Origin of the sequence: Pseudoalteromonas aurantia (assembly GCF_005886875.1) — a bacterium.
Lineage (GTDB): Bacteria > Pseudomonadota > Gammaproteobacteria > Enterobacterales > Alteromonadaceae > Pseudoalteromonas > Pseudoalteromonas aurantia_A.
On sequence record NZ_PNBY01000022.1, the window covers coordinates 1 to 57,671 of the forward strand.

Annotated in this window: 52 protein-coding genes and 5 tRNA genes (1 of these 57 running past the window's edge); 13 read left to right on the forward strand and 44 right to left on the reverse strand. The window is 40.7% G+C overall.

The genetic code is table 11. The features are described from left to right. Positions 1 to 100: 100 nt before the first annotated feature. The 9 genes from CWC18_RS05155 to CWC18_RS05195 form a co-directional block, all read right to left on the reverse strand. Positions 101 to 700 (reverse strand): DUF4402 domain-containing protein, encoded by a 600-nt coding sequence (locus tag CWC18_RS05155; RefSeq protein ID WP_138590406.1) that lies wholly within the window; start codon positions 698 to 700, stop codon positions 101 to 103. A 161-nt stretch (positions 701 to 861) separates the two neighbouring features. Then, positions 862 to 1,446, reverse strand: a complete 585-nt coding sequence (locus tag CWC18_RS05160; RefSeq protein WP_138674859.1) for a hypothetical protein — start codon at positions 1,444 to 1,446, stop codon at positions 862 to 864. Positions 1,447 to 1,503: 57 nt separating this feature from the next. Beyond that, positions 1,504 to 2,382: a UTP--glucose-1-phosphate uridylyltransferase GalU gene (gene galU, locus CWC18_RS05165; protein WP_138590402.1), complete on the reverse strand. Its 879-nt coding sequence runs from the start codon at positions 2,380 to 2,382 to the stop codon at positions 1,504 to 1,506. A gap of 8 nt (positions 2,383 to 2,390) precedes the next feature. Further along, positions 2,391 to 3,224, reverse strand: a complete 834-nt coding sequence (locus CWC18_RS05170; protein ID WP_138590400.1) for a thymidylate synthase — start codon at positions 3,222 to 3,224, stop codon at positions 2,391 to 2,393. Between the two features lie 12 nt (positions 3,225 to 3,236). Further along, positions 3,237 to 4,043, reverse strand: a complete 807-nt coding sequence (lgt, locus tag CWC18_RS05175; protein WP_138590398.1) for a prolipoprotein diacylglyceryl transferase — start codon at positions 4,041 to 4,043, stop codon at positions 3,237 to 3,239. A gap of 9 nt (positions 4,044 to 4,052) precedes the next feature. Then, positions 4,053 to 4,862 carry a sulfite exporter TauE/SafE family protein gene (locus CWC18_RS05180; RefSeq protein ID WP_138590396.1) on the reverse strand — a complete coding sequence of 270 codons (810 nt, stop codon included), beginning with the start codon at positions 4,860 to 4,862 and terminating at the stop codon, positions 4,053 to 4,055. Positions 4,863 to 4,931: 69 nt separating this feature from the next. Further along, positions 4,932 to 7,202, reverse strand: a complete 2,271-nt coding sequence (ptsP, locus tag CWC18_RS05185) for a phosphoenolpyruvate--protein phosphotransferase (RefSeq protein WP_138590394.1) — start codon at positions 7,200 to 7,202, stop codon at positions 4,932 to 4,934. 13 nt (positions 7,203 to 7,215) lie between these two features. Beyond that, entirely contained in the window at positions 7,216 to 7,740 is a 525-nt protein-coding gene (gene rppH, locus CWC18_RS05190; RefSeq protein ID WP_119860503.1) for an RNA pyrophosphohydrolase, read from the reverse strand. A 534-nt stretch (positions 7,741 to 8,274) separates the two neighbouring features. Then, positions 8,275 to 9,381 carry a serine hydrolase domain-containing protein gene (locus CWC18_RS05195; RefSeq protein WP_249930081.1) on the reverse strand — a complete coding sequence of 369 codons (1,107 nt, stop codon included), beginning with the start codon at positions 9,379 to 9,381 and terminating at the stop codon, positions 8,275 to 8,277. A 227-nt stretch (positions 9,382 to 9,608) separates the two neighbouring features. Here CWC18_RS05195 and mutH point away from each other — a divergent pair, with 227 nt between their 5' ends. After that, positions 9,609 to 10,283, forward strand: a complete 675-nt coding sequence (mutH, locus tag CWC18_RS05200; RefSeq protein WP_138590390.1) for a DNA mismatch repair endonuclease MutH — start codon at positions 9,609 to 9,611, stop codon at positions 10,281 to 10,283. Here mutH and CWC18_RS05205 read toward each other — a convergent pair whose 3' ends face one another. From CWC18_RS05205 to rlmD, 6 genes are all read right to left on the reverse strand, one after another. After that, positions 10,284 to 11,255, reverse strand: a complete 972-nt coding sequence (locus tag CWC18_RS05205; RefSeq protein ID WP_138590389.1) for a prolyl hydroxylase family protein — start codon at positions 11,253 to 11,255, stop codon at positions 10,284 to 10,286. A 269-nt stretch (positions 11,256 to 11,524) separates the two neighbouring features. Next, a complete protein-coding gene (gene eno / locus CWC18_RS05210; protein WP_138590387.1) occupies positions 11,525 to 12,817 on the reverse strand; it encodes a phosphopyruvate hydratase in 1,293 nt (430 codons plus the stop codon). Between the two features lie 157 nt (positions 12,818 to 12,974). Next, on the reverse strand, positions 12,975 to 14,609 hold the full coding sequence (locus tag CWC18_RS05215; protein ID WP_138590385.1) for a CTP synthase: 1,635 nt from the start codon (positions 14,607 to 14,609) through the stop codon (positions 12,975 to 12,977). A gap of 116 nt (positions 14,610 to 14,725) precedes the next feature. Continuing rightward, positions 14,726 to 15,529: a nucleoside triphosphate pyrophosphohydrolase gene (gene mazG / locus CWC18_RS05220; protein ID WP_138590383.1), complete on the reverse strand. Its 804-nt coding sequence runs from the start codon at positions 15,527 to 15,529 to the stop codon at positions 14,726 to 14,728. A 21-nt stretch (positions 15,530 to 15,550) separates the two neighbouring features. Next, on the reverse strand, positions 15,551 to 17,707 hold the full coding sequence (gene relA, locus CWC18_RS05225) for a GTP diphosphokinase (protein ID WP_138590381.1): 2,157 nt from the start codon (positions 17,705 to 17,707) through the stop codon (positions 15,551 to 15,553). A gap of 5 nt (positions 17,708 to 17,712) precedes the next feature. After that, complete coding sequence (gene rlmD, locus CWC18_RS05230; protein WP_138674861.1) at positions 17,713 to 19,026, reverse strand: 23S rRNA (uracil(1939)-C(5))-methyltransferase RlmD; 1,314 nt, start codon at positions 19,024 to 19,026, stop codon at positions 17,713 to 17,715. A gap of 82 nt (positions 19,027 to 19,108) precedes the next feature. Here rlmD and barA point away from each other — a divergent pair, with 82 nt between their 5' ends. Next, the gene (barA, locus tag CWC18_RS05235; protein WP_138674862.1) at positions 19,109 to 21,895 is read left to right on the forward strand and encodes a two-component sensor histidine kinase BarA; all 2,787 of its coding nucleotides are present in this window, start codon (positions 19,109 to 19,111) and stop codon (positions 21,893 to 21,895) included. A gap of 66 nt (positions 21,896 to 21,961) precedes the next feature. Here the strand turns inward: barA and CWC18_RS05240 are convergent, their stop codons facing one another. The 12 genes from CWC18_RS05240 to CWC18_RS05295 all read right to left on the reverse strand — a co-directional run bounded on the left by CWC18_RS05240 (position 21,962) and on the right by CWC18_RS05295 (position 31,997). Then, complete coding sequence (locus CWC18_RS05240) at positions 21,962 to 22,510, reverse strand: YkvA family protein (protein WP_138590375.1); 549 nt, start codon at positions 22,508 to 22,510, stop codon at positions 21,962 to 21,964. A gap of 172 nt (positions 22,511 to 22,682) precedes the next feature. Beyond that, positions 22,683 to 24,593 carry a SurA N-terminal domain-containing protein gene (locus CWC18_RS05245; protein WP_138674863.1) on the reverse strand — a complete coding sequence of 637 codons (1,911 nt, stop codon included), beginning with the start codon at positions 24,591 to 24,593 and terminating at the stop codon, positions 22,683 to 22,685. A gap of 167 nt (positions 24,594 to 24,760) precedes the next feature. Next, complete coding sequence (gene hupB / locus CWC18_RS05250) at positions 24,761 to 25,033, reverse strand: nucleoid-associated protein HU-beta (RefSeq protein ID WP_010362222.1); 273 nt, start codon at positions 25,031 to 25,033, stop codon at positions 24,761 to 24,763. Between the two features lie 212 nt (positions 25,034 to 25,245). Next, positions 25,246 to 27,603, reverse strand: coding sequence for an endopeptidase La (gene lon, locus CWC18_RS05255; RefSeq protein WP_138593076.1), 2,358 nt, complete (start codon positions 27,601 to 27,603; stop codon positions 25,246 to 25,248). A gap of 119 nt (positions 27,604 to 27,722) precedes the next feature. Beyond that, positions 27,723 to 29,009, reverse strand: coding sequence for an ATP-dependent protease ATP-binding subunit ClpX (gene clpX / locus CWC18_RS05260; RefSeq protein ID WP_138593075.1), 1,287 nt, complete (start codon positions 29,007 to 29,009; stop codon positions 27,723 to 27,725). 121 nt (positions 29,010 to 29,130) lie between these two features. Next, complete coding sequence (gene clpP / locus CWC18_RS05265; RefSeq protein WP_138593074.1) at positions 29,131 to 29,748, reverse strand: ATP-dependent Clp endopeptidase proteolytic subunit ClpP; 618 nt, start codon at positions 29,746 to 29,748, stop codon at positions 29,131 to 29,133. Positions 29,749 to 29,901: 153 nt separating this feature from the next. Continuing rightward, positions 29,902 to 31,206, reverse strand: coding sequence for a trigger factor (gene tig / locus CWC18_RS05270; RefSeq protein WP_138593073.1), 1,305 nt, complete (start codon positions 31,204 to 31,206; stop codon positions 29,902 to 29,904). A gap of 277 nt (positions 31,207 to 31,483) precedes the next feature. Further along, positions 31,484 to 31,560 (reverse strand) — tRNA-Pro (locus tag CWC18_RS05275). Positions 31,561 to 31,587: 27 nt separating this feature from the next. Further along, positions 31,588 to 31,664: transfer RNA gene (locus tag CWC18_RS05280), tRNA-Pro, on the reverse strand. Between the two features lie 21 nt (positions 31,665 to 31,685). After that, positions 31,686 to 31,761 (reverse strand) — tRNA-His (locus CWC18_RS05285). Positions 31,762 to 31,790: 29 nt separating this feature from the next. Beyond that, positions 31,791 to 31,867 (reverse strand) — tRNA-Arg (locus CWC18_RS05290). A 53-nt stretch (positions 31,868 to 31,920) separates the two neighbouring features. Further along, a tRNA-Pro gene (locus CWC18_RS05295) sits at positions 31,921 to 31,997 on the reverse strand. Between the two features lie 342 nt (positions 31,998 to 32,339). Between CWC18_RS05295 and folD the strand changes: the two genes are divergently transcribed. Continuing rightward, positions 32,340 to 33,194 (forward strand): bifunctional methylenetetrahydrofolate dehydrogenase/methenyltetrahydrofolate cyclohydrolase FolD, encoded by an 855-nt coding sequence (gene folD / locus CWC18_RS05300; RefSeq protein ID WP_119862420.1) that lies wholly within the window; start codon positions 32,340 to 32,342, stop codon positions 33,192 to 33,194. 260 nt (positions 33,195 to 33,454) lie between these two features. Here the strand turns inward: folD and CWC18_RS05305 are convergent, their stop codons facing one another. The 3 genes from CWC18_RS05305 to prmB all read right to left on the reverse strand — a co-directional run bounded on the left by CWC18_RS05305 (position 33,455) and on the right by prmB (position 36,061). Further along, on the reverse strand, positions 33,455 to 33,898 hold the full coding sequence (locus CWC18_RS05305) for an SHOCT domain-containing protein (protein WP_138589667.1): 444 nt from the start codon (positions 33,896 to 33,898) through the stop codon (positions 33,455 to 33,457). Positions 33,899 to 33,968: 70 nt separating this feature from the next. Beyond that, the gene (gene aroC, locus CWC18_RS05310) at positions 33,969 to 35,069 is read right to left on the reverse strand and encodes a chorismate synthase (protein WP_138589666.1); all 1,101 of its coding nucleotides are present in this window, start codon (positions 35,067 to 35,069) and stop codon (positions 33,969 to 33,971) included. Between the two features lie 56 nt (positions 35,070 to 35,125). Further along, positions 35,126 to 36,061 (reverse strand): 50S ribosomal protein L3 N(5)-glutamine methyltransferase, encoded by a 936-nt coding sequence (prmB, locus tag CWC18_RS05315; RefSeq protein WP_138589665.1) that lies wholly within the window; start codon positions 36,059 to 36,061, stop codon positions 35,126 to 35,128. Between the two features lie 93 nt (positions 36,062 to 36,154). Here prmB and smrB point away from each other — a divergent pair, with 93 nt between their 5' ends. The 3 genes from smrB (at position 36,155) to CWC18_RS05330 (ending at position 38,067) form a co-directional block, all read left to right on the forward strand. Next, positions 36,155 to 36,706, forward strand: coding sequence for an endonuclease SmrB (gene smrB / locus CWC18_RS05320; RefSeq protein ID WP_138589664.1), 552 nt, complete (start codon positions 36,155 to 36,157; stop codon positions 36,704 to 36,706). 124 nt (positions 36,707 to 36,830) lie between these two features. Then, positions 36,831 to 37,631, forward strand: a complete 801-nt coding sequence (locus CWC18_RS05325; protein ID WP_138589663.1) for a response regulator — start codon at positions 36,831 to 36,833, stop codon at positions 37,629 to 37,631. Between the two features lie 181 nt (positions 37,632 to 37,812). Beyond that, positions 37,813 to 38,067: a hypothetical protein gene (locus tag CWC18_RS05330; protein WP_138589662.1), complete on the forward strand. Its 255-nt coding sequence runs from the start codon at positions 37,813 to 37,815 to the stop codon at positions 38,065 to 38,067. Between the two features lie 189 nt (positions 38,068 to 38,256). Here the strand turns inward: CWC18_RS05330 and CWC18_RS05335 are convergent, their stop codons facing one another. Beyond that, positions 38,257 to 38,862: a peroxiredoxin C gene (locus CWC18_RS05335; RefSeq protein ID WP_010362234.1), complete on the reverse strand. Its 606-nt coding sequence runs from the start codon at positions 38,860 to 38,862 to the stop codon at positions 38,257 to 38,259. A 278-nt stretch (positions 38,863 to 39,140) separates the two neighbouring features. Next, on the reverse strand, positions 39,141 to 39,854 hold the full coding sequence (fadR, locus tag CWC18_RS05340) for a fatty acid metabolism transcriptional regulator FadR (RefSeq protein WP_138589661.1): 714 nt from the start codon (positions 39,852 to 39,854) through the stop codon (positions 39,141 to 39,143). Positions 39,855 to 40,036: 182 nt separating this feature from the next. Between fadR and dsbB the strand changes: the two genes are divergently transcribed. Both dsbB and CWC18_RS05350 read left to right on the forward strand, forming a co-directional pair. Further along, a complete protein-coding gene (dsbB, locus tag CWC18_RS05345; RefSeq protein ID WP_138589660.1) occupies positions 40,037 to 40,561 on the forward strand; it encodes a disulfide bond formation protein DsbB in 525 nt (174 codons plus the stop codon). Further along, positions 40,558 to 40,875 (forward strand): hypothetical protein, encoded by a 318-nt coding sequence (locus CWC18_RS05350; RefSeq protein ID WP_138674864.1) that lies wholly within the window; start codon positions 40,558 to 40,560, stop codon positions 40,873 to 40,875. Before dsbB ends, CWC18_RS05350 begins: the two co-directional genes overlap by 4 nt. Before the next feature lie 22 nt (positions 40,876 to 40,897). Here the strand turns inward: CWC18_RS05350 and CWC18_RS05355 are convergent, their stop codons facing one another. Continuing rightward, positions 40,898 to 41,209 (reverse strand): ComEA family DNA-binding protein, encoded by a 312-nt coding sequence (locus tag CWC18_RS05355; protein ID WP_138589658.1) that lies wholly within the window; start codon positions 41,207 to 41,209, stop codon positions 40,898 to 40,900. 275 nt (positions 41,210 to 41,484) lie between these two features. Between CWC18_RS05355 and CWC18_RS05360 the strand changes: the two genes are divergently transcribed. After that, positions 41,485 to 41,799: a YebG family protein gene (locus CWC18_RS05360; protein WP_138589657.1), complete on the forward strand. Its 315-nt coding sequence runs from the start codon at positions 41,485 to 41,487 to the stop codon at positions 41,797 to 41,799. Between the two features lie 39 nt (positions 41,800 to 41,838). Here CWC18_RS05360 and CWC18_RS05365 read toward each other — a convergent pair whose 3' ends face one another. The 4 genes from CWC18_RS05365 to CWC18_RS05380 form a co-directional block, all read right to left on the reverse strand. Then, on the reverse strand, positions 41,839 to 43,029 hold the full coding sequence (locus CWC18_RS05365) for an amino acid aminotransferase (protein ID WP_138589656.1): 1,191 nt from the start codon (positions 43,027 to 43,029) through the stop codon (positions 41,839 to 41,841). A 129-nt stretch (positions 43,030 to 43,158) separates the two neighbouring features. Next, positions 43,159 to 43,821, reverse strand: coding sequence for a GAF domain-containing protein (locus CWC18_RS05370; RefSeq protein WP_138589655.1), 663 nt, complete (start codon positions 43,819 to 43,821; stop codon positions 43,159 to 43,161). A 168-nt stretch (positions 43,822 to 43,989) separates the two neighbouring features. Continuing rightward, a complete protein-coding gene (locus CWC18_RS05375) occupies positions 43,990 to 45,636 on the reverse strand; it encodes a SpoIIE family protein phosphatase (RefSeq protein ID WP_138589654.1) in 1,647 nt (548 codons plus the stop codon). Positions 45,637 to 45,663: 27 nt separating this feature from the next. Beyond that, on the reverse strand, positions 45,664 to 45,969 hold the full coding sequence (locus CWC18_RS05380) for an STAS domain-containing protein (RefSeq protein WP_010362243.1): 306 nt from the start codon (positions 45,967 to 45,969) through the stop codon (positions 45,664 to 45,666). Between the two features lie 214 nt (positions 45,970 to 46,183). Between CWC18_RS05380 and CWC18_RS05385 the strand changes: the two genes are divergently transcribed. Continuing rightward, on the forward strand, positions 46,184 to 46,513 hold the full coding sequence (locus tag CWC18_RS05385; protein ID WP_138589653.1) for a stress response translation initiation inhibitor YciH: 330 nt from the start codon (positions 46,184 to 46,186) through the stop codon (positions 46,511 to 46,513). On the opposite strand, the gene CWC18_RS05390 is transcribed toward CWC18_RS05385, so the two are convergent. Beyond that, a complete protein-coding gene (locus CWC18_RS05390; RefSeq protein WP_138589652.1) occupies positions 46,510 to 49,494 on the reverse strand; it encodes a bifunctional diguanylate cyclase/phosphodiesterase in 2,985 nt (994 codons plus the stop codon). The genes CWC18_RS05385 and CWC18_RS05390 overlap by 4 nt on opposite strands. A 340-nt stretch (positions 49,495 to 49,834) precedes the next feature. Between CWC18_RS05390 and CWC18_RS05395 the strand changes: the two genes are divergently transcribed. After that, positions 49,835 to 50,989 (forward strand): chorismate mutase, encoded by a 1,155-nt coding sequence (locus CWC18_RS05395; protein ID WP_138589651.1) that lies wholly within the window; start codon positions 49,835 to 49,837, stop codon positions 50,987 to 50,989. A 40-nt stretch (positions 50,990 to 51,029) separates the two neighbouring features. Here the strand turns inward: CWC18_RS05395 and tyrA are convergent, their stop codons facing one another. The 6 genes from tyrA to ffh all read right to left on the reverse strand — a co-directional run bounded on the left by tyrA (position 51,030) and on the right by ffh (position 55,914). Continuing rightward, positions 51,030 to 52,151 carry a bifunctional chorismate mutase/prephenate dehydrogenase gene (tyrA, locus tag CWC18_RS05400; protein ID WP_432760755.1) on the reverse strand — a complete coding sequence of 374 codons (1,122 nt, stop codon included), beginning with the start codon at positions 52,149 to 52,151 and terminating at the stop codon, positions 51,030 to 51,032. A gap of 178 nt (positions 52,152 to 52,329) precedes the next feature. Then, positions 52,330 to 52,689 carry a 50S ribosomal protein L19 gene (gene rplS, locus CWC18_RS05405; RefSeq protein WP_138589649.1) on the reverse strand — a complete coding sequence of 120 codons (360 nt, stop codon included), beginning with the start codon at positions 52,687 to 52,689 and terminating at the stop codon, positions 52,330 to 52,332. A gap of 33 nt (positions 52,690 to 52,722) precedes the next feature. Continuing rightward, entirely contained in the window at positions 52,723 to 53,490 is a 768-nt protein-coding gene (trmD, locus tag CWC18_RS05410; RefSeq protein WP_119862401.1) for a tRNA (guanosine(37)-N1)-methyltransferase TrmD, read from the reverse strand. Then, positions 53,490 to 54,023, reverse strand: coding sequence for a ribosome maturation factor RimM (gene rimM, locus CWC18_RS05415; protein ID WP_138589648.1), 534 nt, complete (start codon positions 54,021 to 54,023; stop codon positions 53,490 to 53,492). Before rimM ends, trmD begins: the two co-directional genes overlap by 1 nt. A 17-nt stretch (positions 54,024 to 54,040) precedes the next feature. Beyond that, positions 54,041 to 54,289 (reverse strand): 30S ribosomal protein S16, encoded by a 249-nt coding sequence (gene rpsP, locus CWC18_RS05420; RefSeq protein WP_138589647.1) that lies wholly within the window; start codon positions 54,287 to 54,289, stop codon positions 54,041 to 54,043. A gap of 245 nt (positions 54,290 to 54,534) precedes the next feature. Then, a complete protein-coding gene (gene ffh / locus CWC18_RS05425) occupies positions 54,535 to 55,914 on the reverse strand; it encodes a signal recognition particle protein (RefSeq protein ID WP_119862399.1) in 1,380 nt (459 codons plus the stop codon). Between the two features lie 165 nt (positions 55,915 to 56,079). On the opposite strand from ffh, the gene CWC18_RS05430 reads away from it, so the two are divergent. Then, positions 56,080 to 56,886: a cytochrome C assembly family protein gene (locus tag CWC18_RS05430; RefSeq protein WP_138589646.1), complete on the forward strand. Its 807-nt coding sequence runs from the start codon at positions 56,080 to 56,082 to the stop codon at positions 56,884 to 56,886. 61 nt (positions 56,887 to 56,947) lie between these two features. After that, positions 56,948 to 57,671: the 5' portion of an HlyC/CorC family transporter gene (locus CWC18_RS05435; protein WP_138589645.1), read on the forward strand. The gene runs 551 nt beyond the window's last position; the window shows 724 of its 1,275 coding nt (coding positions 1-724); it begins with the start codon at positions 56,948 to 56,950; the stop codon falls past the right edge of the window.

Genomic DNA, 57,671 nt, shown 5'->3' on the forward strand with positions numbered 1-57,671 from the left:
CTATTTGATCAACAAGGCCAATACAAAGTAACATCAGCAATAAAAACCATGATGTACACTTCATCAAGATATACCATTTAACCCGTAAAAAGCGCCAACCTTAGTAGGCGACTTCTACAGAAAATGTGCCCTCGTAAACACCATCAATGTAATCACTTGATGGTGTAGTGCCATCAGTTGATAATGTGGCACCCAATGTAAACGTAGCCTTACCATCACCATCTACCTGTATTTTATTCGCGACGACTAAAGACCCCGCATCAGCCCCTTCTACAACGAAGTATTCATAAGTGCCCAATTTAAACGCAGCAGCGCCAGGAGGTGCTGAATCTTTTGCTGTAATGTCCGTTTCTGTTGGGTTTGTAATGGTTAACTCAGTAAATGCAGCAACGCCTTCAATAGTAAACTTAGCAGGTGCGCCTTCTTCTAAAATAGCGATCACGGCTTCTGCAGTATTTGCCACAACGGCTGAAGCGTTCGGGTTTGCTGGCATCACTAATGTTGCCTGAGTTGTCCCAGTGGTATCAGCACTAGCTCTGATCTTACCAAAGCTTAATTGATCGACAACATTTAACTCAAATGTATTTTTAACTTCTACTGAGGCTGTAAATGATGCAGTTTTACTGATAGCTGAGAAAGAAGAAAGTGATAGCAGGGCAGGCACCGCAACTACTGCTATTTTTTTGATTGATAAATTCATAATATATCCTTATCTCCATTATATATTTAAATTGGCTATATTAATTAGCCTTCCATTTATCGTCTGTTTGTAGCATAATTTTAGATTAATTTAATTATTTTCGGAACATTCACCCTAAAATACTAATTTAGTATTAAAAAAACAACCTAAAAACATATAATTCAGAGCGCTAAGCCTGTTGTGAACACTTCACAGTGTTGCGAAAATCGTTTTAATAATAAACACAAGTCTCGACCTTCTTGTACTGAACTCACCTGCTCTGCAACTAATATGTACCGCTCACCCTGATTTAATTGCACTTTTTTTATATGAACATTAATGGCTTCAGCTAACTCAGGGAATATTTTCTTAAACTGCTTTAATGCTGTATCGGCACGTAAAGCGTTAAAGTACGTTCCTAGCTTTACACTGACTTCTGTTGTTTTAACCGAGGTGTGATTTTCAGCCCTATGTTCAATCTGCTTAATATCATCTCTTAGAGATTCAGGTAATTCCGTAACATTCACCTGTTTAGAAACTACCTCCAATAATATTTTCAAATCCCCCTCTAACGCAGCTAAGCGTTCTAAGCTCTCTGTCTTACTATTCCATTGTTGTAAAAAAGGCTCAATCTCGCTTCGGGTAATAAATTCACTGGGATCAGTAGCCTGTTGGGGAGGCGGGTGTGCAGGGCTACTGCAACCAATTACGGTAACGAGAACAATGCATAGGCTTAAACATGCTCGCAACTTTTTCAAATTCAACATATCCTTTGCACTCTTTATTGTTTAAAGGGCAGCTATACACCACCCTTAAACCCACTTCTATAGTATCGTTTTAATATGCGCCTTTAAATCATCCGCAAACTCAGTGCGACGTAATGCATATTCAATATTGGCTTGTAAGTAACCTAATTTACTACCGCAATCATGGCTTCGCCCTTTAATAGCGTAAGCCTGAACAGCATCGTCATTCATCAACATTGCAATGGCGTCTGTTAATTGAATTTCATCACCAGCGCCGAGTGGAGTTTTAGCCAGCAATGGCCAGATTTTTTCACTCAAAACATAACGACCTACAACAGCAAGGTTAGACGGCGCTTGATCAACGTCTGGTTTTTCAACCAATACATTGAGGTCGCAACTTGCTCCAGCATCAAGGATAACGTCACCAATATCAGCAATACCAAATTTGTTAACCTCTTCGTGCGCCACAGGTTCAACCATTATCTGGCTTTTCCCTGTTTCTTGATAACGCACTAGCATTTCCGCAAGGTTATCGGTGGCTAAATCACTGGCGGCATCATCAATTAATACGTCTGGAAGCATAACCACAAAAGGGGCATCGCCTATAATTGGAGCTGCGCAATTAATGGCGTGGCCAAGGCCTTTGGCTTCACCTTGTCTTACCTGAATAATTGTCACATCTTTTGGACAAATCGACTGTATTTCTGCAAGTAACTGTCTTTTTACTCGCTTTTCAAGCGTGGCCTCGAGCTCAAAGCTAGTATCAAAATGGTTTTCGATAGAATTTTTACTTGAGTGCGTGACCAATACAATTTCTTTAATACCAGCGGCCACTGCCTCACTGACCACATACTGAATAAGCGGTCGGTCAACAATAGGTAGCATTTCTTTTGGAATTGCTTTAGTTGCAGGTAACATGCGGGTTCCTAGTCCCGCAACAGGTATAACGGCTTTCATTTGATCTCCTAAATAGCCACTGGCGCTTTAATATGAGGGTGAGCCTGATAGTTAACTAACTCAAAGTCATCATATTTAAAGCCAAAAATGTCCTTTATTTCTGGGTTTATTTTCATCGTCGGTTTTGCAAAAGGCACTCGAGATAATTGCTCATCAACTTGTTCCATATGATTAGAGTACAAATGCGCATCACCAAATGTATGAATAAAATCTCCAGGTTCTAACTCACAGACTTGTGCAATCATCATTGTAAGTAACGCATAACTCGCAATATTAAACGGCACACCTAAAAAAATATCCGCACTGCGTTGATACAATTGACAAGAGAGCTTGCCATTCAGAACGTAAAACTGAAAGAGAGTATGACATGGCGGCAATGCTTGCTTGCCTTGCTGCGCATTTTCTTTCGGGGTGTATTGCGTATCTGGTAACAACGCCGGGTTCCAGGCACTTACAATTAAGCGGCGAGAATCAGGGTTCGTTTTTATTTGTTCAATCAATTCTTGAATTTGGTCCACAACTTCACCGTTTGGACCAGTCCATGAACGCCACTGTTTGCCATACACTGGCCCCAGCTCTCCCTCCTCGGTAGCCCAGCCATCCCAAATGCTTACGCCATTGTCTTTCAAATACGCAATATTAGTTTCACCTTTCAAAAACCACAATAATTCGTGGATAATTGAACGTAAGTGGCATTTTTTCGTTGTTACAAGTGGAAAACCTTCCTGTAAATCAAAACGCATTTGATAACCAAATACACTCACGGTACCGGTACCCGTTCTATCTTCTTTTTTCGTGCCTTGCTCTTTGACATGGCGCATAAGTTCTAAATATTGTTTCATCTTTTATCTAACTTAACTTGAGACCTGAGAGTGAGTTGTTGATTTGTTTTTATATGCCCATACCATTAATCCAGCACCTGCGATAACCATAGGTAATGACAGTATTTGTCCCTGAGAAATCACACCCGCATACAAACCAATATGTGCATCCGGTTCACGGAAATATTCAATACAGAACCGAAACGTCCCATAACCCAATAAAAATAGCCCTGCAATACTGCCCGCAGGTCTTGGCTTTTTAGCAAACCAGATCAGTATAATAAATAATACGAGCCCTTCAAAAAAGGCTTCATAAAGCTGAGAGGGGTGCCTAGGTAAAGGGCCACCGGTTGGGAAAACAAATGCCCACGACACGTCTGTTGTTCTTCCCCAAAGTTCACCATTTATAAAGTTACCAATGCGTCCTGCCAATAAGCCAACAGGAACTAGTGGTACAACAAAATCACCGACTGACAAAATAGACTTTTTCGTACGAATAGCAAAAATAATAATGGCAGCAATGACACCTAATGCACCGCCATGAAACGACATGCCACCTTGATCTATCCTGAACAAATATAAGGGGTTCTCTATAAAATGACCAAACTGATAAAACAGTACGTAGCCTACTCGACCACCTAATATGACACCTAACATGCCATAAAATAACATGTCACTCACCTGCTCTTTTGTCCAGCCAGAATTTGGCTTTTCGGCTTGACGATTGGCCAACCACATCGCAAATGTAAAACCTATTAGGTACATAACGCCATACCAGCGAACACTTAGTGGACCAATAGAGAATATAATTGGATCAATTTCAGGAAACTGCAGAGCCATAACTGTCCTTTAATGGATTATCATATTCGCAGCAATACCAAGTAATAATGCAGCAAATATTTTTTTAATAGTAGAAATAGGTAAAAACTGTGTGGCTTTTGCACCAAGTGGCGCCATAAACCATGATGTCAGTACAATACCAAACAGCGCTGGCAAATAGACAAAACCAGCAAATCCTTCAGTCCAAGTATTATGAATACTTCCAGAAGTCACATACCCCAATGAACCAAAGAGCGCAATAACAATACCGCATACAGAGGCACAACCAATTGCTTTTTTCATATCAACAGAAAAGTAAGTCAAGAAAGGGACCAATAATGCGCCTCCCCCAATACCTATCATTGCCGATAACCCTCCCATCATAGCGGTTAAACTGGCTAAAACAAGATGATTAGGCAAGGCTCGGATCTTTTGCTGTTTTTTCGTACTGCTGTATACCATTTTCAGGGCAATTAACACCAGGCTCACAGAGAAGACCCACCTCACTACAAGCTCAGGTAATAACCCAGCACAAAACCCACTTATTAATGCCCCAACTGCGACTCCCGCCATTACCCAAGGAGCAACCTCCCAGGGGACATTGTGATTTTTATGGTGTGCTAGTGCGGATGCTGTTGATGTGAATAAAATAGAAGCAAGTGAGGTTGCAATGGCAACTATCAACACCAAAGAGGCGTCTACCACTTGAAAGTGAAGTAAAATACCACTCAAAACGGGTACAATGATAAGTCCACCACCAATACCTAATAACCCAGCTAAAAAGCCAACGCCACAGCCTAAAAATGCACAGTAAGCGATGAGTAACATGGTATCGGACATCTTTTTATCTCTTGTTATTATTCGCGGCTATATTAGCGTATTCTTCTATATTAGACACCATCGACGTCATTATTTTGAATGATATAACAGCTCACTGAAGCCATGTTTGATCATGAAGCTACGTAATAACCTATGTACTTGCTTTACCGACGATTGCGCTAAACACTCAGTTAGCAGGGTTTCCATATCTTTCACTCTTAAACGCCTAAGTACCCATTTCACTTTATTTAATGACAAAATATTCATACTTAAGCGACGATACCCCATCGCCATCAGTAAAATAGCCCCCTCCGGTTCTCCCCCTAACTCACCACACAAGCTAAAGGGGAGTTCAACATCTTGGCACGTATTTGCTACCTGATTAAGTACGCGTAAAACACTCGGGTGGTAGGGATCAAATAATTCTGCGACTTGTGTGTTATTTCGATCTACCGCCAATAAATACTGTGTTAGATCGTTACTACCTACAGAACAAAAATCAACCTTTACAGCCCAATCCTTTAATAAAAAGACACTTGACGGTACCTCTAGCATTACCCCCACTTCAGGTTTATCAACTAATAAAAACGGGTCTGCCCATTCTTCTTGTAATTCAAAATACGCTTGCTCGATTAGCTGTAGTGCTTCATCGATCTCGTCGGTATGACTTACCATAGGCAGCATGATTCGTAAATTCCCTAATCCGACGTTTGCTTTGATCATGGCCTTAATTTGATCTAAAAATATTTCAGGGTGGTCCAGTGATACCCGAATACCACGCCAACCCAAAAATGGATTTTCTTCTTGAATATCGAAATACTCTAAAACTTTGTCACCGCCAATATCGAGCGTTCTCATTACAACGGGATCAGGATGGTAGCGACTAAGTACTTCTCTGTACCACTTTTCTTGCTCACTTTGTGTAGGAAATTGGCCTTTTTGCATAAACCATGACTCAGTTCTATACAAGCCCACGCCATCACAGTAATGTGCCGTCATTTGTTCTGTCGATAAGTCCAAACCCGCGTTAAGTAATAAGCTCATTTGCTCGCCATCGAGCGTAACAGGCGCTAATGCATGCTCAGCTTCAAACTTATCATGTAACGCACTATCTTGACGTCTAAGCTGTTCATATTCTTTGCGCAAACTTGCTGACGGTGAGATATATAAACGACCTGAATAGGCATCTAAAATCATATCTTTGCCATCAAGTTGTAACAAAGGGATATCTTCAATTCCCCAAATAGCAGGTACACCCATTGCACGAGTCAAAATAGAGGCGTGAGAATTTGCAGCTCCTTGTACACTCACAACACCTTTTAACCGCTCTTTTGGTATATCCGCTAGCATCGAAGGCGATAATGTTTGCGTAACAAGGATGGTATTTTCAGGGTAAACTTTAATTGCGTGCTCTGTCGCCATCAGATGGTGTAATACTCTTAGACCAATATCTTTTACATCTACAGCCCGTTCTTTAATATAGGGATCATGCATTTCGTTAAACTGTGATACCAAAGACTCGATCACATGTTTTAGTGCACTTTTTGCACACCACCCGTCGGATAGCTGCCGTTCAACTTGTAAGCCTAAGCTACGCGCATCTAACAACTGCTGATATACATCAAACACAGCCAAAGCCTCTTTTGGAATGTGTTCACTGAGTGTATTAGCCAATATATGGAACTCTTGCCTTGTCGCAGCCACAGCTTGCAGAAACAGCTCTCGCTGTAATGGTGTATCTGCGACCTTTTGGGAGTCGACACTTGAAAAGTCTAACTTAGGCAGCACCACAAATGCTTCACCGATTGCAATACCTGGTGTGCTAGATACCCCTTTTAATACGGAAGTTTGATGAGAGGAAGCTTCATGAGTAAGTAAAGATTGTATTTCAGCGTGTGCAAGCTGAGATGCTAATTGAGCTGATAACGTAATAAGAAAGGATTCTTCATCGTGACTAAACACCCTCGCAACGCGCTGCTGCACAACAATAACACCAAGTACTTTTCGCTGGTGAACCACAGGCACTGACAGAAATGCGTTAAACCCTTCTTCATTTACCTCAGGCGCATGTTTAAACCGCGGGTGGGACTGTGCATGAGCAATATTTATTGGTTCTTCTCGTTGTGCAACGAGCCCAACTAACCCTTCAGTAAAGCCGACGTTAAAATGCCCGATGGCCTCAGGGTTTAAGCCATCGCTGGCCATAAGTATAAAGTGATCTTGACTATAATCTGCGAAATATATTGAGCAGCATTCCGTGTTCATAGCCTCCTTAACCATAAACACAAAACGAGTGAGCGCTTCATTTAAAGTGGGCTGTTGTGCAACCGATTCTACAATACTTCGTAATGTCGCTAACACAGTGCCTCACTTACTATTTACGATTGCGCCACGGCTGTTCCCGATGACCTTGCTCTCTTTTGTGAAAAGGCATCGCAAAGGGTGCAAATTCTTTCATCACTCTACGATACACATCTCTTTTGAAAGACACAACTTGCCTTACAGGATACCAGTAACTGACCCATCTCCAGTCATCAAACTCGGGATGATGCGTGTGTAGTAAATCAACATCCTCATCTTTGCATCTAAGCTTTAACAAAAACCACTTTTGTTTCTGACCTATACAAACCGGGCTTGAGTCTCGTCGGATCAACCGTTTTGGTAGCTTATACCTTAACCAATGCTTTGAGCTGGCAACAATTTCAACATCTTCAGGTTTCAACCCGACTTCTTCATTGAGCTCTCTATACATTGTTTGTTCAGGGGTCTCACCTTCATCAACACCACCTTGGGGAAACTGCCAAGAGTGTTGTCCATATCTACGTGCCCAAAACACCTGTCCTTGATTGTTACAAATAACAATTCCGACATTGGCACGAAAGCCTTCGGCATCAATCACCTTAGTGCCTCTTTTATAAGTCGATTTTTAATGATTGTTCCACAACTTATGTCACACAGCAAATATTATTCACGGTTTCCCTCAAGTTATCCACAGCTTGATAGGTTAAATCAGTAAAAAAGTGTAATTTACAAACAAATCCACAATTCAAGTTGAAATAACCAAGCTTTTCCACAGTTTCTGTGGATAATTATGTTCATATAGTTGTATTTATCCAAAATCTCACACAGCAACTCATACAAGCAGGTTTACTTAACATCCTCATTTCATTTAGTATCAACAACTTAAGAGCAAACACTGTATAAACATACGGTTTTTATTTAAACAAAAAATCATGAGTACAAAAAACAACCACGTAATAAATGCGATAAGTTACATTTGAAATGATATTTTATGGCGAGTAAATAATTTTCGCCTACCGCTTTTATATAGCAAGCCCAATCCTCAAGGTAACTAAATATATGACTGTATTCCCTTGTAAAAGAGGCTGACTAAGTAGCATCTACTATTCAACTTGATCTGTATGTATGTGAATTATTCAAAGCCAGTGACCTCTTGATATTTACTAATAATTTCATCAGCAATATCGTTTAACTGCCCTTGCGTATTGCTAGATGCAATATTCGTCACAATAAATATACCTAGCCGTTGCTTAGGGTAAAGCGCTAACCAGCTAGAGGTTCCTATAGAGCCTCCACTATGATAAATCTTTGGCATAATTGAATCATATTTATAGGTATTCCAAAAAAAGGCATGGCCATGCCAGTTTTTACTGCCCTCAAGTAATGTTTGCGATAAAGTGACTTCTGTCGCTGATGAATTAAGCAAATACCGCATATAACGTGATATTGACCGTGTTGTTGATGTTAATCCCCCCTCAGCAAAAGAATATGGGCTAAGCAATGGTACCAGCTTTCCATCCCCATTCGTTCCTTGGTTGATCTCACTAATTTCGTCACGAGTTCGTCGAAGTTTTGTATGTTCTTCACCAGATCTACGAGTGATAAATTCATCAATGAGCGTCGCAAAAGGCTTGTTATACACTTTTTCTAAAATATAGCCGATGAGCGTCGTACCGACATTTGAATATTGATATTCACTCCCGGGCCGGGAGGTGAGTTGAAATTGGCTTAAGTCCTCAAATAATTGTGCTTTAGAGTAATTCGAAATAAGCTCAAAAGCGTTATCATTTTTGATATCTTCACGAGTAAATGAAAAGTCCTGAGGCAAACCACTTCTATGTGTTGCCAAATGACGCAAAGTAATCGGCTCATTTGAATATTGTAGATTTTGATAACGCGCCCCCCCCAAATACACTCTAATATCATCATCCAATTTGACTTTTTTGTCTGTAATAGCCTTAGCCAGAAGTAATCCAGTGTATGTTTTAGTAATAGATGCAATTTCGTATATAGTTTCATTACTCGGTTTAGTTGCATCCGGAAATTGACCAAAATGCTGTTGATAGCTATTCTCACCGCTAACAATCGCGATAGACACTACCTGCGCTTGTTCGTCACTTAGAAATTGAGTTAATTTTTTTTCTACAAACGACTTAAGATCCAGTTCGTTGTCGCTGTTACAAGACGCTAGAAAAATAACAGAGAATATCGTTACTATTTTGATTAAATTTAGGATCAAAGTGTTCCTCCATAAACTGAATATTAATTCAACCCTATATTTACATTGATGTAAATAATTTATTTTATAATGTGATAGTTACACTCGGCATAAAAGGTAAGCTACAAAATTATAAGTACGACTTGCTCACTAGGCCTGCTATTCAATGCCGCTAACCACTCATACTATTACAATATTTAGGTTATAATATTTGCATAATCATTTTTAATTAATCACTAGGTCGTATCGTGCGAAAGCCAAACCCACCAGCAACAATAAATGAGCTTATGCAACGTGTTAACGATATCGCTGGGATAACCTTAGGTGAACTCGCCGCCCAGTACCAATTTAAGACACCTGAACACTTACTTAGAGAAAAAGGCTGGCCAGGACAGTTATTAGAATATGTACTTGGCGCAAGTGCCGGATCCAAACCAGTTCCAGACTTTGAATTACTCGGTATTGAACTAAAATCTTTACCCATAGGCTATAATGGGAAACCATTAGAAACAACTTATGTATCAGTTGTACCACTCACTAATTTAACTGGAATTACTTGGATAAACAGTTCCGTAAAGAAAAAATTAAATCATGTCTTATGGCTCCCCGTATTAGCAGAAAAGGAACTACAACCGACTGAACGTACAATCGGGACTGGTTTTTTATGGCAGCCAACCAAAGATCAAGAAGCACTGTTAAAAAGAGACTGGGAGGAGCAAATAGAGCTAATCGCGTTGGGTGACATCGAGAAAATATCTGGCCATCTTGGGGAAGTGCTCCAAATTAGGCCAAAAGCAGCAAATAATAAAGCTACCACCAATGCAATAGGCCCAAACGGTAAAATAATAAAAACTCTACCTCGTGGTTTTTATTTAAAAACGCACTTTACACATAGCATTTTATCTCAAGAGTTTATGTCTTAATTAAACCGGCCAGATAGACCGCCTCAACCAATATGGCCTTTGTCTAAACCAAAGGGTACAGACCCATTTATCACCAGCACAAACAGGCAGGCCTGCATGAACTGAGTCAGGGTTAGGTTTACCATTTTCGAAATTAAAAAATTGAATTAACTGTCCCGTCTTGGCAGGAATGCTGATCCCCCAGTTTTTAAATTTAGTTTCTCCCCCCTCAAATTGGTCGGTCAAATTAATAATCGTTGTCGCAATTCGTTGCCCAAAGAACATAAGCTCTTGCTTGACACTTTCAGTGCTAGGAATAATAAAGTCACAATGCCACTTATATTGCTGCCCATCACGATAACGATAAAATATTGGAGGCTCTGCAAATGGTAACTGAGCCAAATTATGCATACACATTAATCTTTGCAAAATTGCAATAAGTATGTCCTCAGACAAAATATCTGCGATGAATTGGTCGTTATCCCTAACACGACTTAATCGCTCAGATGACTGTTCATGACTATAAACTTTAGCGGGTTCAAGCTTGCTTTGTGCATAATCTACTAGCTGCTTTGATAAATCATTATTCAATTTACTTACGTGAGTTGTGACTTTTCCGCTTAGTGTACATTCATAACTTTGCTGCGCTACTAAACTTTTCCACAAAGAAGCAACCTCATCACATTCATCACTTTTTAGCTTAGGACAAAAATCATTTAGGATATTGCAAAATACGTCCTTTTCCTTTGACGAGAGCTGTGCTGAAATCGGCCAAAGCTGTGATAATTTATGATAAATAGGTAAATCATGTCGATGAGCAATCACTAATACAACTGCAATTTCCTTAATGTTTATTGAGCATGACACCGCATGACATAACCATTGCCCAGTAAACTCAATACAATTCAAGGCTTCATTAATCAGTACTGATGGGGGCTGTGAAATATTATTATGCTTATCTTCTAGCAATTCAAAAATTCGTGATTTGTTCATAGTTTATATTTAATACGGTTACACATTTAGGAATGTCAGATTATGTAATGTTTCAAACATTGTAAATCCCTAAATGACTTTACACTTATTACTAAACTTGCACAGTGAATAGCGTTCTGGATATCACTATGTTTGGTAAGCTCGCTATTAATAAGAAAAAGGCGATAATAAACTGGGTATTACAGTAATTCAGTATAAAAAATGCCGCATTAGTTACTAAGCGGCATCATAATATTATTCAACAGGCTCTGTTGAATCAAATGGCAAAACTACTGACCTTTGATTTCGCTACGGCCTTTGTAAGTTGCTTTTTCACCTAACGCTTCTTCGATGCGAAGTAACTGGTTATATTTAGCAACACGGTCTGAGCGACACAGTGAACCTGTTTTAATTTGACCAGCCGCAGTACCGACAGCAAGATCAGCAATGGTGGCATCTTCTGTTTCACCTGAGCGATGAGAAATTACAGCCGTAAAGCCTGCGTCTTGCGCCATTTTAATCGCGTCAAGTGTTTCGGATAATGTACCAATTTGATTGAACTTAATTAAAATCGAGTTACCAATTTTCTCTTCAATACCGCGCGTTAGAATTTTAGTATTCGTTACGAATAAATCATCGCCTACCAATTGTACTTTGTCGCCAATCTTATCAGTTAAGATTTTCCAACCAGCCCAATCACTTTCGTCTAGACCATCTTCAATAGAGATAATTGGATAACGTGTAGCTAAATCAGCTAAGAAACCAGCAAAACCTTCTGAATCGAATACTTTACCTTCACCTTTTAGGTCATATTTGCCATCTACATAGAACTCTGAAGCCGCGCAATCTAATGCGAGTGTGACATCTTTATTCATTTCATAGCCAGCTGCATTCACAGCTTCAGTGATCACTTCTAGCGCTTCTTCATTTGATTTTAAGTTTGGCGCAAAACCACCTTCATCACCCACAGCCGTATTTAGACCACGCGCACTCAACACCTTTTTAAGGCTATGGAATATCTCAGCACCAATGCGTAATGCTTCACGGAAACTTGACGCGCCAACAGGCTGTACCATGAACTCTTGAATATCAACGTTATTATCCGCGTGTTCACCGCCATTGATGATATTCATCATTGGTACTGGCATTGAATACTGCCCAGATGTACCATTAATATCAGCAATGTGCTCGTATAATGCCACGCCTTTTTCTTGCGCTGCAGCTTTCGCCGTAGCCAAAGACACCGCTAAGATTGCATTTGCACCAAACTTTTCTTTGTTTTCTGTGCCATCTAAGTCAATCATGACTTGATCAACGTCACGTTGAGCTAACGCATCTTTGCCCTCTAATGCTTGTGCTAAATCAGCATTGATGAAATTAACCGCGGTTAATACACCTTTACCTAAATAGCGTGATTTATCACCATCTCGTAACTCAAGTGCTTCTCTGGTGCCAGTTGATGCGCCAGATGGCGCACACGCGCGCCCCCATGCACCTGTGTCTAGGTGAACATCAGCTTCAACTGTTGGGTTACCGCGTGAGTCCATAACTTCACGGCCAATCACTTTTACGATTTTTGACATCTTGATTCCTCTTTTCCCAAAATGGTGAGTTTATTGTTAAGTGCTTACTATCCTGTTATTACTAAATAAGCATTGCATTAAATACTGGTGTTGATCTACTGCGATACCTACTTTTTACCTAATAAAAAAGCCGTGCGATTGCACGGCTTTTTTAAAATTATGATTCAGCTTTTTGGAAGCTATGTGCAGCTGCAACAAAGCCTTCAAATAATGGGTGTCCATCTCGCGGCGTCGAAGTGAACTCCGGGTGGAACTGTGCGGCAACAAACCAAGGGTGATCTTTATTTTCAATGATCTCCACCAGCTTCTTGTCTTCTGACAAGCCCGTAAACTGCAAACCTGCCTGCTCAAGGCGTTCAACGTAGTGATTGTTCACTTCATAACGGTGACGGTGACGCTCAAAGATTTCTTTGCTACCATACGCTTCGAATACTTTAGAGTTATCTTTCACATGACACTTCTGAGAACCAAGACGCATAGTGCCGCCTAAATCAGACGCTTCATCACGTAGTTCTACATTACCCTCTGCATCTAACCATTCAGTAATTAAACCAACCACTGGATGAGGTGATTCAGCGTCAAACTCTGTCGAGTTTGCACCTTCAAGGCCAGCTACATTTCGTGCGTACTCAATCAACGCGACTTGCATACCCAAACAAATGCCCAAGTATGGCACTTTCTTTTCACGTGCATATTTTGCAGCAAGTATTTTACCTTCAACACCACGGCTACCAAAACCACCCGGTACCAAGATGGCATCAAGGTGCTCTAAAAGCTCAACCCCTTTGCTTTCTAAGTTCTGAGAGTCAACATACTCAATATTCACTGTAACACGGTTTTTCAATCCAGCATGCTTTAAAGCTTCGTTCACTGATTTATATGCGTCAGGCAATTCGATGTACTTACCAACCATACCAATCGTGACTTCGCCCGTCGGGTTTGACTCTTGATAGAGTACTTGTTCCCACTCAACAAGATCAGCCTCAGGCACATCTAGGTGGAAACGACGACACACTAGATTGTCTAAATCTTGAGATTTAAGCAAAGCAGGGATCTTATAAATACTATCAACGTCTTGCAAAGAAATAACCGCTTTCTCTTCAACGTTCGTGAACAATGCAATCTTAGCACGCTCATTGGCTGGTAACTTACAGTTTGAACGACAAACCAGAATATCAGGTTGAATACCGATTGAACGTAGCTCTTTTACTGAATGCTGAGTTGGCTTAGTTTTTACTTCGCCGGCAGCACCAAGGAATGGCACGAGTGTTAAGTGCATAAATAACACACTCTCACGGCCAAGTTCTGTGCCTAACTGACGAATCGCTTCTAAGAATGGTTGCGACTCAATATCACCAACCGTTCCACCAATCTCAACGATTGCGATATCATGACCTTCAGCACCTTCTAATACACGGCGTTTAATGTCATTAGTAATATGTGGGATCACTTGGATTGTTGCACCTAAGTAACCACCTTTACGCTCTTTACGTAATACATCTTCAAATACACGGCCTTGTGTGAAGTTGTTACGACTGGTCATTTTGGTGCGAATAAAGCGCTCATAGTGACCTAAATCTAAGTCAGTTTCAGCACCATCTTCAGTTACGAATACCTCACCATGTTGAATCGGGCTCATCGTGCCAGGGTCAACATTGATATATGGATCCAGCTTAAGGATAGTTACATTCAAGCCACGTGCTTCTAAAATAGCGGCTAATGATGCAGCTGCAATACCTTTACCCAAGGAGGAAACAACTCCGCCCGTTACGAAGATAAATTTTGTACTCATGCGAACCCTAGAATATCAGGAAAAATGGAATTTAAATAAGAATCAAGACGGGGCAATAGTTTAGCAAAGTTACCCACATCAATCCAGCTAAATTACCAACAGACCATTAAATAATTCTATCTCCCCTGCTTTTTATGTTGTGTCTTCACTTGCTCCCACGCAGCATCCATTTGTTTTAAATCGGCTTGCTGTAAACTCACACCTTGATTTCGTAACACTTCATCCACATCTGCAAATCGCATTACAAATTTATCACTGGCTTGACGCAGTGCTTGCTCTGGGTCGTGCTTTGTATGGCGGGCGACATTAACCGTCGCAAATAATAGATCTCCGATTTCCTCCGCACTATGCTCTGAATGAGGATCACATGCTAACGCCTCACTGACCTCTTCCACTTCTTCCACGACCTTATCAAGTGCGCCATGATAATCAGGCCAGTCAAAGCCAAGGGCCGATGCACGTTTCTGTACTTTTTGAGCGCGTGATAACGCAGGGAGCATGCGGGGTATGTCAGACCATAAAGGCGTATTCGACGTTGATTTTTCTGCGCGTTCACCCGCTTTAATCGCTTGCCATTGCTTCTCTAATGCCGCCTCAGGAAGCACAGCCTGCTCAGAAAAAACATGAGGGTGACGTCGCTGCAATTTGTCATTAAGCGTAGAAACCACATCATTAAAGTCGAACACCCCTTGTTCTTGGGCAAGCTCCGCATAAAATACCACTTGGAATAATAAATCACCAAGCTCATCTTTTAGGCCCACTAAATCTTTATTTTCAATCGCACTGGCTACTTCATAAGCTTCTTCAATAGTATGCGGGACGATTGAATCGAACGTCTGTGCTTTATCCCAACTGCATCCGGTTTCTGGGTCTCGTAGTGCAGTCATCGTTTTTAGCAATGCAGATAATTTATCGCTCATATCTTACTCATTAGTTCCAACTTAGTGCTGACGCTTGGCATCAAATACGCCATCGATTTGATGTAGCTTTGTCAACAATCGATTCATTGCCGACAAATCAGACACCTCTATTTTCATCTCAAAAATAGCCACATCACGTGCATCGTCAGTCTGTACATTCATATTCAAGACATTGGCTTTTTCATTTGCTAAAACCGAACTAATATCACGAATGAGCCCTTGCCTATCATTGGCTTCAATACGCACCGTAATGGTATACGCACCTTGAATATCAGTTGACCAACTTACCGCTATTTCTCGTTCTGGGTGCTGCTTACAAATATGAGAGAATGAATCACAGTCACTGCGGTGCACCGCGATGCCTCTCCCTTGAGTAATATAACCTACAATATCATCGCCAGGTACGGGCTGACAGCATTTAGCCACGTGACTCATCAAGCTTCCCACACCATCAACAACAATGCCATTTTTGTCACCCCGATGCTTACGAGGTGACGAGATTTTTACGGTTGCTTCCTCTTCTGGTTTATCAATTATAAAGTTCAAGAACTGATTAATGCGTACATCACCAGCACCAATTGCGACCATCAAGTCATCAAGTACTTTAAAATTAAACCGTGCTATGGCCGGTTCCAAATGTTTATAGGTCAAGCCAAGCTTGTGTAATTGCACATCTAAAATTTCTTTGCCAGCGGCTAAGTTTTTGTCTCTGTCTTGTTGCTTAAACCAGTGATGAATTTTGCTACGTGCACGTGAAGAGTGGATATAACCCAGCGACGGATTTAACCAGTCCCGACTCGGAGATGCATTTTTTTGAGTTAATATTTCGACCTGATCACCCGTTACCAATTTATGCGTGAACGGCACAATTTTGCCAAATACTTTAGCACCAATACACCGGTGTCCAACGTTAGAGTGAATGTAGTATGCAAAATCTAACGGAGTCGCACCCAGCGGAAGATCGAATATGTCGCCCTTTGGTGTAAACACATAAACTCGGTCTTCTACAACTTGGTTTTTAAGCTCGTCTGCGAGGTCACTGCCATCAACCACTTCCTCTTGCCATTGCAGGAGTTTTCTCAGCCAGCTAATTTTTTGTTCGTACCCAGAGCCACGTCCAGGCAATGCGCCTTCTTTATACATCCAATGTGCTGCAACTCCGAGTTCTGCATCTTGGTGCATTTCTTCAGTGCGAATTTGAATCTCAATGGTTTTACCCTGCGGACCAAACACAACGGTATGAATAGATTGATAGCCATTTTGTTTTGGTGTCGCCACATAATCATCAAACTCTTTCGGCAAGTGTCGCCAATTGGTATGCACAATCCCTAAAGCTGCATAACAATCTTGCAGCTCATCTACCACCACACGCATGGCACGAATATCAAACAATTGGTCGAACTCGTAACTCTTTTGCGACATTTTTTTATAAATACTAAAAATATGCTTCGGGCGACCATATACTTGCGCTTTCACACCCGCATCAACCAATTTAGTAGTGACTGACTGCACCATGTTTTCCATATAGGCTTCGCGGTCTAACCGCTTATCCGCTAATTGCTTGGCTATGGTTTTATATGTTTTCGGGTGTAAATAACGAAACGATAGGTCTTCTAGTTCCCACTTGAGCTGACCTATGCCTAATCGATTTGCCAACGGGGCAAATATATTTGCCGTTGCTTTAGCAGCAATGACACGCTCTTCTTCATCAGCATTTTTAACAGCGCGTAAATGACAAATTTGTTCTGCTAATTTGATCACCACAGCACGAACATCTTCAACCATGGCTAGCAGCATTCGGCGAACATTATCAATTTGTACATTTCCCTTGCCTTGATGCGCAAGCGTGCTGATCGTCGCCATTTGTTCAACGCCCGTTAATAATAACGACACGTTATCACCCAGCTCTTGCTGTATCTTTTCTTGCTCAATCTGTTGATTCAAAAAATAAGGAGTCAAATACGCTGTCGCCAATGACTCTGCATCAAAGTTTAACTCAGCCAGAATTTCAACCATTTCAATGGCATTATTTAGCATTGTCGCATCAAGTTCAGCTGGGCATAAATCATGTGCACGTTCTAAATATGCCAATTTATCTGACGGTAAATCAAGCTGCGCCAGCCGTGTCGAAAAATCATCCGACTGCTGCTGTTGATGTGATTGGCGAGTTGCGACCATCTTCTCTATCTCCTTTGGAACAACACCATTGTTTCTATATGTCCTGTATGCGGAAACATATTCATCAGCCCTATCTTAATCAGTGAAAAGCCAGCATCTAATAATAACTTACTATCTCGCGCCAAAGTAACAGGATCGCATGACACGTAAAGCACTTTGTTAAATTGTGCTAAAGGTATTTGCTTTAGTATCTCGAATGCACCAGTACGTGAAGGATCTAATACTAATAGCTTAGCCTCAGTGTTAAACCAGTTAGCTTGAGTCATATCTTGCGTTAGATCAAAACAATGAAATTCAGCATTTTCTATTTGATTAGTGTGCGCATTTTGTTTAGCCATTGCAACAGAAGAAGCCGAACCTTCGACACCAATTACACGAGTTGCTTGTTTTGCGAACAATAATGAAAAGTTTCCTATACCACAAAATAAATCAAGAACAATGTCACCTTCAGATAATGTCAACCAATCCGATGCTTGTGCCAACATAGCTGCATTGACAGGCGCATTAACTTGAACAAAATTGTCCAGTGTAAATTCAAAACGCACCTCCCCAACACTGTAATGCGGTAACACTGCAAGTTCTGAGTGCCCTACCCCATTATCCCAGATTAAGTGCCATCCAAGTGCTTTTCCCTGTTCAGCCAAATAATTTTTGTCACTGTCAGAAATAGCTTTGGTATGGCGAAGTAATACAAATTGACCATTATCTGCATCACACAGCTGAATATGTGTAATCGTACGAAACCCTGAACGACTGCTCAAAAGTTGTCGCAACTGTATAAACACATCATGAAAATGGCTCGACAACACCTGACACTCGGCAATTTCCACTATTTTTTTGCTTCTGAAGCCTCTGAAACCCAACTTCAATGACTGAGTAGTTTTATCATAAAAGCTGGCGATACGCGCACTTCTTCGGTAATGTGTCGAGTCACTTTCAATGGCACTTTGCCAATTTAACGCTACTTGCTGCGTAAACTTTTGAAATAATTTCTCAACAGCCTGCTGTTTATGTTGCAACTGCGCAGATAACGCCAAATGTTGCATTTGGCAGCCACCACACACATCATTATGCTGGCAAAATGGTACTACCCGCTCGTCACTAGGCGTAATCACTTTCAGCATTCTGGCTTCAAAAAACTTTGCTTTGTTGTTTGTGATTTGCGCCTTGATTTGTTCATTGGCGAGTGCACCATCAACAAAGCACACCTTCCCTTGATAACTGGCGACACCACGACCTTGATGATCGAGTGAATGTATTTTAACCTCAATGGCTTGTTTATCAACCACCCTTTTTTTAGCTCGAAAGATCTGTGCCATAACATTGCCCCTTAAACGTTGCTAATCAGCGCTGAAATAGATAATCTAAAGCCAAAATAATTACAGCGGTTAACTGCCACCTATGACCAAACTTAGCCTGCGTGACAGCATACTTGTACTTACTTTGATCCCAACGGTACTGATCGGCTTAATCTTAGGAGGCTATTTTACAGTAAATCGTTACGTTGAGCTTGAACAAATTCTCAATCAACAAGGCAGCAGCATATCCGAACCCCTTGCAATCGCTACTGAACATACCATCATTTCGCAAGACCGCGTAAATTTACACCGCATTTTAAGCACAGCACATAATAAACATGCACCATTGGTAAAAAGTATTTCAGTCTTTGACCAAGATAATCAATTACTCTTAACTAGCAACTTTCATGAAAAATTTAATAAATTACATTACTTTGGTGATATCAGTCAGCTGCACAAAACAGAAATGATCAAACTGACCGATACCTTTGTTTTTTATACGCCTATAAAACAATTAACTGAACATTCGGAGGAATGGCATAAAACGCACCCTGAAACACTCGCTATTCTTGCTGTTGAAATAAGCCAGGATCAAGCGTTAATATCGCAACAACAATCACTGATCCTAAGTAGCAGTATCATATTAATCGCCATATTACTGAGCGCCTTGCTCTCTTTGCGCGTGAGTAGAATGTTTACCATGCCTTTATCAAACTTGCTACTAGCGACAGACAAGCTAGTAGAAGGTAAACGTGACATTGGCATACAACATACCATGCAAGGTGAATTTGAATTGCTGCGACAAGGCCTAAATACAATCAATAATAAGATGACAGGTCAGCGTGATGAAATGCAAAAGCATATTGATCAGGCAACCAGTGACTACCGAGAAACACTTGAGCAATACGAGACTCAAAATATTCAGTTAAATATTGCAAAAAAAGAGGCGCAAGACGCAAACCGAGTTAAATCGGATTTTTTAGCCAAAATGAGTCATGAGCTACGCACGCCACTAAACGGTGTAATTGGATTCACGCGCCAGCTATATAAAACCCCCTTAAACAAACATCAGAAAGATTACCTAGATACCATAGAGCTATCTGCAAATAGTCTGTTAACAATCATCAGTGACATTTTAGATTTTTCTAAATTAGAAGCGGGTGCAATGGAACTAGAAAATATTCAGTTTCAGCTCAGGGACGCTGTCAACGAAGTCATGACATTGCTTGCACCCAGTGCCCACGATAAGCAACTCGAGTTATCTATTTCAATCAATCGCCAAGTACCTGACAATTTGGTGGGGGACCCTACAAGACTTAAACAAGTGCTTATCAATTTGATAAGTAATGCGATTAAATTTACTGAGCAAGGGTCGGTCAAAGTCGATATCAGCCATCGCCTACTTAACGATACCCACGCTTCTTTATTGGTCTCAGTGAGTGATACCGGTGTGGGTATTGCAATGGACAAGCAAGATGCATTATTCACCCCTTTCGCCCAAGCAGACTCAAGTATCACACGTAAATTTGGCGGTACAGGCTTAGGCCTAATCATTACCAAGCACATTGTAGAAGCAATGAAAGGGCGCATCACACTCAACTCAGCTTCAGGCAGTGGTACGTGCTTTACATTTAACGCCGTTTTTGAGTTACCTAATCGCCTATATAATGATGATTTACCGTGTGGCTCGCTGCATAATAAACGTGTTTTGTACTTTGAACCACAAGAGCATACCCATTATGCTGTCGTTGCACAGCTACATGAATGGGAGATGCAAGTAACCGCCTGTCAAACTGAAGACGATTTCTTAGCCGCATTAACTCAGGACTTCAACTTTGATGTATGCTTGATAGGTAATATGGCAAGCGTTGAGCAAATGCAAACTGTAAAAAGCTATATTAGCAAGGCGAGAGAGTCAGCCGATTATTTGTATCTGATGCTCAATTCTATTTCACACAACATGCGTGAGTCACTTACAGGCAGTGGCGCTGATGCTTGTTTAAGTAAACCACTCAATCACAGAAAGTTATGTGAGATCCTTGCAGCACCCTACCGCCTAGATCACCCAAGTATTGGCGTGGAAGAAAACAGAGAACAAATACTGCCATTAAAAGCCTTAATTGCCGATGATAATGATGCCAACCTTAAGTTGCTTTCAACTTTATTATCAGAACAAATCGAATCGATTGATACGGCACACAATGGCGCTCAAGCGGTTGGGCTATGTAAAACACACAAATATGATTTGATCTTCATGGATATACAAATGCCCATAATGGACGGGATCACGGCATGTAAAACCATCAGAGAGGCCTCTTTAAATGAAGACACGCCTATCATAGCAGTGACAGCACATGCACTCGCGGGTGAAAAGAATCAACTACTCAAAGATGGCTTTAGTGGTTACCTTACAAAACCTATTGATGAAGATATGCTTAAGCAAACCATATGCGACCATGGAGAAACCTCTCCTATTATTGCACCACGCGCAAAAGCGACCAAGCAACTCACTGATACACCATTTAAAAGCAACTTACTCGATTGGCCTTTGGCGTTGCAGCATGCGGGAGGGAAACCTGACTTAGCCATTGAGATGTTGAATATGCTATTAAACAGCTTGGATGAAACAATAGATAGTATTCAAAAAGCACAGCAAAAACAGGATACCGAACTGCTCTTGAGTGTAATACACAAGTTTCATGGAGCCTGTTGCTATACCGGTGTCCCTAAACTCAAAAAGCTTGCTGAAGCGTTAGAGACTTCTCTGAAAAAACAATCCCCTCTCGCAGAGATAGAGCCTGAGTTATTCGAACTTATCGATGAACTACGAAATCTAAAGTATGATTCACAAGACAATAATCAGTCACTTAATCAAGTTAGCCTCACATAAAATATCTATCTAAGAATTGTAGCTTTACCCAGGTATAAAGGTAAAGCTACGTATGAATGAATACACTTACATTATACGAGATAATAATCGTGGTTTGGCTGATTTTCGATTACGTCGCATAGAAGCTCTAAGCTGTGTACGCGTTCCTTCAAGCCAGCTTTCTCTATCAACTTTAGCGTTGTCACCACGACGTGCCTCTTCCGTGGCTCTGAAACTACAAAATTCTCTATAAGCTTTTAAATCTAATGATAGGTCTTGTAGTACCAATTCAATCATGATTGCATCATCAATATACCCTAACCCTGGAATATGATCTGGCACCACATCTTCCGGCTCGCTAAAATAGGCTAATGATAAAATAATGGCTTGCTTCTCTTCTTCAGGAACTTGCCACTCAGCATCTTGCACTGCATCAATTAACAAAGCGAGTGATGTCATACGAGTCCGAACAAACTCAGGTAACTCTGCTTGTTCCATTTCCAATACAAGCGCACGCGCTTTCCGAATTACTTCTTGTTCATCTGCGTGACTACTTTTCGCAATCACATTTTGCATCATAGTTCTAAAATGTGCTAAATCAGCATCAGATAACTCAAAACTAATTTCTATAGGCATAATATTTCCCTGATTCCATTTTATTCTTATCAATCTCTAGCAACGGTTCGCTGCCAACTTACACTATGCCATTAATCGACATAATATTAAATCCTACACAATGATTAACTGCTAAGATTTACAAACAAAAAAGGCATCATTACGATGCCTTTTCTCATAGTAGCAGTTTAATTTAATTTTGCTCAGAAACTTGTATTTGCGGACGCACCACTTCAGCTTTAACTTCTAGTGCAGTAACAAACGCCAAATAATTTCTGTTTATTTGAGAGTTTGTAATACTTTGCTTTTGCTGCTCATCTAAATCAACCGTTGGTGCTGCGCTATTAACACGGTTTAATTGAACGAGTGCCGCATCACCGTTATTTAACTCAACAACCGCAACTTCAGATTTGCCTTCAACTGGGTGGGGTAATTTGAAGGCCTCATTTAAAATTGCCGGCGCTACAGAGTATGTTTGACGTGCAAGTGCATCTTCTGAGCTCACTTCAACCCCTTCTGTCGTTGCAATCTCTGTAAGTGATTTGCCAGTCTGTAATTCAGCGAATAAAGTTTGCGCGTGCTCATTCACAAGTACTGACGCTTGCTCATTAATTAGACTAGTTTCAATTTGTGCTTTTACATCGTCAAATGGTTTAGTCGCTGCTGGCGTATAATCTAATACTCGTACAACAATAATATGCTCGCTTCCTACCTCTAAGACTTCAGAGTTGACACGATCTTCAAGTAACTCTGGCGTAAATACCACATTGCTAACAGCAGGAGTATTTAATGGAGCTGGTAAAGCCAAACGGCTGATAAGACCCGTTGATTTAAGCTCTACACCCGCCGCTAAAGCAGCATCTTCTAAAGAGTCTGACATTTCAAATGCTAACTCGGCAATCTCTGTTTGCTTTTGGTAAAATGCATCTATTTTAGCATTTTTTTCCAGTTCGGCGCGCAACTCAACCTTTACTTCATCAAAGGCTTGTACTTGTTCACGTTCAATATCTGTTAACTTAATAATATGATAACCGAACTCTGACGCAACAACGCCTGAAATATCACCGACATTTTCAAGTGCAAACGCTGCTGATTCAAACTCAGGCTCCATCATGTCTAGCTCGATCCAGTCTAGGTCACCACCAAGTTCTGCACTGACAATATCATCAGATTCTGTCTTAGCAAGTTCAGAAAAATCTGCACCTTCGCGTAATTTTGCCAGTAATATCTGAGCCTCAGCATTCGCTGCCGCATCATCTTCGTTATTCTCTATAAGAATATGAGATACACGACGCTTTTCAGGTTCTAAATACTGTATTTTACTTTCTTCATAGTATGCAAGTACATCCGCGTCTGTCACAGCGACTTCAGGGTCAACATTCTCAGCATTCAATTCTAAATACTGCACCGACACTTGCTCTGTAGATTGATATTTATCTTGGTTTAATTCATAGTAATTGATAACCGCATCATCTTCGAGCGTCACTTGTGCTTTCATTTTGTCTTTACCAAGCACAATATAATCCAGAGCACGAGTTTGCTGCTGTAATGCAACGGTGTTACTTAATTCATTTGATAGCACAAACTCAGTACCAGCCACCGCAGACACAAGCTGTGAACGAGTCATCTCTTCTCGTAAGTATTCACGAAATGAGTCTGGTTGGAAGTTCATTTGTCTGATCACTTGTAAATAACGATCATTACTAAACTCGCCACCTAGTTGAAAATATGGCATTTCAACAATGGCTTTTTTAATCTGCTCATCACTGACTCGTAACCCGAGTTCAGTTGCAAGCTGATTTTGTAGTTCTTGCTGTACTAGCCTATCAACAACCCCTTTTCGTATTTGGGCCATGTAAGTCGGGTCTGATGAAATTTGCGCAAAATACTCACCAAATTGTTGCTCTAACCGAGCCCGTTCATTTTGATACGCCCTTGCAAAATCTGTCTGGCTAATTTTGATTCCATTGACTTCTGCAACAGGTTGCTCTGTGGTTTGACCTAGGTAACCACCGATCCCTGCTAACGCAAAAGACAAGATAACTGCACCAAGAATTATTTTGGCAACTGGGCCTTGTGAGCCCTCTCTAATCTTTTCAAGCATTTGTTCTTTCTCTTATCTAAGCCAAAGCACATAAGCGCTTTAGAAATTTCTTGCTAATGTAAAAAAAGCGTATCTTATCAGATACGCTTTTTTTCTTGAAGCAACACACGGCTTTGAAATGCAAATAGTGTGAAACAGTGTAAAACCGCGCTAACAATCCAAATGGATTAGTTTACTGCATCTTTTAACGCTTTACCCGCTTTGAAAGAGGGGATATTCGCTGCTGCAATTTGGATAGTCTCACCAGTTTGTGGGTTACGACCAGAGCGTGCTGCACGTTCACGTACAGAAAAAGTACCAAAGCCAACCAGTGCCACCGAGTCGCCGTCTTTTAATGCGCCCGTTACAGATTCAATGAATGAATCTAGTGCACGACCTGCAGCCGCTTTAGAAATATCAGCATCAGCTGCGATATGATCGATTAATTGAGATTTATTCACAATATCATCCTCTTACATTGTTATTATCAAAAACGAGAGCCGACTTTGATAACTACCACTTTTATTATTCATACTAGAGATATCACAGCGATTCTCTAATTCGTAATCTTGCTCAAACCTAGGCTACATAAGGCCTAGGCTTTAACCAGTGCCTAAGTTAACACACCTTTTAGATTTGAAAACCCTTTTACAGCACTTTTTTTGATTTTTTCTTACTTTTTCGAGTTTTCTACAGAAAAACTCTCAACAGGGTTAGCCAAAGCCAATGACAGTACATCATCAATCCAAGTAACAGGGTGGATCTCTAAGCCTTCCCTAACATTGTCAGGTATTTCTTTTAAGTCACGCTCATTAATTTTTGGAATAATCACTGTCTTGATCCCACCTCGGTGTGCAGCCAATAGCTTTTCTTTTAAACCGCCGATAGGCAATACTTCACCGCGTAGTGTAATTTCCCCCGTCATTGCTACATCTGAGCGTACAGGGTTTCCAGTGAGACTTGAAACCAACGAAGTCACCATCGCAATACCCGCACTAGGCCCATCTTTTGGTGTAGCGCCTTCAGGAACATGTACATGAACATCGCGCTTTTCGTAAAAGTCTGCATTAATACGCAATTTCTCAGCTCTGTTACGCACCACTGTCATAGCAGCCTGAATAGACTCTTGCATAACATCACCCAAAGAACCGGTAAAGGTTAACTTGCCTTTGCCTGGCACAGCCGCACATTCGATAGTCAGTAAATCACCGCCCACTTCAGTCCACGCTAAGCCCGTTACTTGACCAATCCTATCGCCATCTTCTGCTTTACCGTAATCGAAACGTTGCACACCTAAGAAAGCTTCTAAGTTGTCTTGGTTTATGACCACTTTTTTCGTTTCTTTATCTAGTAAAATTTCTTTCACAGCTTTGCGACATAGTTTAGAAATCTCACGCTCTAGATTACGCACACCCGCCTCACGCGTATAATAACGAATAATCCCAATAATGGCGCTGTCTTCAATATCTACTTCATTCGCTTTTAATCCATTACGCTTAACTTGTTTAGGGATTAAATGCTGAATAGAGATGTTCAATTTTTCATCTTCGGTATAACCCGATAGCCTAATGACTTCCATTCTATCCAGTAATGGGCCAGGAATATTAAAACTATTTGATGTTGCTACAAACATCACATCAGATAAGTCATAATCGACTTCTAGGTAATGATCGGCAAAATTACTATTTTGCTCAGGATCTAGCACTTCTAATAATGCTGAAGCCGGATCACCACGCATATCAGATGACATCTTATCAATCTCATCCAATAAGAACAGCGGGTTTTTAACGCCAACTTTACTCATACTTTGAATAAGTTTGCCTGGCATAGAACCAATATATGTGCGCCTGTGACCACGTATTTCAGCTTCGTCACGAACACCGCCAAGTGCCATTCTCACATATTTTCGGCCTGTAGAACGTGCTATAGATTGCCCTAAGCTAGTTTTACCTACGCCTGGAGGACCTACTAAACACAATATTGGGCCTTTAAGTTTATTGATTCTTTGTTGAACGGCAAGATACTCAATAATGCGTTCTTTGACTTTTTCTAAGCCATAGTGGTCAGCATCTAGAATCTTTTGCGCACCAGCCAAGTCTTTCTTAACTTTAGAGCGCTTTTTCCACGGCACATTAATCATGGTATCAATGTATGAACGGACAACCGTCGCTTCAGCAGACATCGGTGACATCATTTTTAGCTTGTTCAACTCAGAAGTGGCCTTTTCTTGCGCTTCTTCTGGCATTTGTGCTTCACTGATGCGTTTTTTCAAAGCTTCAAACTCATCTGGTACGTCATCAAGCTCGCCGAGCTCTTTCTGAATGGCCTTCATTTGCTCATTCAAATAATACTCTCGCTGAGATTTTTCCATCTGTTTTTTAACACGTGAACGGATTTTTTTCTCAACCTGTAATAGGTCGATTTCACCCTCCATCAATGCCATTAAATACTCTAAGCGCTCAGTAACACTACCAAGTTCAAGTACTTTTTGTTTTTCTGGTACCTTGATTGGCATATGAGCAGCCATTGTATCGGCCAGACGCGCCGCCTCATCAATGCCAGATACTGATGTCAGTACTTCAGGTGGTATTTTTTTATTTAGTTTTACATACCCTTCGAATTGACTGACCGCACTACGGATAAATATATCTTGTTCTTGTTCTTCTATATCCTGCGATTCAATAAATTGTGCATGAGCTAAAAAGTATTCGTCTGAGACTATGAATTCGTCTATCTTTGCACGCTGCGTACCTTCGACCAGAACTTTCACTGTACCGTCAGGTAACTTTAATAACTGTAAAACTGTCGCAATCGTACCTACATCATAAATCTCATCTGTACTTGGGTCATCAACAGACGCATCTTTTTGTGCAACTAAAAATATTTGTTTATCATTTTCCATTGCCGCTTCTAAGCATTTTATCGACTTTTCTCGACCGACAAACAATGGGATCACCATATGTGGATATACAACGACATCTCGCAGCGCCAACACAGGGATTTCTACTCGATCCGTTCTCTCAAGCGTCATTTGATTCTCTTCGCAATTCGTTATTTTAATAATAGATAGCTATATGGGGATAGTTACCATAAAGTTCAATATGTTGATAAAAAAAGGAGCACTAGGCTCCTTTTTTTTAAAAAGTAGTATTATTCTGAGACAGCTTTATCTTGGCCACTATTTTCATAAATCAATATCGGATCTGACTCACCTTTGATGACCGTTTCATCAACAACAACTTTACTAACATTGTCGATTGACGGCAGCTCATACATCGTATTAAGCAATACAGCTTCAACAATTGAACGTAAACCACGTGCTCCAGTCTTTCGCTCCATTGCTTTGTGTGCAATCGCCTTGAGTGCGTCTTCACGAAACTCTAAGTCAACATCTTCCATTTGGAATAATGTAGCAAACTGCTTCGTCAATGCATTTTTAGGTTCATTCAAGATTTGAATTAAGGCCTCTTCGTCAAGCTCTGTAAGCGTTGCAACAACTGGCAAACGACCAATGAATTCAGGGATCAAACCATACTTAACCAAATCTTCAGGTTCAACATCTTTAAACGTCTCACTCAACGAGCGCGATGAATCTGCCGATTTTACTTGTGCACCAAAACCGATACTCGCGTTTTTATGGCTACGTTGCTCAATCACTTTATCTAGGCCAGCAAATGCTCCACCACAGATAAACAAGATCTTCGAGGTATCAACTTGCAGAAACTCTTGTTGAGGATGTTTACGTCCTCCTTGTGGCGGAACAGATGCGACGGTCCCTTCTATTAGTTTGAGCAATGCTTGTTGTACACCTTCACCAGACACATCTCTTGTGATAGACGGGTTATCTGATTTTCGAGAAATTTTGTCAATCTCGTCAATATACACAATGCCACGCTGTGCTTTCTCAACGTCGTAGTCACATTTTTGCAACAGCTTTTGAATGATATTCTCAACGTCTTCACCAACGTAACCAGCTTCGGTCAATGTTGTCGCGTCAGCCATCGTGAAAGGTACATCAAGTAATCTAGCCAATGTTTCGGCCAGTAATGTTTTACCACTACCCGTAGGTCCGATCAAAAGAATGTTACTTTTACTCAACTCAACATCTGTTTTGTTTAAGCCCTGATTCTTAAGACGTTTATAATGATTATATACTGCAACAGACAACACTTTTTTGGCGTGTTCTTGACCAATAACATAATCATCTAGATGATTACGAATTTCTTTTGGTACCGGTAATTTATCTGCTGCGTCATGTTTTGGCGCAATATCTTTAATTTCTTCACGAATAATGTCGTTACACAGATCAACGCATTCATCACAAATATACACAGAAGGTCCCGCAATTAATTTGCGCACTTCATGTTGGCTCTTACCACAAAACGAACAGTATAAGAGTTTATTACTTTTGTCGCCGTCTGTTGGAGTGTCGGACATTCAGCTACCTCATTTTCTATTAGTCATCTCGATAGACAACCATCTACAATGTCTTCACTATACCAAATATTTTTCAACTTGACATAGTCGGGAATGCGATAACATGGCATTCCCTAATTCTTTACTTAAGTTCTCTACGTGTGTGCACTGCATCAATCAAACCGTACTCTAATGCTTCATGCGCACTCATGAAATTATCTCTGTCAGTATCACCTGCCAATACTTCATAAGGCTGGCCTGTGTGTTCCGCCATCAGCCTATTTAGCTTTTCTTTAATAGACAGGATTTCTTTCGCATGAATTTCAAAATCAGACGCCTGACCTTGGAACCCACCTAATGGTTGATGGATCATCACCCGAGAATTAGGCAAACAATAGCGCTTGCCTTTTGCACCGCCTGACAGCAAGAATGCTCCCATGCTTGCTGCTTGACCAACGCATACAGTGCTCACATCTGGTTTAATAAAGTTCATCGTATCATATATCGACATTCCCGCAGTCACAGAACCGCCGGGTGAGTTGATATACAAGAAAATATCTTTATCAGGGCTCTCTGATTCCAAGAACAATAGTTGAGCAACAATCAGATTAGCCATTTGATCTTCAACTTGTCCAGTTAAGAAAATAATACGTTCTTTTAACAAACGTGAGAATATATCAAAAGAGCGCTCGCCTTTAGCTGTTTGCTCAACAACCATAGGTACTAATGCATTGAAAGGATCGATCATACCGTCGTTCATATTTTTCATTCCTTATGCGCAGCGATACTTTGGATAGTGCTGCGAATTGATTGGTCTGGGTAGCCTATAAACTAAAAAGGCTCGGACACGCTGCAATTTTGCAGAACGTCTCGAGCCATTAAATCGTTAGCTTAGCGTTAAGTCAATGACTTATTACGCACCTTGCTGAGGATTCATAATGTCATCGAATGCTTTTTCAACGTCAGTAACAGACGCAGCGGCTAAAATTGACTCTACTGCTTGCTCTTCCATTGCTACGTTACGCATTTGTTGCATCATTTGTTCGTTGCCTTTGTAATAAGCAACAACTTCTGTCGGATCTTCGTATGCAGAAGCAACTGTTGTAATGAGTTCTTCAACTTTTGCGTCGTCTACTTTGATCTCGTTTGCTTTAATAACTTCACCTAGTAATAGGCCAGTTTTAACACGTGTTACCGCTTGCTCGTGGAACAATTCAGCTGGTAGTTCAGGCATATTTTGTGCGTTGCCACCAAAACGTTGTGCCGCTTGCTGACGCAGTGCATCAATTTCTTGATCTACGAGTGCTTTTGGAACGTCTGTTTCGTTGTGCTCAAGAAGGCCTTTGATCGCTTGATCTTTCACATTAGCTTTAACAGCTTGAGAAAGTTCACGCGTCATGTTTTTCTTCACTTCTTCTTTTAGTGCATCAACACCACCTTCAGCAACACCAAATTTCACTGAAAACTCATCATTAAGCTCTGGAAGTTCTTGAACTTCTACTTTCTTAACAGTGATAGTGAACTGTGCAGGCTTACCTTTTAGGTTTTCTGCATGGTATTCTTCAGGGAATGTTACGTCAGCAACAACTTCTTCGCCTGCTTTTTTACCAATGATGTTGTCTTCGAAACCTGGGATCATACGACCTTGTCCAAGCTCTAGTGGGAAGTCTTCTGCCTTTCCACCTTCAAATACTTCACCATCTACAGTACCAACGAAATCAACTGTTACACGATCATTTTCGCCTGCAGCCGCATCACTTTCAGCCCAATCAGCATGTTGCTTACGAAGCGTTTCTAGCATGTTTGCTAAATCTGCGTCAGTCACGTCAACTACTGGCTTTTCAACAGTGATTTTATCTAGGTCTTTAATCGCTACTTCTGGGTATACTTCAAATGTTGCGTCGAATTCTAGATCTTTACCAGCTTCTAAAGACTTAGGTGCAAAAGTCGGTGCACCTGCTGGGTTAATTTTTTCTGCAACAATAGCATCAATATAATTACGTTGCATGATATCGCCTGCAACTTCTTGACGAACTGCAGCACCGAAACGCTTAGTGATCACAGACACTGGTACTTTACCAGGACGGAAACCGTCGATACGCTGAGTTTTTGACAGTTGTTGTAAGCGTTTTTTAACTTCAGTCTCAACGTTCTCTGCAGGAACGGTGATAGTCAGACGGCGCTCAAGGCCTTGAGTCGTCTCAACAGAAACTTGCATGATTTACCTCAATCTTCAATTTTGGGCGACAACGCGCCTTCCTTACAAACAAGAAATGCACTCTGCCAAAATTAAGCTCAAAGCGAAACTTCGCTCAAAGGCTAATTACAGGAGTGATTCTTGCTGCCTGCCCTTACTGGGCGCTATGTTTAATAATAGACGCGGCATTATAACCTATAAAATTCGATAGTCGAGTGATGAAAAGAAATTAATGAGGAATAAAGAATTAAGTGGTTAAAATATGATTAAATAAGATGAGAAAAAATAGGAATAGAATTGGTCGGCGATGCAGGATTTGAACCTGCGACCCCTTGGACCCAAACCAAGTGCGCTACCAAACTGCGCTAATCGCCGATAATATAAAGCATGAATTTTGAAAAGTGGTCGGCGATGCAGGATTTGAACCTGCGACCCCTTGGACCCAAACCAAGTGCGCTACCAAACTGCGCTAATCGCCGACTTTATATTCTCAATGTAGATGGGGCGACTGATGGGGCTCGAACCCACGACAACCGGAATCACAATCCAGGGCTCTACCAACTGAGCTACAGCCGCCACTACATAGAGTCTTACAAATTTTAAAATGGCGCACCCGGAAGGATTCGAACCTTCGACCAACGCCTTAGAAGGGCGTTGCTCTATCCAGCTGAGCTACGGGCGCATCGTAAGAACCTAGTTCTTCCTTACTTTCTCTTTTAATAAAAAAAGAAAAAGTGGTCGGCGATGCAGGATTCGAACCTGCGACCCCTTGGACCCAAACCAAGTGCGCTACCAAACTGCGCTAATCGCCGCTACCATTTTTGTTATTTCGGAGTGTCCTCGTTGACAACGGGGTGCATAATAGTGATTTGACCGAGGTAGGTCAAACACTTTTTAAAAAAAAGAGTCCAACTGCCTACTTTTACCTCAAAAAGTTCATTTTTTAGATCAGTTTGCTGAAAATTATACAGTTTTTAATATTCCTCTTAATACATGCCTTTATTAAAGTCGCTTTGTTTTGATTGTTCCTTGGCCCATTAATGCTTTTTATGAGAAAATACAGATATTGCTTTACTAATATTAAGTAGCAATTTCAGAGCAACCCCTTTACGCTCTTTATCGCTCAAGTTTTTAACTCCTAATAAAGGTCAACCATGACGGCAAACATCATAGATGGTAAGGCTATCGCCAAACAAGTTCGTAACACAGTCACAAAACGTGTAGAACAAAGAATAGAGCAAGGCCTACGGGCACCAGGACTTGCAGTAGTACTAGTCGGACAAGATCCAGCAAGTCAAGTATATGTAGGCTCTAAGCGCAAAGCCTGCGATGAAGTTGGCTTTATATCTAAATCTTTCGACCTCCCAGGCGATACCAACGAAGAACAATTGTTAGAGCTGGTCGACTCATTGAACAATGACCCTGAAGTTGATGGTATTTTGGTACAGCTCCCCTTGCCAGAAAACTTAGACGCAGAGAAAGTGTTAGAACGTATCCACCCTCATAAAGATGTTGATGGGTTTCATCCGTATAATATTGGTAGACTCGCACAGCGCATGCCCGCACTGCGTCCGTGTACACCTAAAGGGATAATCACACTACTTGACTCTACTGGCGTTCGCTATAAAGGTATGCATGCTGTTGTTGTTGGTGCATCCAATATTGTTGGTCGCCCAATGTCATTAGAGTTACTTCTCGCTGGCTGTACTACAACTGTGTGTCATAAGTTCACTAAGGATTTAGAAGCGCATGTGCGACGCGCTGACCTGTTAGTGGTTGCCGTAGGCAAACCAGAGTTCATTCCTGGTGACTGGGTGAAAGAAGGTGCAATGGTCATCGATGTTGGTATAAACCGCTTAGAGTCAGGAAAATTGGTCGGTGATGTGCAATATGACATCGCTGAACAACAAGCAAGTTTCATCACACCGGTACCTGGGGGCGTTGGCCCGATGACAGTGGCGAGTTTGATTGAGAATACGCTAGAAGCATGCGAGAAGTACCACAGCTAATACAGCTACGCCTCAAACGCACTCAATAAAGCCGCAATAAAACAGCGGCTTTTAACTTGCTGATTAAGTTTAACTATTCAGGTTTTTTATGCCAATTATGTTATATACATGTGTAAATATGAAGACAAGTAAGAAGATACATTACGCGCAAACACGCTACCAACAGCACCAATTAGCAGCTCACCTTCGATTCAGCCAACTTGCCGTATTAATACATGGTTTATAATACAATAGGGATGTGCGTACGAATGTTCGCGCGCTCAATCAAGGTCGCCTATCTTTGATTTTACCTTCTCTTCAGCGTCAATGACCTCTTTTTGAGTAGCACCCTTTTGATACTCTTTCGCCAGCTCTTTTTCAATCAACTCTCTTTGCTGTTGATACTCTTCTTGTGAAATACCCCCGCTAGCAAGTAGTTTATCAAGTTCGTCGAGCTTCGCACGCAACTCGTCCACCTTTTCTTTACTCACCCCCATACGGCTAAATAATAACGCCTCTTTCATCTGGCCTAAAAATGAGTCATCTTTGGAGTAAATCGACACGTTTTTATTCTGTAATGACTTTGTAGTTTCAGAGGGTGTATAGGTTGGCATCTCTTTGGCAAACTCTTGCCGCTCTTGTGACGCTAATGGCTGGCTTTTTTCACTTTGAGGGGCTTGCTTCACTTGGAAGCTAGATTCTGTGGTACTTCTGAACAATAACATGCTGATCTCCTTATTTACCTCGAAAAAGATCAGCAAGTAATACGCCACAATGTGGTGATATCAAAGATGATTAATCAATTTGGCCTTTAATGGGCCCATGAGCCAAATTAACATTGGGGTTTTGCCCACGCTGGCGTAATAAGTGATCCATTAAAGTAATGGCTACCATTGCTTCAGCAATAGGAATAGCACGAATGCCAACGCACGGATCATGCCGACCTTTGGTGATAATCTCTACGGACTCGTTTGACGTATTAATACTTTGACCTGGGATTGTAATACTTGAAGTGGGTTTCAAAGCGATAGAGGCAATAATATCTTGCCCTGTAGAAATACCTGCAAGGACACCACCAGCGTGATTACTTGAAAAACCCTCTGGGGTTAATTCATCGCGATGTTCTGAACCTTTTTGCGTAATACAGTCAAAACCATCACCAATCTCAACACCTTTCACAGCGTTAATACTCATTAATGAATGCGCCAATTCAGCATCTAGCCTATCAAATACCGGTTCGCCTAACCCCACGGGTACATTTTTCGCGACCACAGTGACTTTTGCACCGACCGAATCACCTTGTTTTTTAAGGTCACGCATATAGTCATCTAATGCATCAAGTTTGCTTTGATCAGGAAAGAAAAATGGGTTTTGTTCCACTTGTGACCAATCAAACTGCTCAGCACTAATAGGACCAAGTTGAGATAAACATGCATTAATTTCAATACCGTGTATTTGCTTCAAATATTTTTTAGCAATACCACCAGCGGCAACTCGAATTGCTGTTTCACGAGCGGATGAGCGCCCCCCCCCTCGATAATCACGATGCCCATATTTATGCCAATACGTGTAATCACCATGGCCCGGTCGAAATGTTTCTGCTATTTTTCCATAATCTTTCGAACGTTGATCGGTATTTTCAATGATCAGACCAATACTGGTCCCCGTGGTTTTACCTTCAAAAACGCCAGACAAAATTTTAATTTCATCCCCTTCTCGGCGCTGTGTCGTATATCTACTTTGCCCTGGTTTGCGTCTATCTAAGTCAAATTGCATATCCGCTTCACACAGCTCTAAACCTGCTGGCACACCATCCACTACGCCACCCAAAGCAAGACCGTGGCTTTCGCCAAAGGTACTTACCTTAAATAACTGTCCTATACTATTTCCTGCCATTACCCTTCCTCATTCCAAATGACAATGCCTAACGCTGCTGTGTTGACAAGCCAGCCCTAGTTATTAAAGTACTCGACTAACTGCTGTTTCGAGATCATAAATACCCCGAGGCCACCTCGCTCAAATTCAAGCCAAGTAAAGGGGGCTTCCGGATATAAAGCACCCATATGTACCATAGAATTACCCACCTCGACAAATAATACACCTTGTTCAGTTAAATGCTCAGCGGCTTCTAACAAAATTGTCCGTGTAACATCTAGCCCATCATCACCCGATGATAGACCAAGTTCAGGTTCATGATGAAATTCATCAGGTAAATCTTCCATGTCCTCAGCATCTACATAAGGTGGGTTCGCAACAATTAGATCGTATTTTTGACCCGGTACACCACTAAATACATCTGATTGAATCGCAAAAACTCGGTCATCCAGCATGTGTTCGCTAATATTGATATTAGCCACCTCAAGCGCATCATATGAAATATCGACCGCGTCGACTTGTGCATCTTCAAATTTATTAGCTAACGCTATCGCAATACATGCCGACCCCGTACACATGTCCAAAATACGCGTCACAGACTGTGACTCACCAACCCAGGGGGAAAACCTATTGTCAATTAACTCAGCAAATGGAGAACGTGGGATCAACACACGCTCATCAACATAAAATGGTAAGCCGGCAAACCAGGCTTGATTTGTCAAATAAGGCACAGGTGTTCTATCTTCTACTCGCCCTACGATATAGCTCATCAAGCGGATTTTTTCAGTACGCGTTAACTTAGCTTGCATCAGCTCCGTTGGCGCATCAAGCGGCAAGTTCAAAATAGGCAACACTAGGCTCACCGCTTCATCCCACGCATTGTCAGTGCCATGCCCAAAAAACAAGCCATGGCTGACAAACTGACTGGTAGTCCAACGTAACCAATCTTGTATCGTTAATAATTCACTATATGCCTCTTCGGCAATCTCTTCGGTGATCTGTAATTCACTCATTGCGTGTCTCAACTAAATGGTACTTATTTAGCGTTATTGTAACGGTTTTTCAGCTAGGTTTTTACGCTTTTTTTATTTAGAATGCGCTAATAAATGCTGCCAAATGTGAATTCTATGACTGACGAAGATGATTTTAATTTATTCCGCCAATCAATTAGCGGGGCCAAAGAGCTAAAGCAAGATACCGTTCGCTTTAAAAAACCAGTCAAAACGCTTGTTGGAGATGCCCTCTGTGAGCAAACAAAGCAACATCAAGCTGAGTTTTACTTTTCAGACGAATATGTGCCAGATATTGATACTCATGGTACAGTGAATTACGTACGTACAGGTGCAGATAAATACCTCGCAAAACAGCTACGTCGAGGCGATTTTGCACCCGAATTGATGCTCGATTTACACGGTTTAAATAAAGACCGAGCAAAAGATGAGCTGGCAGCACTGATCCACGCTTGCAAAAAGCAGCATTATTACTGCGCATGTATTGTACATGGTATTGGAGAGCGAGTATTAAAGCATAAAGTACCGCAATACCTTGTGCAGCACCCAGATATACTCGCAATACATCAAGCACCACTGGAATATGGTGGTAAAGGTGCCGTCCTGATCCTAGTTGACTTACCTCAGTCTGATGAGTTTAGGCGCTAAGATTCGCAATTACTCTGTAAAAGAGCTGTAAATTTTCTAGCTGGGGTATTACTAATACGTTATATTGTACTCTTATTGATGTAGTACTTACTTAATATTAGGTAAGCAATAAATTAGGGTGACAATGAACGAATTACTCAGTGCTGATCTAGCCATATTACTTATCGAGCCTTCTGCCACGCAAAGAAAGATTATTGCTAAAGAGTTGCAAGAAGAAGGCATCTCTAATATCGACTTTGCTGATTCACTTGAAAGCGCTAAAACCATGTTAACAACCAGTATTCCTGATCTCGTGATATCGAGTATGTACTTTAGTGACGGCACAGCCCAAGAACTGCAAGCATACATAAATACCGAGCTTAGTGAACATGGCGTGCCTTTCATGCTTGTGTCCAGTGAAACCCGAAAAACTGAACTAGAAATATTTAAACAATCTGGTGTTATTGCCATCCTACCAAAACCGTTTAACAAGGTGCACTTAGGACGAGCAATAAATGCCACCTTAGATATTTTGGCGCCACAAGAGCTAGAGCTTGACCTTTACGACGTACATGATTTACGTATCCTCATCGTTGACGATTCAAGGCTTGCTCGCAATCACATACGCCGAGTACTAACTAACCTAGGTGCCCAGCGTTTTTGTGAGGCAGAGGATGGTGCCCACGCCCTGAAGATATTACAAGAGCATATGTTCGACCTTATCGTTACAGACTACAACATGCCCTCAGTAAATGGCCAGGAGCTGACCGAAACAATTCGTAATAGCGATGAACACGCCCATATTCCAGTACTTATGGTCACCTCAGAAGCAAATGACACCCATTTAGCAAACATTGCACAATCTGGCGTCAATGCAATGTGTGATAAACCTTTTGAGCCCGATACAGTTAAAAAACTCATTTATCAACTGCTAGAGCAGGATTAACCAATATTTAGCATAACTGACCAAATGTCTGGTTAGATCTGTTAATCAGACATTTGAGCATTAAAACCAAAAATAATATAACCTTTTAATTATCAATTAGATAAAAAACATATTAAGTTTGGCACAACCTTTGTAATAGTTAATACGACTAATCAAATAACATACACAAAGGAACACCGCTATGACTATTTTCACCAAAATAACTATCACTACACTTTTTCTAGGCGCTAGCATATCAGCTCAGGCAAATACCTTAACATCCGAGCTATACAATGAAGTCTCGAGTCAAATTAATTCAATAATTTCAACACAGATTGAAGAAGTTAAATCTGCTACCGTACGCTCCATGATCGCAAAATTACATGAAGAGTCAGAAAAACAAAATACCCATACTTCTAATACCACCACAAGCACAGGTGATAATGATGACAAATGAGACTGTACTCGTAAGCTTATTTGCGTTACCGGTGATCAGTTTATTTATCGGATACTTAAGTGTTGAGTTAGTGAAGAGGGTTAATCACAGGTTGTCTTCATTAGCATGAAAGTAATTAGAGCAATTCAAAGAGACGGGTATGAGACATAAAAAAACCCGCCAGATGGCGGGTTATCAAACTAGAGCGAATTATAGCGCGCTTTCGTTCTCAGATAGGAATTTAGCAACACCTTCAGGGCTTGCATCCATACCAGCTTTACCTTCAGTCCAACCAGCTGGACACACTTCACCATGCTCACTGTGGAATGCTAATGCATCAACCATACGTAGCATTTCGTCGATGTTACGACCTAGTGGAAGGTCATTAACAACTTGGTGACGTACGCTACCAGTTTCATCTATAAGGAATGAACCACGAAAAGCAACACCAGCTTCTGGGTGCTCAACATCGTATGCCTGACAGATTTCATGCTTAACATCTGCAACAAGTGCATATTTCACTGGACCAATACCACCTTCATTTACAGGAGTATTACGCCATGCGTTATGTGAGAACTGTGAGTCAATAGAAACACCAATCACTTCAACGCCACGTTTTTGGAACTCTTCAAAACGCTTATCGAATGCGATTAGCTCTGAAGGACATACGAAAGTGAAATCTAGTGGGTAAAAGAAGATAACTGCTTTTTTACCTTTAATAGTCTCATGTAGGTTATAGCTATCTACAATCTCACCGTTTCCTAATACTGCTGCTGCTGTAAAATCTGGTGCCTGACGGCCTACTAATACACCCATTGTATTCTCCAAATAGTTAGGTTTATATCCAATTTAGTCGCATACATTAACACGACGCCATTACATTATAACTGCTTATATTGAGGCGTTAACCAAGAAAACAACCCCAATTAAAAATTTGCCTAAGTGTATGCGTCTGCGGGATAAATTGATAATCGATTTTAACGATAGGTGCAATCGGTTTTTATGAATGTACTTTGTCTCACCCACTTTATGCTAATTGCAGTCGCAGAAACAAAAAAAGCCTCGCGGTGCGAGGCTTTTATATCAAATAGTGGTTAATCCATTATGTTTGCGGGCATATCACCACGCAATTGGAGCCAAATTTCACCACTTTGATGACCGTATTTACGCATTAACGAAATAGCGCCATCATGATCTTTGTTCTCAGCTAATACCGTTAAATCTTTATAAAACTGGCGAGCGAGTTCACGTGTACGTGCATCTGAGAAATAGTGCCCACCAATTTTAGAATATAAACCTTTGAACCCATTGAGAACCAGTACATAAATATGATTGTTGCCCGCAGCAGCTAATTGATGATGAACACGATAATCGTATTTAGCAAATGCATCTGCAGAATCTTCTAACTCATCACTTTCTGACAAAATTTCTATTACTTGCTCAGGATTAACCTTAATGGCTGCACGTGTATATATCGCACTAATATTCGTGCGAGCTGATAGCAGCTGGTCTGTCAGCTCTGGCATTTTATCTTCATCAAGACGTGCTAATGTCTCAAGAATATTCAAACCAGATGTCTCCCAAAAGTTATTAACGCGTGTCGGCTTACCATGTTGAATAGTTAACCAACCATCCCTAGCTAGACGCTGCAATACTTCACGTAACGTAGTTCGCGTCACACCAATTAACTCAGATAATTCACGCTCAGCAGGTAAGATAGAACCTGGTGGAAACTCACCATTCCAAATTGATTCGACAATATATTCCTCAGCAAATCCTGCTGGGCTTTTGGCTTTGAAAATTCTCATCTAACACCACTTCGTTAAACATGCGACTGCATCATTTTGATAAGCCACTGATTGTACCAGATGCCTGCTAACTAACAAGCAAAGATCTTTCAACCCACTTATTCATGCGTAGATTTATCTGACAATGGTTGCAGTACTTACCTCTCATGACACATAATATATAAAAAATAATAGGAAGAATTATGAATTGGATAGCGAATTTACCCTACTCTCGTAAAGCTTGGGGATTGCTTGCACTCAGTGCGTTTATTTTCGAAGCTGTCGCCTTATTTTTTCAATATAACATGGGATTAGAGCCATGTATTATGTGTATTTATCAAAGAACATCAATGTTGGGTCTGTTATTCGCTGGTATCATAGGCCTTACTGCACCAAACACTCTTCTATTGAGAACGGCAGGTTTGATACTATGGGGCATCGCCAGTATCTGGGGGTGGCTCATTGCGCGTGAACATACGTATATGCAGATAACCACAGATCCTTTTGCATTTACCTGTGACATAGTACCGAACTTTCCAGCAATTTTACCTTTGCACGAGTGGCTACCCGCTTTTTTTGCTGCAACAGGCGATTGTGGTAATATAGATTGGGAGTTTATGAATATGAGTATGCCTAATTGGATGGAAGTGATCTTCGCTTTTTATAGTATCTGTTTTATTGGCGTGATGGTTTGTCACTTTTTATCACACAAAGGGCAAAAATCATGATTGCATGGAAACTTAGCCAAATCGCTGCGCTCACGCCATACAAGCTAAGAGAAAAGCAGCAGATTTTAGCCTTAGCTATTGCTGAACTGTCAGGCACACAGAAAGTATGTTTAAGGATCGCCAAACTATGTGTATTGATCCCATTTTTTATTATGTTTGCCTACATAAAAGGCTGGGGACTTGTTCCCTTATTGTTAGTGGCAGGGCTACTCTACCCACTTCTCACATCACCGATTGATATATGGTTTGCTAAAACACACTTTGCACAAGCAATTAGCCTATTTAAACAACAAAATACAACACAAGCCAACTAAGGCTTGTGTTGTAGAACATTTATCAAAAAGCGACTTTACCTTCTAATTTACCCAATATACCTTGCCCTATCCCTTTCACTTGGCTCAGTGACGTCAAATCAAAAAAATTACCGTGTTTAATCCGATAATCAATAATTGCTTGTGCCTTTTTCTTACCAATACCAGGCAAAGCGGCAAGTTCTTCTAAATGCGCTGAATTCACATTGATTACTCTGATATGTTCAATATGGTCAGATTGTGATTTTGGAGTTAGCAGTGATGGCGCATTTTCCGCTGCATAACTATGTGTACAAAAGAGTAATGAAGTGATCAGTAACATACGTTTTATATGCATATTTCCCTCCTGGAAATTCTCATATGATGTCATAAAGAGCGATGCTCTAAGTATAGAATGACCTAACATCTATTAGGCTTATTAAATAAAGTTCTTCGTCATCGGTTTGTCAACTTAAAATCCCTTAAAATCACTAAGGCTCTGTTTATAGTAGATTAATAGTATCTAGTGATTATGCTCTGTCATATTATTCACTTTAAAACTATGATAATCTGCTTGCAAGTTGCAATTTTAAATATTACTGTATAAAAAAACAGTGTTAAGCAGGAGTGATCATGGCTGTTGTTATCAAGTATGTTGTAGAAAGAAATGGAGTCGAGCGCATGACCTTTACCAGTAAAAAAGAGGCTGATGCTTACGATAAAATGTTAGACGTTGCTGAATCACTTGAACAAATGCTCAGCAAAGTGGATGTGCCGCTGAGCGAACAACAAGTTGAATCTTTAGCATTAGAAATCGCAAAACAAAAAGATGAATTCTTATCCGTACTCAAAGGCGCTAAGCCCGATACACCCAAAAAAGCAAGGAAGGTAGATGCTGACGGCACTGACAACTCAGATGAAAAAGTAACAAAGATTAATCAAGCATAAAAAAACCGCTCATAGAGCGGTTTTTTTGCTTGATGCTGGTTATTTTAGAACGTCAGCAAGTGCATTTGAAAAATACTCTATGTTTGTCTGACTAACGCCTGCAACATTTACGCGGCTTGAGCCCACAATGTAAATAGCATAGTCTTTTTGCAAACGGTCAATCTGTGCTTTATTGATACCAAGGAATGAAAACATCCCATTTTGTTGATCAATAAATGAGAAATCCTGATCAACCCCCTTTTCAGCTAAACTGTTCTTAATTAAACTACGCAACCCATTGATGCGGGTGCGCATTTCATCTAACTCATCATGCCACAGTTGAGTCAGTTCTGTGCTACTTAGAATTGTGTTCACAATGTCAGCACCATGTGCTGGCGGCATTGAGTAAATGCTACGTACAACACTCAATAAGACTGAATTTGATACATCTGCTGTCGTGCTGTTATTAGAAATCAATGAGCATGCGCCAATACGCTCACGATAAAGACCAAAGTTCTTCGAACAAGACGAGCAGATCAGCATCTCTTCTACTGTGTCAGCCAACAATCGTAAGCCTTTTGCGTCTTCATCTAAACTACGACCAAAACCTTGATACGCAATATCTACCAGTGGCGTAAAACCAACTTCTTTTGCAAGATCAGCAACAACTTTCCATTGCTCCTCATTAAGGTCCATACCACTAGGGTTATGACAACATGCGTGTATTAAAACAACATCCCCTTTTGGCACTTGCTTTAATGTGTCGATCATTTCATCAAACAATAAGCCCTTATTTTCATAATCATAATAAGGGTATTCTTTTACTGTGAGCCCTGCTGCTTCAAATAAACTAATATGATTAGCCCATGTCGGTGTTGTAACCCAAACAGTCGCATCTGTATTGCAACGTTTTATGAACTCAGCTGCAACACGAAGTGCACCCGTACCACCAGGTGTTTGTGCTGTACGAACACGGTTTGCCAATAGCGCTTTATGTTCACCAAGTAGTAAAGACTCCATTTTTTGACAAAAATCTAAATTTCCTGCCAAGCCAATATAAGACTTCGTCGTTTCGTTTTCTAATCTAAATGCTTCCGCCTTTTTTACTGCCTTTAAAACAGGAGTATTACCTTGCTCGTCTTTATAAACACCTACGCCCAAGTCAATTTTATTCGGGTTTGTATCTTGCTTGTATGCAGCCATAAGACCAAGGATCGGATCTGTCGGTAAAGGTTTCAATGTTGAGAACATAGGTTATCTCTTTTATTAGTGTAATCTCAGCATAAAGCTAATTGGCATAACAGCTTATATGCACGGAATAAACGGGGGTTAAAACTGGCTTTATAGTAACATAAATTGTCCGTAACAATAGCCTAGCCCTCACGGTAAATAGTGAGGAATTCTAATGCATGCCGCAATGAGTATTGCTAAAGTTTCCGCTGTAAAAAAATCGTTCCGAAACGCTTCCGCATCAATAATGCCAATACATTGCATATGTTCATCATAAAGTGGTAAACAACTCTCAGACTGCACTTTTGGATCGCATGTATAGTACTCACCACCACTTTCTACGTAACTGGGAACATTATTTATAACACGTCCTAAACCACTCATGACAACTTGTACATTATTACTGGTCGCTGCAAAAGTATCATTTACAGGGAACAACGGTCGGCTCGGGGCACCACAATAGGAGAGCTTTAAAAGCTGTAGCCCCTCATTTGTTACAGTATTTTGATATATCCCAAACCAATCAACATTAGTGCGTTGTTGAATATAGTGCACGATGGTCTGAAGTTGACTTAAACGCAGATCACTTTGGGGTGAACGCACTAAATAACTTTCTAATTCAAACGGAGCCTCTTGAAGATGCCCAAATAAACTACATGCACCACCTTCCCCTAATTCAGGGATCATAAACGACCAAACCGCTTCCTGTTTATTCGCTGTCTCAGCGATAAAACTATCCAGTTCAGACAATGCCTCTTCAATTTGAGAAACGTTGATATCTAAGTTAGCACGAGTAAGGTATCTTGAAATCATTTAGCCATCTACACATCTATAAGTATATTTTGAGACTACCATGAAAATATTATTTTGCAAATGCTCAGTTACTGGTATCTATTCAAATAACGAATATAAAATAACCGTGGGTAACCACGTCACTGAGAGTAAAAAATTTTGAGTGTAAAAATAAAGGTGGGTAAGAGATTATTGCAATGCGTAAACCATTTCGACTTCATTGCCAGTATGGTTATACTTTATACTTTGAGCAATTTCAGTGAGTAAACTCAAGCCTCTCCCATACTCTCGTAACAACTCCGTGCTACTACTTTTCTTATTCCGAAAGCCATTACCCGAATCACATATAGAAAAATAAAGACATAAAGAATCGGGGCAATATCGCGCTGAAATAATAATTAAAGCATCGTTAAGGTTAGCAAGTGCTCGCTCTCTCAATTGGTAAAACTCAAAAAATCCATCTTCTTGGTTTTTAATTTTTGAGTCGAGACCCAGTACGCCATGATCGAGTGAGTTATTATATGCCTCTGACAGCAGCAAAAATATATTAGAGCGATGTTCATTTATCCCCTCAATCTGACTTAAAACATCAACTAACTCTAGAATAGGATCTGTACCTTTCATCTGGTTTGAATTAAGGCTCATAGAAAAATTAAATGGTAAGCTTGAATATATCGGTTCTTCTAGCCGGTGCGCTTCGCTAGCAATACAGTTAATAATTACAATACTCAAATCATCCTGCTGCTCACCATGCTCTGAAAACGTATGCACCTTGTCGATTATGTCTGATGTCGTTATTAACGTAGTGCTAGATAAAGTTGTTTTTAATAGCTCTTCACCAAACATCTCACCTTGCTGACTTTCAGTTTCAATTATACCATCGGTGGCCATCACAAGCCGTTGATCTGGTTTTACTTCAAGGTGAATTAAATTTCGTTCAAACTCTTCTTCATCTAATATACCCAATGCCATATGCTGTGATTCTAATGTTCGAAGTAGCTGGCCTTCTTGATCTATTAAATAGCAATCTGGTAAACCGCCCAGCCAAGCTGAAATACTTTTCCCCGATTCACTCAGCTCGACAATCGCCGCTGCGCAGAACATATGGCCAGGTAGTAAGTTATACAGCACATTATTTAGCTCAAAAGCAATATCATTAACAGCCATGCCTTTATTAACCATGGTATAAAATACCCGAGATGCAGGCAAAGCACCGATAGCTGCAGCTAAGCCATGCCCTGTAAAATCACCTAACAAACAGTAAAACCCGCCCATCGGGCTTTGCGCCATCAAGAACATGTCACCGTTAAACATTGATGCTGGAGATAAATGAAAGTCACAATGATGTGGGAATGTAACCTGCTGAGATAGCGCGTTGCTGAATATATGTTCAACTATTTCATGTTCACGCTCAGTTTGGTTGTAGTAGTACTCTAGTTGTTTTTTTTGCAGGTGAGCTTCTTGGCTCAGCTTTCGCGTACGGGTATGCGCTTTGATCTTTGCTGATAATATAATTCGATCAAAAGGCTTATGAATAAAGTCATCCCCCCCCACAGCTAAACATTTTTCAAAGCTTGCATGGTCTTCTAATGCAGTGATAAATATAACGGGTAAGTAAACATCCCCCGCCAGCTGTTTAATTTTTGGCGCAGCTTCAAACCCATCCATAACTGGCATCATAACGTCTAGAAGGACGATATCAATGTCCGTACTTTGTAATACATCTAACGCTTGCCGCCCATCATTAGCAACTTCAACATGATAGCTTTGCTGTTCCAGCATTGCTTTGAGTAAAGTACAATTAAGCGGTTGATCATCGACAACTAGAATACGCACAAGTTTGGGCCTTACCGTAATTAACTGTTAATCGATATCAAACTTTTTATCGAAGCGCGATATTTGCAATATTTTCTTTAACTGAGGTCGGCAATTACTAATATGGATACTTCCGATAGAGTCACCCAAAGTCTTTTTCATATTCAATAACATACCCAGCGCAGAACTATCCATGTAATCTGTTTCACGCAGATCTATTACAACTTTTTCTGTCTGTTCACCCACTTCTGCATACGCTTGGCGAAATGACTGTACTAAATTAAAATCGAATTTTCCCCTGATTTGGATAGTCAATGTTTTCCCATCCGCTGAAGCATTCTTGCTCAAACTCATCTTAAGCTCCTAATATGGTTTGAATTTGTTATCCGTGCACTGATTTAAATATAACGCTTTTACATTTTTTCGCAAAAAATTAACGTTATCAAATGTCATTTATTTTTGTAGAGTGCCTTTTTAATAGCTCTTCATCTTAAAATAAGCTTGGTATCAGACATTAAAATATCTAAAATACACCGTTAATCGTACAAAAAATAAAAGTGGGATAAAAATGTCAGATAACCGCTTGGTATACTCTACCGATATCGGCCGTATCAATAACGAAGAAGCAAAACCGCAAGCGCAAGCCAAACTATTTAAAGACGGTGCAATACGGATTGAAAAACAGACTAAAGGCCGAAAAGGCAAAGGTGTCATGCTTGTTGTGGGTATAGACCCTCAAGAGCATGATCTTAAAAAACTGGCAAAAACGCTAAAAAGTAAAATGGGTCAAGGCGGAGCACTAAAAGACAACATCATTGAAGTACAGGGTGATGATCGTAATAAGCTCAAATTAATATTAGAATCGCTTAACTTTAAAGTAAAAATAGCCGGCGGCTAATTGCCGGCACTGTCTTGCAACTGAGAGCGGAATATCTCAATTTCATGCTCAGGTAACGGTGGGCTATAGTAGTAGCCTTGCACTATATAGCAGTTATTGCGCTTCAAAAATGCCACCTGCTCTTTTGTTTCAACCCCTTCAGCTACAACTTGTAGATTGAGTTTTTGCGCCATTGCAATAATTGCTGCTGTGATCTCCATATCATTAGAGTCAGCAGGTATATCCTTAACAAATGATCTGTCAACTTTTAAAGTGTCTACAGGAAAACGCTTAAGGTAGCTTAATGACGAATAGCCAGTCCCAAAATCATCTATAGATAAACCAACACCTAAGTCTTTCATCTGATGTAGCTGAGTAATTGCGGCTTCCACATCACCCATCAACATACTTTCTGTTAATTCTAAGTGTAGCTTTTCAGCTGGCATCTGCGTTCTTTGTAATACATCTGAGATTTCGTTAATTAAATGCGCATCTTTAAATTGACGTGCCGAAAGATTAATAGACATGTTCCCAGAGCGGCCCTGTCGTTGCAACCGCATAGAGAACAAGCACGCTTCTTCAAGAACCCACACACCTAATTCCACGATTAGGCCTGTTGCCTCTGCGATCGGAATAAACTTTGTGGGTGGGATCATGCCTTTTTCAGGATGCTTCCACCGGATCAACGCTTCATAGCCGACAATATGCATAGTTTTACAGTCCACTTGAGGCTGATAAAACAGCGTAAATTGCTTTGCCTTTATTGCCTGTCTTAATTCATTTTCAATATATAGCCGTTCATTTGCAGCGGCATCCAATTCCTGCGAATAAAAATGAAATGTATTACGACCTTTCGCCTTAGCCTCATACATAGCTAAATCAGCGTGCTTCAATAATTGCTCTTCTTCTTTACTATCGAATGGCGCCATAGTGATACCAATGCTTGCGCTAACAATCACCTCGTTGTTGCCCAACTTAATTGGCTTATTTAATGTACGTTGAATAATATGCGCCACCTCCATGGCATTTTCACGCTTATCAATACCACTCAAAAGCACAGCAAATTCATCACCACCAAGTCGCGCAATCGTATCTTCAGATCTTAACCGTAACTTTAATCGTTCAGCTACTTCTACCAACAACCTGTCACCGGCATCATGACCTAACGTATCATTGATCCGTTTAAACTCGTCTAAATCAAAGTAGAATAAAGCAAATGCATAATGACCCCGTTCAGCTAACGCCATTGATTTACGCAACTGCATTCTAAAGAAGGTTCTGTTTGCTAAACCCGTTAACGTATCAAAATACGCTAACTCCTCCATTTTTCGTTGGCTCTCTTTAACAAAAGAAATATCTTGTGCCGATGCGACATAACTAGAGATTTGCCCACCATCTTCTCTGATTGGAGAAATACTTAAACTCACCCAAATAGGCTTTGGATCTGAGCCTGCAAGCATAGTATCTCCGCGCCAGTAATTTCGGCTGCGTAAGTCAATATCAATATCGTCGACTAAAATAGCCATCTCTTTTGAAATAATACTCAGTAAAGGTGCACTCAAGAAATGGCTCTCTTCAAACCCTGTCATTTCCAACATTTTGGGGTTTACATATTCTATTTGGAAATATTCATTGGTGATCACAACCGCCGTACCAGAAAATGAAACGGCTTTTGATAATCTATTTGCCGCCTTTTCTGCAATTTCCTTTTCTGTGATCCGTTGATTTAAACCCGTAACCAGCTTTTTAATTTCTTCACTCATGTCGTTAAATGAAGCATTGAGCTGACCGATTTCATCGTTACTGCTTGGCATTGATGGCATATCCCACTGCCCTCGACCAAACCCAACGACTGCGTTTACCAATAAATTAATACGGCCTAAAACCAATTGGTACAGCACTTGATGTAATAACAAGGCGACAAATAGAGCATAAAGTAAAAATAAGCCAAAAAACTTAACTTTGAGTTCTTCTAATGCCGAGAGCGCCGAGTCTCGTTTCTTATACACACCAATATACCAATCCAACTGTTTTAGTTGTTGAATATTTATAATGTGTCCTTCACCATCTAATGTAAACTCGTCTTGAAATTCTGGTAGCTTCACTAATAAAGCAGACTCGATAACGTTATTCAAAGCGGGGATCGAAATAGCCTTCCCAGATGTTACGCTATTTTCCGAACGCTTAACCCTCAGGTTAGGTGCCGCAATTATGTGGCCTTGCTGATCAAATATCACAAACCCTTGCCTAGAATCTGGCGCAGGCAAATGTGACAATAATGTTTTGAGTTCAACATCAGTGCCAGTAAACCCTAAGTACTCATCACTATCATAAAGTGGTACTAAAATGCTGATCACCCATTTATTCCACACTGTATCGAAATGCACTCGTGACCAAATAGCCTCCCTCGTGGGATTCAGTTCCTCTCTCAATAATGGTAACGCATGAGTACTAAACAGCGCCTTGTTTGGCGAATTATTCAGTAAAATATTAGGCGGGGCTATCCGGACAAAATTACGTGTTGTTACTAAATAAAAATTAAAGAAATCTTGCAGCAATGGTGGTGCAATAATGTTCCATAATGACTCTGATTGGGAAAATAATCGTCTATCACTTTGTGTTAAAGTTTCAGCTGGCAAATAAGCTGCTGATAAACCATTTTTTGCAGTGCTGCGAAACTCCCTTTTATTTTCATTAATAAGAGTAATTGGTTTATCATGCAAAAGTGTTGACTCGGTAAATAACTGCTTGGTAACAACAATATTTGCTTGCTCCGCTAAGCTTGTTTTCAAATCTAAGTATTGACTAAACTGAACAACGGCTTGACTGCTTACCCGCTTTAATTCTGAATACTCTTCATAGATCAGCTGCCTTTCTTCCGATTTAAGCATTAATGCAGCCGCAAAAACACCCGCAATCAAACACACTGCAGATATCAACATTGATAGCTTTACACTTAGAGAGTTTGCACCAAACCTTGAAGGGGGCCGACGATTGACCACTTTTAAACCCTTATCATAATTATAATTTTTTTCATTAAACTAAAATTAATATAACAGATACATACAGCATAAGTCACGTTAGTATCATCACCAAAACACCAAGCACGACATCGCTTTAAAAGCGATTTCTAAAATAATCACTTGTAGAACTAATTTAAAGTATGGTAATAATATACTTAATTTAATTTATTTATAACACAATATGACAGTTAAGATTGCTCACACTACATATTTCTTTTTTAGCTTCTTTAGGTGAAGAGGCTGAACTGTTTGCGTGTAACACAAATAGCTAAGCCTCCCAACTGGGAGGTTTTTTTTTGCATTGGGAATGAGAGGACCTATGACTGAAAATACATTAAATGCACTGCGTCGTGATATCAATGAGATTGATTCCGACCTAATGGTTTTGCTTGCAAAGCGCCGTCGCATAAGCCACAGCGTATTAGAATACAAAATTACCAACAATAAACCTATTCGAGATGAAGAACGGGAACAAGTACTACTTGAAAAACTGATTAGCTATGGTAAATCACTTGGCCTAGATGCATTTTATATCAATAGCGTTTTCCAAACGATCCTTGAGGACTCAGTATTAAATCAACAGGCTTTATTACAAAAAAGTCTTAACCCTGAAGCGTTAGGTGATACCCATAGAGTTGCCTACTTAGGTGGTCAAGGGTCCTATAGCCAGCTTGCATGCCATAAATACTTTAGCCGCCGGCCAGGTAAAGTCGTGGAGCTAGGCTGCCCAAGTTTTGACAAAATTACCGAACAAGTTGAACGAGGCCAAGCTGATTACGGTCTGCTCCCGATTGAAAATACAAGCTCGGGTAGCATTAACGAAGTGTTTGATTTACTACAACATGCTCAAGTCTCAATCGTTGGAGAAGTAACTCAAACAGTAGAGCATTGTTTATTGACGAACCCTGGTACAGAATTAAAAGACGTTAATAAAATATTTGCACATCATCAACCTTTTGCCCAATGTAGCCGTTTTTTACAAGGGCTAGGTGATATACAACACGAAGCATGCGATTCAACATCCAGTGCACTTCAATCTGCACTTGATACACCACAAAGCGCAGCAATCGCCTCCGCACAAGCAGGCAAAAATATAGGATTGGAAGTCATCAAAACCGGTTTGGCAAATCAAGCTGAAAATCATAGTCGGTTCATAGTCGTAGCTCGGGAGTCATTACAGGTTTCTACCCAACTTCCTACCAAAATCAGCTTAATTATGGCGACAAAGCAGCAAGTGGGTTCATTGGCAGACGCTTTGATGGTATTCAAATGTCATAACATTAATATGGTAAAGTTAGAATCTAGGCCTGTGCCAGGAAACCCATGGGAAGAAGTTTTCTACGTTGACTTATTAGCGAATACCGCTGAAAAGCGCGTCCAAGAAGCGATGGAGCAACTCAAAGAACATACCCAATTTGTAAGGGTATTAGGTTGTTACCAAAGTGAGTCGTTACAGGCTGTAGATGTTTTATAATATAACCAAGAAATAGCGCATTTGCGCTATTTCTTTTTCATCAATCTAGTACTTTTGCATCGTTAGCTTTATTTAACAGCCCACGACTTTGAGATAGGAACTGGCCGACACTGCAAGAGAAATATTGTTTAGCTTGTGCAAATGCATCAATTAAAGCCTCTTTATCCCCCGCTTTCAATAATTCTAAGGTGCTACTAAACGTATCTTGATAACTCGCTATCAGCCCTTCAACATCGTTATATTGAGCGAGCATTATATCTGAATATAATTCTGGTGATTGAGCAAACAACCTTCCCACCATCATAAGTTCGAGTTGATAAATAGGCGAAGAACAACTACGAAGCTCTTTTAGCGTATGTGATTGTTTTGCTAAAAACTGACCATATACAAAAGTCGTCAAATGGCGCATAACTTGAATGATCTGCATTGCTTGATCATGTTTTTTTGCATCGATGTTAACCAATTGACATCCCCAAATACTCAACTGCTCTAATAGCCCTTGGTAATTACCTGCTTGTCTGCCATCACACACAACCACTGTTTGTTTTACCCAATGGGATATATCTGGACCAAACATTGGATGCAACCCCACCACTGGGCCATTATGCTTTTGCATTAACGATTTTAAAGGACCTTGTTTAACAGACGTAATATCTGCGAGAACACAATCATCAGGCAATGCAGGTAACTTCGCGACAACATCATCAATCGCATTAATTGGCACACTGACCAAAACCAGTTTTGCACCGCTTAATATTACGTCAGCTTCCGCATACTGCGGTTTATCTAAGATTCGTACTTCATAGCCAGAGCGGCGAAACTGTTTTGCAAACAATTGCCCCATTGCCCCTTCACCACCAACAATCACAATCGGTGATAATTCAGGCGCAGCACAAGCCAATAAGCTTTGTTGATTCTCATAGGCTTCACGCATCATACGCCGCAGAATATCCTCAATTAAGTCCGGATTAACGCCACTGCTTTTGGCTTGCTCCCTTCTGGCTGCAATAAGCTCAGCTTCTCTAGTTGGAGCATGTAAAGGTGCTCCCGACTTTTGCTTAACAACACCAATTTGTTCGGTTAAAGCTCTACGCCTTGCCAACAAAGCGACCAATTCGGTATCACACTCGTCAATGCCATTACGTAGAGTATCTAAATTCATTTCACTTGCCATGTTGTAAACTTATAATTACAGTGTAAAAAATACAATACATCAAGTCTATCAGGAAGGGTGCGATGATAAAAGATATAAAAATAAGTCAGAATGATAAATATAGCGTATAAAACAAAACAGGCCACTCAAAGAGTGGCCTGTTTTTTCAGCGTGATAAACGCTCGTATTAATTAAGTTTTTCTTTAATACGTGCTGATTTACCTGAACGCTCGCGTAGGTAGTAAAGCTTAGCACGACGAACTGCACCGCGACGCTTAACTGTAACGCTATCGATAAGAGGGCTGTGCGTTTGGAATACACGCTCAACACCTTCACCGTTCGAGATCTTACGAACAGTGAAAGCTGAATGTAGACCGCGATTACGCTTAGCGATTACAACACCTTCAAAAGCCTGTAGACGCTCTTTGTTACCTTCTTTTACACGTACCTGAACAACTACTGTATCACCAGAGCCGAACACTGGTACGTCTTTTTTAAGCTGCTCTTCTTCAAGCGCTTTAATAATATTTTGGTTTACTTTTGCCATTATATTTCTCACATTCCTAGGTGTAACTGTCTTCTAGCCACAAGCTTCTTGGTACTCATGCTGAAACTCAGCGAGTAGTGCCGCTTGCTCCTCAGTCAGAGCTAGGTTACGCAACAAGTCTGGACGACGTAGCCAAGTTCTTCCTAATGACTGCTTTAAGCGCCATTTAGCAATTGCTTGGTGGTTTCCGCTGAGTAATACAGCAGGCACCTGTTTATCATCCAATGTTTCTGGCCGAGTATAATGAGGACAATCTAACAAGCCATCCGAAAATGAATCTTGCTCAGCTGATTGGTTGTGACCTAATACGCCTGGCACTAATCGCGCGACTGCGTCAATAAGTGTCATAGCAGGTAGTTCACCACCGCTAAGAATAAAATCGCCAATGGACCATTCTTCATCTACTAGAGATTCGATGATCCGTTCATCTATACCTTCATACCGACCAGCTACTAAAATCAATTTTTCAGATGCCGCCAACTGAGCAGCACCTTGTTGATCTAGTTTTCGCCCTTGAGGGGACATATAAATTACTTTAGCGCCTTCTCCAGCTGCAGATTTTGCAGCTAAGATAGCTTGCTGTAATGGTTTAACCATCATCAACATGCCAGGACCGCCACCATAAGGTCTGTCATCTACAGTTCTATGCTTATCTGTTGCATAGTCTCGTGGATTCCAGCAATTAAAATCGATTAAACCGTTTTTAACCGCACGCCCTGTCACGCCTTGTTGGGTTAGTGCATCAAACATTTCTGGGAAGAGTGAAATCACTCCAACCCATAGTGGATTTTGCTGACTCATTAAAAGCCTGGATCCCAATCAACAGTAATTTTTTTCTCATCATGTTTAACTTCTTTTATAACTGAATCAGTTAAGAAAGGAATTAAACGTTCAGATTGACCAAATGCATCTTTTTTGTTTGCTTTCACAACCAAAACATCATTTGAGCCTGTCTCCATCAAGTCATCAACAGTGCCTAAGTCATAACCTTTATCAGTTACAACCGACATGCCAATGAGATCTCGCCAATAAAACTCCCCAGAAGGAAGTTCCGGCAATTGCGCTGAATCGACAGAAATTTCTGCATTGGTATACGCCATTGCTTCGTCTCTGTCGTTTACTTGCGCAAACTTAGCGATAAAGCCCTTGTTGTGACGACGCCAGTCGCTCACTTCAAGAGTTTGCCATTTACCTTGTTGCCCTATTAACCATGGGCTGAAATCGAAGATCCCTTGGGGATCATCAGTAAATGAATGTACCTTAAGCCAGCCCTTAATTCCGTAAGGAGCACCAAGCTTACCTACTACAATAATCGAGGTGTTTTCTTGACTCATGGTTACACTTACGCCTATTAAGCCGCTTTACGAGCGTCTTTAACTAACTTAGCTACGCGATCTGTTAGAGATGCGCCCTGACCAACCCAGTGTTCAACACGGGCTAAGTCTAAACGAACTTTCTCTTCTTGACCTTGAGCAATAGGGTTAAAGAAACCTACTTTCTCGATGAAACGACCGTCACGCGAGAAACGGCTATCCGCAACCACAATTTGATAGAAAGGACGCTTTTTAGCGCCACCACGTTGCAAACGAATAGTTACCATACCGTCCTCTGAATAGATTGACTGTTTTCATTAATAAGATTTACTTCCTGCAATAGGAAGCTGGGGAATTGTACGAGTTTTTAGCCACAATGCAAGTAAGAAGTGCGGATAAATGACACTTAGGTAGATTAAATGCTGATCTGAGGTGTAAAAAAACAACCATAACATGCTGCTGCTTTTATGATCAATAAAAAAGAGGCTGTCGCCTCTTTTTTATTTTATTTAAAGAAAAATGCTACTGCGCCTTAAAATTTAGGGCCGCCGCCGCCCATCATTCCTGGTGGCATCATCCCTTTCATATTGCGCATCATTTTCATCATGCCGCCTTTACCCTTCATCTTTTTCATCATTTTTTGCATTTGAGTAAATTGCTTCAATAATTTATTGATGTCTTGAACCTGGGTGCCTGAACCTGCTGCAATACGCTTTTTACGCGAGCCTTTAATAATATCAGGGCGTGCACGCTCTTTAGGCGTCATAGAACTGATGATTGCTTCCATTTGTAAAAACGTCTTATCGCCTACTTGGCCTTTAACTGCATCAGGCAAGTTATTCATACCTGGGAGCTTCTCAAGCATCGACATCATGCCGCCCATGTTTTTCATCTGCTTTAACTGCTCAGCAAAATCTTCCAATGTAAAGCCATCACCTTTAAATACTTTCTCTGCTACTTTGGCGGCTTTATCTTTGTCGACTTTCATTTCGACTTCTTCGATAAGTGATAAAACATCACCCATACCCAAAATACGAGATGCAATACGATCTGGGTGGAACGGCTCTAATGCATCCGTTTTCTCCCCCACACCCATAAACTTAATGGGCTTGCCCGTTATATGACGAATAGACAGCGCAGCACCACCTCGGGCATCACCGTCGGTTTTGGTCAGAATCACACCTGTAAGCGGTAATGCCTCACCAAATGCTTTTGCTGTGTTTGCCGCATCTTGACCTGTCATGGCGTCTACAACAAATAGCGTCTCTACCGGCGTGATAGCATTATGCAGGTCTTTTATTTCATCCATCATGTCAGTATCAACGTGTAAACGACCCGCAGTATCAACTAGCACAACATCAATAAATTTCTTTTTTGCATGACTTATCGCATTGTTTGCAATATCGACTGGCTTTTGCGAAATATCACTTGGGAAAAACTCAACCTCTACTTCACTGGCTAACGTCTCTAGCTGTTTTATTGCCGCTGGGCGGTAAACATCCGCACTAACCACCAAAACCGATTTCTTTTTACGCTCTTTTAAGAACTTTGCAAGCTTACCGACACTGGTTGTTTTACCCGCACCTTGTAAGCCCGCCATCATGACCACCGCTGGCGGCTGCGCAGCTAAGTTAAGCTCTTCGTTTGCTTCACCCATCGCACTTTCAAGTTCTTCGCGTACGATTTTAATAAACACTTGGCCTGGGCTTAAGCTTTTCGTGACTTCAACACCTACCGCACGTTCCTTTACTTGTTTGACAAACTCTCGAACTACAGGCAGTGCAACATCGGCTTCGAGCAATGCCATACGCACTTCACGTAACGTGTCTTTTATGTTTTCTTCGGTAAGGCGGCCTCTGCCACTGATATTTTTTAACGTTTTACCTAAGCGTTCTTGGAGGTTTTCAAACATGTATAGGTTCCAATATATCGTAATTGCTGTACATTATACTGATATGCTCTTAACTAATACAGTATTCAAGTGCAGACAAAGATTCTTTTTAGAAACTCTATGCAAGTGGCGAGGCATAAAATACAATAGTCTATCAAAGGAAAATAATTATTAGGCCCAGATCATATGTTGATTGTTAGCTTGTCGCTTATTGCCAGCGTTTTTTATGTGCTTGCCACAGGGCACGTGTTATCTCGGCTCTTTCATAAAGAAGGGCCTAGTCATAAACTGACAATTATTCTCAGCACGCTCGCTATATTGACGCATATGCTTGTGCTCGTGAACTCGGTATTTACCACTGAGGGGCAGGATTTAAGTACAGTAAACGTAGCCTTACTGACATGCTGGGTTATTGTTGTCAGTGTCACCACCGTTTCGTTAAAGTTTCCAGCTACGCTCTTATTACCCGTTGTTTATGGCTTTGCTGCACTTCTATTAACCGCGAGTTTATTTGTACCCCATCATATTATAATGCAATCTATTAATGTAGATATTGGCTTAGTTGTGCATATTTCCCTGTCTTTGCTTGCCTACTGCGTACTTATTATTGCTACTTTATATGCCATACAGTTCTTCTTTATAGATAAGCGTTTAAAACAAAAAGATTTGGCCATTATGCACAGTCATCTTCCCCCCCTTATGCAAGTTGAACGACAGCTCTATCAACTTTTAACTGTGGGTACTGCGCTGCTAACGTTAGCCTTACTGTCAGGTTTTACATTCTTAGAAGGCATGTTTAACAAAGAATTTATACACAAAACAGTGCTATCTATCATATCTTGGGTCATATTCTCAGCTGTGACGTTTGGCCACCATCAATTTGGGTGGCGTGGCAAACCTATCGTATTTACTATTATTGGTGCATCAGGGCTTGTAACATTGGCTTATTTTGGTAGTAGATTTATTCAAGAAGTCGTACTTGTTAAGTTTTAGCTTGACTAAAAATCCAAGCTAACGCTTAATACGTTTTCATAAGTAAAAAAGGACTCCTCTGTTGGACGACATATCTACAAGCACCCTATTTATTATTTTAGGTTTGCTTATTTTGATCTCGGGCTATTTCTCAAGCTCTGAAACAGGGATCATGTCAATTAATCGTATTCGATTACGTCACCTCGAAAAGCAAAATCACAAAGCTGCAAAGCGTGTTAGTAAATTACTGCGCAGACCTGACAGGCTGATAGGCCTAATCCTTATCGGTAATAACTTAGTTAATATTGCAGCCGCACAGGTTGCCACAATTATTGGAATACGCTTATATGGCGATATGGGGATTGCCATCGCGACGTTTGTACTCACACTCGTTGTGCTGATTTTTGCCGAAGTCACACCAAAAACATTGGCAGCGCTTTATCCAGAAAAAGTGGCTTTTCCTAGTTCAATTATACTTAAGGGCCTACTCAAGGTTTTGTTCCCTTTCGTTATCGCTGTTAACTGGATCACCAACGGTATGTTGCGAATTTTTGGTATTTCCAACCAACAAATTGAAGAACATAGTTTAAGTAAAGAAGAGCTTAAAACGGTCGTGAATGAGTCAAGTGCCTTACTGCCTTCAAATCACCAGAATATGCTAACGTCTATTCTTGATTTAGAACAAGTCACAGTCGAGGATATAATGATACCGCGTAATGAAATTAACGCAATCGACATAAACGACGACTGGAAAGACATTTCAAAGCAACTGACCAATGCACAGCATACCAGAGTCTTGTTATATC

What these genes read in the sequence shown, in the direction of transcription:
- CWC18_RS05155 (WP_138590406.1), bottom strand. Translation starts at nt 700, where the DNA reads ATGAATTTATCAATCAAAAAAATAGCAGTAGTTGCGGTGCCTGCCCTG.
- CWC18_RS05160 (WP_138674859.1), bottom strand. Translation starts at nt 1,446, where the DNA reads ATGTTGAATTTGAAAAAGTTGCGAGCATGTTTAAGCCTATGCATTGTT.
- galU (WP_138590402.1), bottom strand. Translation starts at nt 2,382, where the DNA reads ATGAAAGCCGTTATACCTGTTGCGGGACTAGGAACCCGCATGTTACCT.
- CWC18_RS05170 (WP_138590400.1), bottom strand. Translation starts at nt 3,224, where the DNA reads ATGAAACAATATTTAGAACTTATGCGCCATGTCAAAGAGCAAGGCACG.
- lgt (WP_138590398.1), bottom strand. Translation starts at nt 4,043, where the DNA reads ATGGCTCTGCAGTTTCCTGAAATTGATCCAATTATATTCTCTATTGGT.
- CWC18_RS05180 (WP_138590396.1), bottom strand. Translation starts at nt 4,862, where the DNA reads ATGTCCGATACCATGTTACTCATCGCTTACTGTGCATTTTTAGGCTGT.
- CWC18_RS05205 (WP_138590389.1), bottom strand. Translation starts at nt 11,255, where the DNA reads ATGAACAAATCACGAATTTTTGAATTGCTAGAAGATAAGCATAATAAT.
- eno (WP_138590387.1), bottom strand. Translation starts at nt 12,817, where the DNA reads ATGTCAAAAATCGTAAAAGTGATTGGCCGTGAAGTTATGGACTCACGC.
- CWC18_RS05215 (WP_138590385.1), bottom strand. Translation starts at nt 14,609, where the DNA reads ATGAGTACAAAATTTATCTTCGTAACGGGCGGAGTTGTTTCCTCCTTG.
- mazG (WP_138590383.1), bottom strand. Translation starts at nt 15,529, where the DNA reads ATGAGCGATAAATTATCTGCATTGCTAAAAACGATGACTGCACTACGA.
- relA (WP_138590381.1), bottom strand. Translation starts at nt 17,707, where the DNA reads ATGGTCGCAACTCGCCAATCACATCAACAGCAGCAGTCGGATGATTTT.
- rlmD (WP_138674861.1), bottom strand. Translation starts at nt 19,026, where the DNA reads ATGGCACAGATCTTTCGAGCTAAAAAAAGGGTGGTTGATAAACAAGCC.
- barA (WP_138674862.1), top strand. Translation starts at nt 19,109, where the DNA reads ATGACCAAACTTAGCCTGCGTGACAGCATACTTGTACTTACTTTGATC.
- CWC18_RS05240 (WP_138590375.1), bottom strand. Translation starts at nt 22,510, where the DNA reads ATGCCTATAGAAATTAGTTTTGAGTTATCTGATGCTGATTTAGCACAT.
- CWC18_RS05245 (WP_138674863.1), bottom strand. Translation starts at nt 24,593, where the DNA reads ATGCTTGAAAAGATTAGAGAGGGCTCACAAGGCCCAGTTGCCAAAATA.
- lon (WP_138593076.1), bottom strand. Translation starts at nt 27,603, where the DNA reads ATGACGCTTGAGAGAACGGATCGAGTAGAAATCCCTGTGTTGGCGCTG.
- clpX (WP_138593075.1), bottom strand. Translation starts at nt 29,009, where the DNA reads ATGTCCGACACTCCAACAGACGGCGACAAAAGTAATAAACTCTTATAC.
- clpP (WP_138593074.1), bottom strand. Translation starts at nt 29,748, where the DNA reads ATGAACGACGGTATGATCGATCCTTTCAATGCATTAGTACCTATGGTT.
- tig (WP_138593073.1), bottom strand. Translation starts at nt 31,206, where the DNA reads ATGCAAGTTTCTGTTGAGACGACTCAAGGCCTTGAGCGCCGTCTGACT.
- folD (WP_119862420.1), top strand. Translation starts at nt 32,340, where the DNA reads ATGACGGCAAACATCATAGATGGTAAGGCTATCGCCAAACAAGTTCGT.
- CWC18_RS05305 (WP_138589667.1), bottom strand. Translation starts at nt 33,898, where the DNA reads ATGTTATTGTTCAGAAGTACCACAGAATCTAGCTTCCAAGTGAAGCAA.
- aroC (WP_138589666.1), bottom strand. Translation starts at nt 35,069, where the DNA reads ATGGCAGGAAATAGTATAGGACAGTTATTTAAGGTAAGTACCTTTGGC.
- prmB (WP_138589665.1), bottom strand. Translation starts at nt 36,061, where the DNA reads ATGAGTGAATTACAGATCACCGAAGAGATTGCCGAAGAGGCATATAGT.
- smrB (WP_138589664.1), top strand. Translation starts at nt 36,155, where the DNA reads ATGCTGCCAAATGTGAATTCTATGACTGACGAAGATGATTTTAATTTA.
- CWC18_RS05325 (WP_138589663.1), top strand. Translation starts at nt 36,831, where the DNA reads ATGAACGAATTACTCAGTGCTGATCTAGCCATATTACTTATCGAGCCT.
- CWC18_RS05330 (WP_138589662.1), top strand. Translation starts at nt 37,813, where the DNA reads ATGACTATTTTCACCAAAATAACTATCACTACACTTTTTCTAGGCGCT.
- CWC18_RS05335 (WP_010362234.1), bottom strand. Translation starts at nt 38,862, where the DNA reads ATGGGTGTATTAGTAGGCCGTCAGGCACCAGATTTTACAGCAGCAGCA.
- fadR (WP_138589661.1), bottom strand. Translation starts at nt 39,854, where the DNA reads ATGAGAATTTTCAAAGCCAAAAGCCCAGCAGGATTTGCTGAGGAATAT.
- dsbB (WP_138589660.1), top strand. Translation starts at nt 40,037, where the DNA reads ATGAATTGGATAGCGAATTTACCCTACTCTCGTAAAGCTTGGGGATTG.
- CWC18_RS05350 (WP_138674864.1), top strand. Translation starts at nt 40,558, where the DNA reads ATGATTGCATGGAAACTTAGCCAAATCGCTGCGCTCACGCCATACAAG.
- CWC18_RS05355 (WP_138589658.1), bottom strand. Translation starts at nt 41,209, where the DNA reads ATGCATATAAAACGTATGTTACTGATCACTTCATTACTCTTTTGTACA.
- CWC18_RS05360 (WP_138589657.1), top strand. Translation starts at nt 41,485, where the DNA reads ATGGCTGTTGTTATCAAGTATGTTGTAGAAAGAAATGGAGTCGAGCGC.
- CWC18_RS05365 (WP_138589656.1), bottom strand. Translation starts at nt 43,029, where the DNA reads ATGTTCTCAACATTGAAACCTTTACCGACAGATCCGATCCTTGGTCTT.
- CWC18_RS05370 (WP_138589655.1), bottom strand. Translation starts at nt 43,821, where the DNA reads ATGATTTCAAGATACCTTACTCGTGCTAACTTAGATATCAACGTTTCT.
- CWC18_RS05380 (WP_010362243.1), bottom strand. Translation starts at nt 45,969, where the DNA reads ATGAGTTTGAGCAAGAATGCTTCAGCGGATGGGAAAACATTGACTATC.
- CWC18_RS05385 (WP_138589653.1), top strand. Translation starts at nt 46,184, where the DNA reads ATGTCAGATAACCGCTTGGTATACTCTACCGATATCGGCCGTATCAAT.
- CWC18_RS05395 (WP_138589651.1), top strand. Translation starts at nt 49,835, where the DNA reads ATGACTGAAAATACATTAAATGCACTGCGTCGTGATATCAATGAGATT.
- tyrA (WP_432760755.1), bottom strand. Translation starts at nt 52,151, where the DNA reads ATGAATTTAGATACTCTACGTAATGGCATTGACGAGTGTGATACCGAA.
- rplS (WP_138589649.1), bottom strand. Translation starts at nt 52,689, where the DNA reads ATGGCAAAAGTAAACCAAAATATTATTAAAGCGCTTGAAGAAGAGCAG.
- trmD (WP_119862401.1), bottom strand. Translation starts at nt 53,490, where the DNA reads ATGAGTCAGCAAAATCCACTATGGGTTGGAGTGATTTCACTCTTCCCA.
- rimM (WP_138589648.1), bottom strand. Translation starts at nt 54,023, where the DNA reads ATGAGTCAAGAAAACACCTCGATTATTGTAGTAGGTAAGCTTGGTGCT.
- rpsP (WP_138589647.1), bottom strand. Translation starts at nt 54,289, where the DNA reads ATGGTAACTATTCGTTTGCAACGTGGTGGCGCTAAAAAGCGTCCTTTC.
- ffh (WP_119862399.1), bottom strand. Translation starts at nt 55,914, where the DNA reads ATGTTTGAAAACCTCCAAGAACGCTTAGGTAAAACGTTAAAAAATATC.
- CWC18_RS05430 (WP_138589646.1), top strand. Translation starts at nt 56,080, where the DNA reads ATGTTGATTGTTAGCTTGTCGCTTATTGCCAGCGTTTTTTATGTGCTT.